The following is a 57,671-nucleotide window of genomic DNA, read 5'->3' on the forward strand; positions in this document are numbered from 1 at the left end:
TCTACTTTCTCTTGGGTAGCGATGTTGTTTGCCGCCGGCATGGGCAGTGGATTAATATTTTGGGGTGTTGCAGAGCCTGTCTATCATTTAAATGCACCGATCAACACTACGCACGATCCAATGCTCGCTTTATCGATTACTAATTTCCATTGGGGTTTACATGCATGGGGAATCTATGCTTTTTCAGGGCTAACCTTTGCTTGGTTTGCCTATAAAAAAGGGAGAGAAATGGATGTTGTCAGTAGCTTAACTAAGAAAAATAATGAGGCTTTTAAGATCTTAAATTTCTTGGGAGTGATCAGTATAATTTTTGGAGTGGCAGGTACACTTGCTAACAGTATTGCTTTAATTCAAAGCGGAATTGAACATTATTTCTCCTCAAGCATAACCACTGGACTTGCATTTAGAATTGTATTGCTTTCTTTACTTACAATGATCTTTACGGTATCATCAATTACTGGTTTGAAAAAAGGAGTGAAGCTATTGAGTGATTTTAATGTAGTATTGGCTCTACTTCTTTTAGGTATCATCTTTTTGATGAACAATCAACTTCAAACAATTCAGCTTTTCCTTTCATCCGTCTTATCTTATCTACAAGAACTTCCTTCCCTATCATTTTTTATTGATGAACCGAATAGACCATGGTCACAATCGTGGAGTATTATCTATTTTTTATGGTGGATTGCTTGGGCACCTTTTACAGGATTATTTATCGCTCGAATATCAAAAGGTCGTTCAATTAGAGAATTTATCTTAAGTATTTTGATATATCCCACTTTAGTGAGTGTACTTTGGTTTGCTGTTTTTGGTGGAAATGCAATGCATAGTCATCAAATAGAAGCCATACAAAGTGCTGTAAACGAAAATTATACATTCGGTCTTTTTACTTATCTCGAACTATTTGATATCGCCCCATTATTAGGTGGAATATGCATATTATTATTAATCACTTTTGTGATCACTAGTGCCGATTCAGCAATTTATGTCACCAGCATGTTGACCAATAACACTTCTAGAATCAATAAAATGACATGGGCGTTGTTACTTTATTCCATTACTATTGGCTTACTCTATCAAAACAATGTAGACCTAAATAAAGTGATTGCCATTTTTGGGGCATTTCCCTTTACACTCATCCTAATCCTACAAGGAATTAGTTTAATGAAGTCTATTATCAGAAATAAGTAAAGTGTAATACTATAAACAGTAGTAAGAAATATTAACGGTAGAATAAATACAGTTTTTCAAAAAATAATGAACTTCGAAAAAATTTTGAAGAATAAAATAAACCTGAAACCTTATTTATTATTCCTTTTATACTGATAAATTTCAACTACCTAATCAATCATGAAAAAATTAATAATCCTCACGCTAATTATTCATTATAGTTCTATTGTTTATGGTCAGTCCGATCATCAACTTGATGCATTGTATAATGTAAAATTCAATCATCAGATAGAATTTGATGATCAAACGTTTACATTAAATGGAAGTGGAAAACATGAAATAAAGATTTTTAAAATTTTTGGCTGTGGATTGTACCTCAAAAATCCTTCAAAAGAAAATTTAGACATCATCTATTCTACAGATACCAGAATTATTGATTTTGTGATTTCTTCTGCTCAGTTCCAATCGGAGAATACAATCAAAGAACTGATTGAATTGCATGAAAAAAACAAAGATCTCCTCAAAACCGGTGAATTTGATGAACTATTTAAGAACATAGAGGACAACGAAATATTTTTCCCAAAACGTTTTACAGAAACAAAACCTTTCTTCGAAGACGCATTTAATATTGCTAATAGAGGGTACGAAGAAAGTTACAATAATTATATCGACGATTTTATCGCTTTATTCGAAAAGAAAAATTGTAAAGGAGATCATTACAGAATTGTATTCAAAGGGAGTAACCTCACACAGATTTATAAAAAAGGCGAATTAGTTTTTAAGGCAAATGATAAAGCTTTTCAAAAAGCGATCTTAAATGTTTTCATTGGTAATGATGCTTTTGATAAAAAGTTGAAAAAGGACCTTATGGGTATAAAACCTCTAGATGATTTGAATAAAAATAATCTTTAATAACCGATCAATTAATGATCGGTTAAATCGAACAACATCAAATAATCTTCGTCTTTCTATTTTATTATTTCAAATCCTACTTTCTGATATAAACGAAGTGCGTAGTTTTCCTTCTGAACACTCAAAGAAGCTTGTTTATATCCTTTTTGTTTTAAATAATTGAGCATACAATGCATCAACTTTGTCCCTATTCCTTTTCCTCGATATTCAGGAATAATTGATATGGCAAATTCTGGTGTGTGTTTGTCTATATGTCCAAAACCTTTGATTTCACCATCAATAATTCTAACCCAAACTGCACCTACAATTTTATTATCGGCCTCAGCTACTAAACAATAATCGTCTTTCTTACTCCCAAAATCCTTGATAAATACATAAACTTCAGGTAACTGAATGACTTCTCTAGGAATAAGATTTTCCGGATCAAACTGAAAAATGGCTTCGTAAAGAAAGTCCTCCAGTTGATTGTATTCTTCTATTTTAATTTCTCTGATTAACATATCTCTAATTTAATGAAAAGATGAAACCCCAAGATCAAATTTTGATCGAGGGGAGTAATTGGCTTTAGCTTTCGCTAAATTCATCTTGATTTTAATTTACTGTTTTAAACTTTACTTAATTTGAACTACTATCTAGTTTTTAGCTAAATCATGATTAAAAACCATGAAATAAAAAATAATTGGTTTTAGTTTTTGCTAAGTCTCTACTTAAGTCAATCTGTTTTCTATTCTTAACTTCTAAATTTTTTCTTTTTATTAATGATGGTCTTTTGCCCACCATAGATCGCTAACGAAATCATTTTCTCCACTTTCCAAGTACTGAATTCCCGACTGATACCCTTTCGCATTCGTTCCTTGTTCTCTACTAGGATACATTACACGACCAGGAATTTTCCCATTGGATCTATTGTCCGGATGCTTCACTTGGTTTTTAGTTACTATCGATGGATAATGAGTCCTTCTCCACTCGGCATAAGACTCATATCCATTCAATAGAAGAGAAATCCATTTCTGAGTTTGAATTTCATCTAGGGATCCTTCTAACCCCATCGATGAATTGGTACCTAAATCAGGTACATGAGATAAATAGTTGTCGATCATTGAGTTGGATATAGCAGCTTCTGGATTATAATCTTCCATTAGCTCCATACCTTTTTTAATTCCTTCTCTATAGTAAGTATTTGCATCCTTACCATTTGATAATAACCCTTTCAGTACAGCTTCAGCCAATAAAAACTTAGTTTCAGCCGCATGAAAAACAATGGTTGGGGCAGTATAATGCACCAAGTTTTTTCTATGAGGTTGAGCGAAACCATAAACCCCAATACCTTCCTCAAACTTATCATCAAAATCAAGTTCTTCCGATAGGTCTGTCATTTCATTGGTTTCAAGACCATTTGGTAAACCGTAATAGTTTTGAGTATCCTCAAAGTATTTTTCATCCGGATTATATACTCCCGCAAGAAAAGCTAACCTTGGATCTACCTCATCTGTATAATTTTTTAAGGTGTTGATAAACGTATCAGAATACCTAAATAAATGTCCGCTCACACCTCCGTAATTAAAGAAGACTCTAGCCACTGGATTCATATATCGGCTATTATCAGTAGTATGATTCAGAAACACATTATCGCTATTTTCCAAAATCACACCTCCATCAAAAGCTTTCTGAATATACTTTCGGGCGACATCAGGAGCTTTATCTGAAACTCTTAATGCTAATCGTAACATTAGAGAGTTACAGAATAAATTCCATCTGCTTAATTCACCATTAAAAAATAAGTCGCCTTCTATAAATGTCTCATCAGTTCCTGGATTACTCAACACTTTTTGTGCTTGTTCAAGCTGTGTTAATAACCCAACAATTCCTTTCGCTTCATTCCCTAAATAGATGTCTTTCACATCATCGTATCTAGGTGTGAAATTTTGTTCTGTCTCTGCTTTTCCAGCCTCAGAATAGGGGATAGGTCCATAAAAATCGGCTAACCGATGGTAATTCCATACTTGAAGAACTTGGATGACAGCTAGCTTATTCGCATTCTTATCTACACCATCCCCTTTTAACTCTGACGAAATAATTTCGAGATTGTTTGTACACTCTCTATATATTCTTTCCCAAAAAGCAGACATATACTCCTCGTTGTAGGTGTAATAATTCCCTGCCCAACTTTTTGATGTTGATGACAAATGTTGAATAAACTGTTCACCGTAAATCAAATTACCTCTCCAGATATCATAATCATCTCCCACACCATGAAGAATAGCATAAGCCATTACATTCTCATGGGTCATATTGGTTGATTTATTTGGATCAACATTTATTTCAGGATTCACACAAGAATAAACGCCGACTAAAAGGGGTAATAATGTTATTCGTCTTAATAATCTCATAATCAGTTGATTTTAGAATGAAACATTTAAATTGAAACCATAACTTTTTACCGATGGCATTGATGCAAACTCCAATGCACCTCCTGTACTAGAAGCATTTAAAATGCTTGTTGGATCTACATTCTCTGCAGCTTTCCATATAAAAAATGGATTACTCATTACTGCAGATATTCTTGCTGATGAAAGATGAATCTTCTTTAAGAAAGAGGAGGGAAGACCGTAACCTAAACTCACCTCTTTCACTCTTATATAAGATGCATCTCTTATAAACTCTGAATTTATTTCCGAAATTCTGTTGTAGTACAACTCCGGGTTCGCACCCACACCTTGAGTGTAATAAACATCTCTTCCTTCTAAGGTGTTGATGTGCGTTCCCGAAGCATACATATCTGAATTTGTACCTGAATAGAACTCTCCTCCAATTTGTTGATCGATTAGCACATTAAAATGTACTCCCTTAAAACTAAAGTTGGACGAATAACCGATTATAGCTTCAGGGTTCATGTTCCCTATCGCTACCATTTCTGAAGTGTACTGTGGCAATCCATTATCATCGTAGGAAATATCACCAATATCATTTCTTTGATAATCCCTACCCATGATTACTCCGTACTCTTCGCCAACAATAGCATCGACCCTAACATTACCATAATCACTTATGGTCATTCGTTCCATGTCTCCAATCAAACTATTTACCTTATTCCTATTATAAGTATAGTTGACGCCCAATTCCCAAGTGAAGTTTCTATTGACTATAGGAACTAGATTTAATGATACCTCAACACCTGTGTTACTCATGCTACCTGCATTTACCAAAACACTAGTAAAACCTGAAGCATCCGAAACATCCATAGCGATAATTTGATCTTCGGTGATTTGATCATAATAAGTGACATTCATATTCACACGATCATGAAAAAATCCTAAGTCTGCACCAAACTCTATAGAGGTGGTCATCTCTGGAGATAAGTTGGCATTATTCATCGCTCCAGAAAAACCAGCAGGAAGAACTTTATTTCCATTCTTATTAATAAAACCATTTCCTGCCGTTCTATAGGTTTGATACAATTTGTATGGATCTGTATCAGATCCTACCTGTGCCCATGACCCCCTTATCTTCGCTAAGGAGAACCATGTTGGCAAATTAATTTTCTCTGATACAATCAAACTCGAACTCAAAGAAGGATAGAAATAAGAATTGTTTCCTTCTGATAAAGTCGATGTCCAATCGTTTCTACCTGTTACTGTTAGGTAAATCCATTTATCGTAACCAAAGTCCATTGACCCGTACACCGAATTCATTTCTTTTTCAGAATGATTCTGAGTACCTGTTACCATGGCTGCATTACTTACATGATACCAATCAGAATAAAATTGACGCATTTCAATACCTACATTATTCTGTTCAGTACGCATCATATTCGCACCCAATAGACCAGAAATATTGAACCTTCCGATATCTTTATTGATGTTCAAATAAAGATCGTGGTTCATCTCCATTCTTTGTAGACTACTGACTTTACTTTCACCATCACTCAAAAATGGAGTACCAATTGGTGTGATCGTTTCGTCTCTTCCAGAAGTAAAATCAATACCATTTCTGTAGTTTAATTTTACACCTTTAAGTAACTCCAAACTCACATTTGCCGATAGTAATACTTTATCTTTAAAATCTTTGATGTACAAATTGTCCATCACCCAGTAAGGGTTTAAAGTATACACATCATTCATAAAAATTGGTTGATGTCTATTCTTTTTAAAGATTTCTGCAGATTGTGTGGCAGGCATCCTATGATAAGCATTTGCTGGATTAAAAGTGGTTTCTCCTCCAGCAGAACGATTGGCTTCCTGATTAATATAAGTCAGTTTAGTATCTATCGAAAGACGTTTTGAAGGATCACTATTTACCCTTGCTGAAACCGTATTTCTCTGAATATTTGTTGAAGGTAAAATATCTTGAACTTGTTGGTTCGAATAAGATACTCTTCCTTGTAAGAGATCGTTTCCTGCGGATACGGCTACACTATTATTGTACACATAGCCCGTACTAAATATGGACATCGGATCCCATTGGTTCGTATAAGGATACTCATTCCCATCGAAACCAATATACTTCTGATTTCCCATTTTAGCTCCCCAACTCGAAAGTCCGGTATCCATTACTTCTGCACTAGATGATGGTACTCGACCTTGTGCTCCCTGCCCGTAGACTGTCTGTCTATCGGTCAGCATATTATTAGGTGTACTCCACACCATCGATGAACTGATATCAACACCAATTCCATCTTTTTTATTACTCTTTTTAGTTGTAATCAAAAGGACGCCATTCGAAGCACGACTACCATATAAAGCAGTGGCTGCAGCCCCTTTTAAAACATTGGTCGATTCAATGTCGTCGGGGTTAATCATCGATAAAACATCACCTTTATCTGTGCCACCCCAACGGCCTACACCACCTTTGTTTTTTTCGTCCATAGGGACACCGTCTATTACAACTAACGGATAATTACTACCCTTTAAAGAGGCGTTACCACGAATACTTATAGAGGAAGCCTGACCTGGTCGATTTCCAGAGATTTGTACCCCTGTAACTCGTCCACCTAGGCTGTTCATCAGCGATCCAGTATTGACTTGTGTTAAATCGTCACTACCAATCTCCGATACAGCATAGCCTAAAGCTTGCTTCTCTTTCGATATTCCTAATGCAGTTACTACCACTTCTTTAAGTTCTTCTATGTCTTCCTCTAATAAAACTTCTATTTCATTAGAAGAGGTTACTATATATTCCTTTTGCTGATACCCTATAAAGGTGAAAAGCAATTCTTGTCCAATTTCAGCCTCCAATACAAACTTCCCGTCTATATCTGAAATCACTCCCTGTGTCGTCCCTTTTATAGAGATATTTACACCAGGCAATGTGGCTTTACTTTTTGCATCTAACACTGTACCCCGGACATAAGAATCCTGGGCCAATGCTGTAGAAATCGTACCTATAAAAAGTAGGATTGCAAACAGTTGAAGTCTTATCATAATGAATAATTAAGAGTACAAATCGAAAGTTATTAAATCGTTACCATGTCCCCGAAAGGATGTTACAATAGTACAGGCGGTAGATTTACTTTTAGCGGTACAAGGGAGGTTACAAATGGGATAAATTTATTAAAATATGCAAAAACAAGGGTATTAATCTCCTTAACAATGTACATATATAAAAAATACCCCCTTATCTTTTGCATTAATTAAAATAGTTTTAGAAATCGCATATCTATAATTCTAACAACTATTTCAATATCTCACTATCGACCTAATTCTAGTTAAATCGAATACTAACAAGCTAAAGCCAGTATGTCTCAAATTATTAAAAGCCTAACTTTATTTTTCATTTCAATCAATGTGTGTTTTGGACAAGGTGGACTTTCTTTTGAAAGCTCTGCAATTTTAGACAAGCAGACGACCTCACTTTTATTGCCTAAAAAAGAGCAAATAAGAGTAGGAAAAGAGATTAAACTAAAGTTTAATTTGTCGTTAAAAAAGTCTTATTTCATCGGTAATATTCTCAGGATTATTGGGGATGAAAAACATAAAATTGATCTCATTTATTATCCTGGAAAAAATAGAAGTGAGAATAGTTTGATCATTACTTTTGATCAAAAAAGACACCTTATACAGATACCGTTAAGTCAGTATGGTCAATATGTTGATTTAAGTGATTTTGAAATCAACATCAATCAATCAAAGAAAACTATTGTAGTTACAATTGGTAATCAAAAGTTCGAATCTTCTCTTACTGAATTTCCTTATCTATCAAATTTGAAACTCATTTTTGGATCATCCGAGGATAATGAAAATGAAATTATTCAAATACCTACTTTTACACTAAATAACGTTCAAATTTCTTCTCGTAAGAAAGACTATCACTGGCCTTTAAATGAGTATAAAGGAAGTAGTGCCAATGAGGTACATCATAATAAAGATGGAAGTGTAGAACGTCCAAATTGGCTTCTAAAAGATCATTATCATTGGAAAAAAATAGCAGAAGTAGAAACCGCTTTTCATCCAGCATTGGTGTATGATAGTCTTAAAAAAGAAATCATTTCTATCGACCAAAAATTTCTCAATAGGATCAATATAAGATCACAGAGAGTAGTTACCACCGAAGCACCAATTAAAGCGATTAAAACGGGAATTTTCGAAGGGATCAATCTGCCCAAAGAAAAGAAATACTTGGTTTTTGATATTCGCGGTAAATCTATTTCCTCTCTATATTATGGGGATACGGTAGCACAAAGAGTCATTAATAATAAAGATATGGTTGAATATCTTCACCCGAACATTTTTTATAATGACTCTACAAATGAGATCAAGGAGATCAATGGTTTTGGAATGTTTAAGTTTAAAACTGATTACCGAAAATATAATCGTACCTATGGAAAGAGAGAACTATGTCCTTTAAAAGGTGATAGCATTGCTCCAAGAAATCGAATGTCACAGTATAAACTCAATAATAATGAGTATTTACTTTATGGGGGCATAGGTAATGAAAATGGTGACCAAACTTATGGCTCACAGTTTTTTTATGATCTCTATAAAATCGATACTGAAAAAGATTCGATTACGAAACTTTGGGAGATGAAACCTCCGATTAAAAATATGAGTAATGTCGGAGATATTTACTTGGATAAAGATGGAAAATATTTTTACAGTGCGGTTTTTCTAAATAATAACCATAATACGACCATTCAACTGATGGCAATTAATATGGAAAATGGAGAATTGAATCCCGTTTCTGATACTATCAATCTAAAATATAGAGATACCCAATCTGAAATTAAATTATTTAGGAACCCTTATAATCACTCTTTCTATTTATGTTATTTGAATGGATCTTATTTGCAGAATACATCTATTTTGATGATTTATGAACTTAAAGGTCCACCTATTAATTCAATTCAAAGAGTAAAATTAGATCATTTAAGTCAGGCTGGAAGTGATAGTTTTAACTTTGGCTATTTTATCTTAATCATCGGTATTCTCATTCTTGTTTACTCTGTAAGCTATTTTTATCGTCCTAAAAAGGGGAAAACATCAAAAGATAAGAAGATTTTTGATACCCAAAAAGTAGAAGAAAAGCAGGAAGACTTCATTCCTTTTTACCCTATGGAAAAGGAGAAAAAACAAGATAAGAATGCGCTCTATATCTTTGGTAAATTTAAACTCTACGATAATGAAAACCGAAATATCTCCCATCAGGTCACTGAGAAACTAAAACAGGTATTCCTTATTATATTATTCTATCCTTTTACTCATCATCGACATATTACAACAAAAGAACTTACAGAACTTTTATGGCCTGATTCTACAAAAGCAAAATCTAAAAACAATCGTTCTGTGACCATACGTCGTTTACGTGTTATTTTAGAACAATGTGAAGGCATACAATTGGTATTTGAAAATAACGCCTGGGCCTTTTCATTTGATGATCTTTTTTACAACGAGTTTTACCATTTCCTAGAAGTGAAAGAGAAATTATATTATCAAAATGTAGCTATTAAAGACTATATCAACTTCTATCAAATCGTGGAAAAGGGTAGTGGTTTACAACCAATGGCATTTGAATATATCGATGAAACTTTATCTAAAATTAAATCTGAAATTTTAGAAACGCTCATTTACTCTGCAAAAAGGGTAAATGACTTATCATTTAAGAATCAAATTATCGATTGCATTTTTGAGTATGACAAATTGGATGAAGAGGCTTTAAATTTAAAAATTCAAACCTTATTATTAATGGATAAAAAGGTGCAGGCACATCAAGAGTTTACTAAATTTTCGAATTATCACCTTAAGTTCTTTGGAGAGCCCTACACCAAATCATTTGATGAAATTGTAGATTAATATAAACATCCGTACATCATTCTTTATTTAATTCGATATAATGTACTATTTACATTTATTCTCAATTATATAAATCATAATACAAAAAACATGATAACCATCATCAATTTTTCTTATCGATTTTAAATTCTTTGTGTTTTTAAAGAGTTGAATAGAATTAGATTTCTCTCTCAATGAAAATTCTATTTCTTCTTTATTGAAATGAGTTATCCACATTTACACCACAAACATGAAGTATATTTATTTCGTCGTGTTTTTTGTATCTACATTTTTTTCACACTCAGTAAATGCACAAGACCAACACGATGTTACATTATTATATAATGTAGATTTTAAGAAAAAAATTGAGTCCTATGGTAAAACACTACAACTAAACGGAGGAGGAACCTATATCAAATCGATACATAAACTATTTTCATGTGGTTTATATTTAGAAAAACCCAGTAATGATCCCCTTAAGATTATTTATTCTGAAGAATTAAGAATCATCGATTTGGTGATCACTTCCAATCAGTTTCAATCTCAACGTACTATTGATGAGATTAAAGATCTACACGAAAAAAATAAGGAATTATTAAAGAGTGGGAAATTTTCAACAATCCTCCAAAATATCAAAGAAGCTGATGTTGTCCTACCAAATACATTTGTAGAAACTTCTCACTTTTTTGAAAATGCCTTTGCCACATCAAATAATTATGCAACCGATAATTATCATTCTTATATAAGCGATTTTGCAAAGATTTTTGAAGATAAAAATACCATTGGAGACCATTATCGTTTCGAATTTCATGGAGAAGACGATACTAAGATTTTCCGAGACAATAATTTATTACTTGATATCCACCATAAAGAATTTCAGAACGCATTATTGAATGTTTTCATTGGAGGAAACGCACCCAATTCTTCTTTAAAAGACGATCTTCTTTCTAAATAGTCTTTGATATTTATCAATGAATTATCACTTCCAAAAAGTGCTTAATAAAAAAATCCCTCACTTTAGAAAAGCGAGGGATTTCATTTTACTACTATAATATTTTAATGCGAGTATCCCCACTCAGCATTAACTATTTGTTTCTTAATTATTCAGCAGGAGCAACTTCTTCCTCCTCTGGAGCGATACCAAATACTTTTTCTTTGATTTTCGCTTCCAACTCCTCCATTAATTCTGGATTCGACTTGATCAATTCTTTCACTGTTTCTCTACCTTGACCTAATTTAGATCCGCTGTAAGAGAACCAAGAACCTGCTTTGTTGACAATCTCAAATTCAACTGCCATATCCAATACCTCACCTGCACGAGAAATACCTTCGCCATAAAGGATATCGAATTCAGTTTGTTTGAAAGGAGGTGCCACTTTGTTCTTTTGTACTTTCACTCTTGTACGGTTACCAGTTACGTTATCAGCAGATTCTTTGATCGCACCGATACGACGGATATCCAAACGTACAGAAGCATAGTATTTTAATGCGTTACCACCTGTCGTTGTTTCAGGGTTACCGAACATTACACCAATCTTTTCACGTAATTGGTTAATGAAGATAGCTGAACAGTTTGTCTTAGAAATAGCACCCGTAATTTTACGAAGTGCTTGTGACATTAAACGAGCGTGAAGACCCATTTTACTATCACCCATATCGCCTTCCAATTCTGCTTTTGGTACTAAGGCAGCCACTGAATCGACTACTAATACGTCGATAGCACCTGAACGAACCAATTGTTCAGCGATTTCTAAAGCTTGTTCACCATGGTCTGGCTGAGCCACCAACAATCTTTCCATGTCGATACCCAATTTTTCAGCATACACTTTATCAAAAGCGTGTTCTGCATCAATAAATGCAGCCATACCACCTTGTTTTTGTGCTTCTGCAATAATGTGAAGCGTTAAAGTAGTTTTACCAGAAGATTCCGGACCGTAGATCTCGATGATACGACCTCTTGGAATACCTCCAACACCTAAAGCTAAATCAAGTCCTAAAGAACCTGTTGAAATTGCAGGAACATTTTCGACGCTGTCGTCTGTCATCTTCATAACAGCTCCTTTACCGAATTGTTTTTCCAATTTAGCAATAGTTGTTTCTAATGCTTTTAATTTTTCTGTGTTTTGCCCTTTATCCGCAGCCATGATAACTAAATATTTTTGTGTGTATGTTATTTCTTTTTGATCATCAACTTTTCTACTTCCGAATTGTTGATAATACAAACTTAGGGGAGTAGAACGTAATGTAGATACGTTCAAAGAATTTTTTTGATATTTTTTTCGATTATTTTTTAAACATATTTATCAAATAATCAAAATATAAACATTTAACGATTAATGTTTTATCAAATGTAAAACATGTTTTTGAAAAAAACCAACTTAGTTAAAATAAATAACATATAATTGATAAATAATTTATCATTTGATCAAAATAGAAGCTTTAATAGTACTTTTAAATGCATAAATTGAACATTATGTAGACAAATTTGTTTAACTCCTGCTTTTCAAAAGACTATTTGATAAAAAATAGAGACATCAATCTAAGAATCAGAGAAAAGATCGGTTCATTTCTTATACATTCTTCTTGCACATCACTTTATTTAATTACATTTGTAGATATAACTCACACTAATACATACATGAATAAACCACAAGATCTTATATCACTTATTGGAAATACCCCTCTTGTTAAAGTAGAAAACATGGATACGGGGAACTGTGAACTCTATTTAAAACTAGAGAACCAAAACCCTGGGGGATCTATTAAAGACCGTATTGCCTTAAGCATGATTGAAAATGCAGAAAAAGAAGGTAAAATTAAATCGGGAGATACCTTAATAGAAGCAACGGCTGGAAATACAGGACTTGGTCTTGCGTTAATTTCGGTTCTAAAAGGATATAAACTAATTCTTGTGATGCCCGATAAAATGAGTAAAGAGAAAATTGCTCACCTAAAGGCAATGGGTGTACAAGTATTATTAACTCGTTCTGATGTAGGTAAAGGACATCCGGAATATTACCAAGATATGGCAAAAGCGTTGGCAGAAGAAAAAGGATACTATTATATAGATCAATTTTCGAATCCGCACAATTCTTTGGCACACGAATTAACTACTGCTCCAGAGATCTATGCACAAATGGATCAGAATGTAGATGCAGTCGTAGCAGGTGTAGGTTCTTCTGGAACAATTTCAGGGATGGCTGCGTACTTTAAAAAGGTAAGTCCACAAACCGATTTAGTTTTAGCTGATCCAGAAGGTTCTATTCTAAAAGACTACATCGATAAGGGCGAATTTGGTGAAGCAGGTTCTTGGTATGTGGAAGGTATTGGCGAAGACTTTATTCCAGAAATTGCCGACTTCTCTCAAACAAAAACAGCTTACACTATCACAGATAAAGAAAGTTTCTCAACTGCACGAGAATTATTGATGAAAGAAGGCTTATTGGCTGGATCGTCGTCAGGAACATTGATCGCTGCAGCATTAAAATATTGTCAAGAACAAACAGAACCGAAAAGAGTGGTTACCTTTGTGTGCGACAGCGGTAACAAATACTTTTCAAAATTATTTAACGATCACTGGATGAAAGAAAAAGGGTTTATCGAAAAAGAGGTATATGGAGATTTGCGCGACTTGATCTCTAATCATTATGATAAAGGAGAGGTGGTAACAGCAAGCATCGAAGACACCTTATTAGATGCGTACAAAAAAATGAAGATGTACGATATTTCTCAACTTCCTATTATGGATGGTGATGAAATACTCGGAATCATCGACGAATCAGATATTTTATTTACGGTTTATGAAGACGAATCGGCTTTCGATCGATTTGCTGCAGAATGTATGACAAGTAATCTTGTGGTTATTCAAGCATCGGATAGTATCGACCGTTTGATGGAGATCTTCAGAGATGGTATGGTAGCTATTCTAATGAATGAAGATCAATTTGTTGGTTTAATTACTAAAATTGATGTGCTAAACCACCTTCGTCAGCAAACAGCTAATGATAAAGGTAAAGGTTGATTGATCAAAAATCATCACAAAGTATCCAAAGAAAGAGTCATAGAAATGGCTCTTTTTTTTTGCCTTTTAAAAAGTTCATTTGATATAAGACCTCACCGAAAATCAATTGATTTACATTTATTCAATGTTATATAAATACATTAACTACATATTTTTACATTAACAATTGAACTCATTTTCACTACTTTACAAGGTTGAATTCTTGATATAATACAATTTAAAAAAATAACGATACTATTTGTGAGGAATCATTCACTCTTCTAAAACAACATAAAACCTAAAAACAAGAGCAATTATTACACGAGTAAGAACGATGTGAAAAAAATTAATGTTTAGAAAGTAGAACTCGTTATCAACCTACATAATATGAACTTAATTTTGAATGACTACTTAAAACTTTTTGTACTTGCTATATTTCTCTGTATTCCGGTATCAACTATACTTGGGAATAATGTACGAATAACCACTTTAAACTATGGAGATAAAGATTTGAATGATCAAAGTATTCAAGTGAATCTTACTCTCGAATGGGATAATTCTTGGAAAGTAACCACTGGTCCATCCAATCATGATGCTGTTTGGTTGTTTGCAAAATTTAGAGATACTAATGGTATGTGGCAACATGTATTATTCAATTATGATATTAGTATGGATCATGGTCATTCAGAAATAAATGATTTAGCAACAATTGACCTTAGTAATGATGATGGTTTTGGTAATGCACATGGGGTATATATTCACAGTAAAGATCCAATTGCTCAACAAAGTGTGTCCTATGAATTATCGCTCAAATGGAATTATGGTCAGAATGGTTTAGGAAACGACGACGATTTAAGTATCCGATTCTTTGCTATTGAAATGGTTTATGTACCAGAAGCCGCCTTTGAATTGGGTTCATCAGGAACAGAAAATGGACATTTATACGAATACAATGGTTCAACTGTGACTGATACTTATACAGTAAATAGTGAAACAGAAATTACAATTGGTGAGTTACCTGGTAATCTTTGGTATGATATAAAAGACTCAACAGCATCTTACAAACAAGGTGATCAGTTAGGACCAATTCCTAATGATTTTCCTAAGGGTTACGAAGCTTTTTATTGCATGAAGTACGAAATCTCACAAGGTCTTTTCGCTGGATTTTTAAGTACTATAAATAAAGAATATGCAGATGAGTTATTAAAGAAGAAAACAAGCCAAAGGAATAATATTACCTCTGCAGATGATAGTATTTACACGGCAGCAGAACCCTATGCACCTCTTCAATTTTTATCATGGAAAGGATTAGCTGCTTTTTTAGATTGGTCAGCTTTACGACCAATGACAGAATTAGAATTCGAAAAAGCTTGTAGAGGAACAGCAACGCCTGTCGCCTTTGAATATGCTTGGGGAAATAACGATGTAGCAACCTCTGTGTATACCTATTCAAATGAAGGAACGAATACGGAAGTAGTGGCAACGAATTACTCTACAACTTTGGGAAATGCAATGTATAATAAGACCAATAATACTCAACCTTACAGAATAGGAAAAATGTCTTCATTCAACCTTGGCAGTACTATGACAAGAGTACAATCGGGAAGTACATTCTATGGTATTATGGAGATGAGTGGCAATATGGAAGAAAGAATTGTCAGCATCGGACGTCCTGAAGGAAGATCTTATACCGGTATGCATGGAGACGGTCAACTAAGTGAGGATGGATTGGCTAATGTTACAAATTGGCCAAGTAATTCTACTTCCATAGGCACCGGAGTGAAAGGGGGAACTTACAGCAAAGGTAATGGTAGAATGCGTATTTCTAACCGAATTTCAGCTTCCCAAACTTACAATAGTGAAAAGAAACAAATTGGAGGACGTGGTGTAAGAACAGCTCCTACCAATTAATATTCAAGATTTTAATTCTCGTTATATGAAATATATATATACGCTCTGCTTTATACTTTCCTCAATGGTAATGAATGCACAAGACATCTTCTCTGGTGGAGAAAGTAGCTTATTTACCTATGCAGAAATAATAGAAGACCCCGATTTACCCGTTACAATGGGTGATTTTAAAGTCACAAAAAATAACGCTGATGTAACGCTTTATTGGAGCACATACACAGAATTAAATAACGATTACTTCTCTATAGAAAGGTCTATTGATGGAAAACAATGGAAAGAAATAGGAAAGTTAAAAGGTTATGGAAATTCAAATCATGAAATCGAATATGAGTTTATAGATGAACAACCCTATTTAGGAACTGCTTACTACAGACTAAAGCAAGTAGATTTTGATGGACAGTTCGAATATTTCGGTCCACTAAAAGTAAGTGATTTCGATCAGACAGATGTGGTCATTTATCCCAATCCAAATAACGGGTCCTTTTATGTGACTCTACATGAAGAAGATATTCAATACTTAAAAATCTTCGATGGTATGGGAAAAGAAATACATTACAGTATTTATAAAAAAACAGACAAATTAGTACAAGTAGTTTTTCAAGAACATGTAAAAGGAATGTACTACTTGAAATTAAGAAATATTGGTTCACTACCTATAGTTATTCGTTGATTTAGTTACAGTAGAAAGAACAAACTTCATGGTTCGTCTAAAGGAAAATCTTTGTGAGATTTTCCTTTTTGTATAAAAAGAGTTTTGTAGGGTTTAAAAAAGCATGTAAAGAATATCTATAAAAACGATAAAAAATTAGTTTACATCACTTTACCATCTAATTCTTAGTTATCTATATAATATATCTAAGATTTTTCTTCATTAATTCTTTAATGACCTCAAAATATCACTAAAATCATATAATACTTACATAAGTTAGAACTAATTCTTTTTTAACCATGTTTGGATAGTAGTACAGCTTATTAACATCTATTTAGCATCATGAATAAACACTACTATTTGACTACTCTACTAATTTGTATCCTTACTGTAATTACACATGCGAATAATATTTCAGTAAACTCTTTATCCTTCCAGAATAAAGACACAGAGAACAAAACTGTAGAAATTAAAGTAAACATTACTTGGGATAATTCTTGGAAATTAACCGAGGCTCCAGGTAATTGGGATGCCGCTTGGGTATTTTTTAAATACAAAGTAGGTAACGGACAATGGTCTCACGTGAAGTTAAATTACGATCAATTAGACGCAGGACATTATGCCTTAAACGCAAACATTGATGTAAGTAATGATGACAATAATGGTAATGCACATGGTGCATTTGTATACAGCGATACACCAATACAACAGCAAAGCGTAAATTACGATTTATCATTTGTGTGGAATTATGGTGCAAACGCCGTTAACGATGATGATAAAATCAAAATCAGAGCATTTGCCATAGAAATGGTATACGTTCCTCAAGGGGCTTATCATTTGGGGTCTGGAGGTAACGAAAAAGGTCATTTTTATAAATACAATGGTTCTACTGATACAGACACGTACTATGTTGACAGTGAAAACTCAATTACTATCGGTAATCAATCAAATAATTTATATTACGATACTGCCAGCATAAACCATCAAGGAGATCAAACAGGAGTATTATCAGAAAGTTTTCCGAAAGGTTACAATGCATTCTATTGCATGAAATATGAAATCACTCAAGCACAGTTCACTGCATTTCTAAGTACCATAGATTTTGATGATGCAACTAACCTTATTCGTAAACAAGAAAAAGGTAGAAATTTGATTGTAAATACTGACAGTGTAGTGTACTCCGATCAACCTTATGTTCCAATTCAATATTTATCATGGCAAGGATTGGCTGCCTACTTAGATTGGGCTGCATTAAGACCTATCACAGAATTGGAATTTGAAAAAGCTTGTCGTGGAACTCAAACCCCTGTTCCAAATGAGTACGTTTGGGGTAATACATTACTAAATGAAAACGATTACACTACAGTTAATGAAGACACTAAATCGGAATCTATTTCAAGTAATTTTTCAATGAATACAGGTAATGCTAATTACAAGAAAAACTCTAATGGTACTTACAAACCCTATCGTACAGGGAAGTTCTCAGGATATTCTACAGGAGCTTCATTAACAAGAGTACAAGCAGGTGCTACTTATTATGGAATTATGGAAATGAGTGGAAATGTTTCTGAAAAAGTAGTGACTGTGGGTCATGAAAAAGGTAGAGTTTTTACTGGAGAACATGGAGATGGACATTTATGTCCTGATGTTGGTCTTGCAGATGTTGAAAATTGGCCTTGCAATGATACTGCTTTAGGTAGTGGAGTAAGAGGTGGTTCTTACAATAGAAGTAAAAACCTTTTGGAAACATCAAATAGAAAATTAGCAGCGAGAAACTATTATCAAGAATACCGTCAGTTGGGCGGTAGAGGAGGAAGAACAGCTCCGACAGAATAACCATCAAAACCTATCAGTTTATTACCCAATAATTACGAACCTATGAAAAAATTTTACTTCTTATTTATAATCACTTTTAACTCTTTTGAAGTATTCTGTCAAGATATTTTCTCTGGAGGAGAAAGTAGCGATTTTGGTTTTATCGAATTAGTAGAGGGAGATGATTTACCCATAGATTTGGCTTACTTCAAAGCAAATTTGGTCGATAATCAAGTTGCTATTGAATGGTCTACTGCCACAGAGATTAACAACTCTCACTTTGTGATCGAAAAATCTTCTGATAAAACAAATTGGTTTGAATTAGCTGTTATTGAAGGTAATGGTAACTCAAATACTACAATTAATTATTCATACACAGATCAAAATATTACTCACAACACTGTTTATTATAGATTAAAACAAGTTGATTTTGATGGTCAGTTTAAATATTACCAACCTGCAAAAGTTAGCTTTGATGTGGAAAATCTAATCAATGTGTATCCTAACCCAAGTACAGGTGTGATTAACATTGCAACCAACTTTTTAGGTTCATCAGAAACGTTATCACTTTACTCTTCTGCAGGTCAGGAACTACAAATTGATAGAAAGACCATTATTAGCGATAACCAATTACAATTGAATCTATCTCATTTAGAGAGTGGTGTCTATTTTCTTAAGGTGAATGGCTTCACCAAAAGAATTATGATTCAATAAAAATATATATCTCCTCACACTTAACGTTTCAATGGTAAAGTGAAGACTGTCTACGACGGTTTTCACTTTTTTTATAAAATGAATAGGGGTAAAGGATTAGCGAAGGGTCATTAATTCGAACAACAATCAAATGATCTCTGAATAATGAAAAATAAACTTCTTATCACATTCCTGTTATTGATATCAACTCATCTGATATACGCTCAAACATCACTTATTAAAGGTAAAATCACTGATAAAGTGACTCACCAACCAATTATTGGTGCAACGATTCAAATCGAGAATTCAGATCCTATTATTGGTGCAACTACTGATATTGATGGTCATTTTATCATCAAAGGTTTAAAAGTAGGACGTTATACTTTAATCATACATTCTGTTGGTTATCAAAAAGTGAGAAAGACAGAAGTTTTGGCTTCAGGAATTGATGCTCAACAATTGGAGTTTCAATTAAACGAAGAGGTGACTACTTTAGAAGGGGTAACGATTACTTCTTCAAACGATAAAGATGCCAATAATGTGATGGCCACGGTGAGTAGTCGTTCTTTTTCAGTAGAACAATCAAGTCGTTTTGCAGGTGGATTGAGCGATCCTTCTCGTGTAGCCTATAACTTTGCTGGGGTGACGTTTTCTTCTCCTCAAGATAATGGAGTGGTTATTAGAGGTAACTCTCCTTCCTCCGTTTTATGGAGAGTAAATGATTTGGATGTGTATGGTGCTGCCCATTTTGGTGGTGGTAACTTGGCAGGAGCTGGTTTGATATCCATCTTTAGTACCAACTTATTACGCAGCACAGACTTCTTCACTGGTGCATTCCCATCAGAATACTCTAACAGTACGTCCGGAGTATTTGATATTAATTTCAGAAAAGGGAATACAGAAAAGCATAGTCATTCTGTACAGCTGGGTATTTTGGGTGTTGACCTTTCTTCAGAAGGTCCAATTAACAGAGAAAAAGGATCTTCTTATTTAGTGAACTACAGACATGGCTTCATTGGATATATTGGTAAATTATCTGGTGGTACGGCTCCTAATTTTCAGGATTTATCATTTAATCTTTCTTTCCCCTCTAAAAAATACGGTAACATAAATGTTTGGGGTATGGGTGGTTTAAGTGATATTGAAACACCTTATAAAAAATATCAACATCAAATAAAAAATAAAGATAAAGAAGATGAAAACCCTGAAGTAAAAATCAAATACAGAGAATACGAACAAGATTATTTAGATAAGGATATTGATTTTGGAATGGGTGCATTCGGGGTAAACCATACAAAATCAATAGGATCTTCGAGTGTTTTAAAAACTACTTTAGGGGTGACTGCCAATAAGTATGCTAACACTACCCGTTTCTTCGAAGAAGTAGCTGATACATTAAATGAAGGAACACTTCATCCTTACGAAAACCAAAAAAACATAGATTATAAAGTTTCTTTGGCAACGACTTTAACTTCTAATATCACTTCTAAATTGATTAATAAATCTGGCGTAAGAGTCGATCTATTATCCACGGACGCTTATGCTTATAAAGCTGACTCATTGTATGGAAATCTAAATGAGGTATTTAGAACAAACAGTAGTGCTTATAACTTGAATGCATTTACTGATTTTAAATATCAGTTGTTCCCTAAATTTAGTGTAAATGCTGGATTGGCAATGACGAAGTTTGAACTTACTGATGAGGTATCCTTAGAACCTAGAATGGGAATGCAATACACGCCTACTAAAGATATTATTCTTGGAGTGGCTTACGGTAGACATAGCAAAAAAGAAGAATTGAAAGTGTATTCGTTTATTAATCCACTTACTCAAAAGGTAAATGACATGAAACTATCCAAATCGGATCATTATGTAGGTAGTGTAAAAATTAACCTCACTAAAAATATTCGATTAACGACAGAGGTTTATTACCAAGAATTATTTGATGTACCTGTAATGCAAGGAACGCCATATTCTTTTGCGAACTATACCAAATTGTGGAACAGCGATGCACCAATAGTGAATACAGGAACAGGCGTAAATAAAGGGATTGATGTTACATTAGAACGTTCTATGGTGAATGGCTTTTACTACATGCTTTCTGGATCTTTATACGATTCAAAATATACAGACGATCTTGGAGTTACCAGAAATACATTGTTCAATAGAAATTATATGGCCACCATTACCGCAGGGAAAGAGATTGTAGTAAAAGGAAATCGTCTATTAGGGTTTAACATCAATGCCACTTATTTGGGTGGTGTGCCTTTAACTCCTTACGATGAACAAGCTTCACATGATCAACAAAAAATAGTCTATAAAGAAAATGAGTTGTACTCTATCAAAGGTCAAGACGAAATTTGGATGAACTTTGGGATTACTTATAAAATTCCGAAAAAGAAAAGTGTGAGGACTTGGGGATTGGATATGCAAAATGCTTTGCTAACAGAACAAACGGCAGGGTACAAATACAATCTTAGAGAACAAAAGGTAGAAGAGGATAGAGTATTCTTTATTCTTCCCAACTTCTATTATAAAATTACATTCTAATAAAAAATGGGTGATGCCTTTTAAGACATCACCCATTTTTATTACCGTTTAAAACATCTTTTTTAGATACTTAAACATCGGCTGATATTTCTCTTTTAGATAATCCATATAGGCATGAAAGTCACCATTAAAGTCTTCCTCAAACTCCTTCTTAAATTCGTTTTGCTTACTTCTGTAGCGTTTATAACTCATAAAGAAAGTATTGTTAGGAGTGAAGTCATCGAAGTAAGTACAGTAATTATAATTTGAAAACGATAAATGCTGTAGCCCCTCCGTAATTTCTTTAATCTTTTGATCTTTTAATTGCTGCTTTTCTTCTACCGACATTTGATCAGTAAAAGTCTGATAAAGGCTATCTAAAGCATGTGTTGATTTTAAGATATACTCAGAGAATGTTTTACGATCACCACTTCGAGCCATAAACTTGATATACTCTTCAGAATACTTTCCATACTTATAAATCAAGAATCTTTTGGCTCCTTCGTCTCCTACAAAATCAGCTAGATTTTCGTTATAGGTGATACTTCCCTTTACATATAGTGTTCCATGTGTTAGCTCATGAATGACCAATTGTGCAAGGCTTCCAGTACTTCTTTCTAGCATACTACTCAATATAGGATCATTGAGTACTCCTAAAGTAGACCAAGCAGAAACTTCTCTTACATCAGCATCCCAACCTTCTTTTCTCAATTCATCTCTTTCAGTTGTTGCTAGATCTTTAATAAAATAGCCTTTATAAGGAAACGAACCTGCAATAGGAAACGACCATCTTTTTGGGGTAAGTTCAAAAGGTTTACAAGCCGTTACATTCCACAAAATAGGTTCTCCTTTTTGATCATACATCTTTGTGTAGCTTTCTGTATAATCCAGCCCTAAAGAATCTATAGTAAACTGACGGATTTCTTGTATTAGATGAATCTTGGCTTTTTGTTTCTCACTTATTTCGGGGTCTTCTAAATAAGATGATAAAGGTTTAGCATCAAAAATTATTTGTAATTGACCTTTACCCTGACGAATACCATATAAGGCTTCTTCGTGATAATACCCTAAGAAAAGCAGGAGGAAAAATAATATCCCTAAAAAAATCTTCTTGACCATTCTTTATCAAATTATTGAGGGGATAAAGATACATTTTATCTAAGAAAAAAGGCATCACCAATAAATTGAAATTAAACTTTAAGATAATTACCAAAAATAAAAGGCTGCTTCTTTACGAAACAGCCTTTGAGTATCTAATTAATTTTCAATATCGTCTTGATCAAGGTGAATATTTTCAGTATTTCTATTTCCATCATCATCAGTATACCAATTTTGTTTTGATGTACCTCCTGATGTAGAGAATAAACTAAAGTTGTTATACGCTTGAGTAATATCTACATTCTCTTTTGGCGGATGGAATTTATGACCAATGCTTAATCCCCACGGGTGATTAGTAGCCGTTCTATACGACCCTACATCATCTGTGTTATTTCTGTAAGCTTGGTTAAATTTTGATGTTGGTGAATATCCCGCTAAGTGCACCTCTTTATCTCTTGTATTGACAAAGATAAATGGATTGAATCCAGAGAAATTAAGCGTTTCTGCACTAATAGGTTGAGTAAATGTAATCACCATATCAATGTCATCACTCTTCTTAATTTGCTTATTACCTACTTGTCTTACAATTCCATTTTGATTATCAAAAACTACAACTACTGGATTAGCCGCAGAAATCCCTGTTTCCAAACCTTTAGCATCTAAAGTTACTGTACCTGCTGTTAAATTATGTCCTGTTACACTAGCAATAGAATCTGCTGGGAATGGTAACTGAATAGCAAATCCAGATTGATAAAGTGCTTCTACTGTTTTTGCTACATACTTTGATTCTATTCTTACTACTTTATTATCAGCATTGGTTACAAAATTATGTCTATAGTCAATGATTACATCATTAAAATCATAATCACCTTCTTCTGGATAGAAATCTTCAAAAGCATAAGTACCGAATCCGTTCTCACCTGGATAGTAGTTATCAAAAGTTATATTAGGATCATTAGGGTATTGGTCAAATCCGTCGTTTACACCATCACCATCTGAATCTTGACCCGCGAAATCATCATCACTACATAAAAATGCTGCTAAATCGTTTACCGGTCTTCCGGCTCTATGAACGATAGCCCAAGAACCATCCTTCTTGTCTATTTTAAAGATTTTAGAATTACTACCATTAGATGATGCATAAATATTATCGAAACGGTCAATGGCAATACCCGTTAAATAGTAACTAAAGTTATCTGCACTTATTCGAGCAGCTTCGTAAACAGTTGTATCAGAATTTGGATCTAAACGGTATAAACCACCTTTACAAGCTAAATATAAATCACCGATCGAATCAAAAATGAAGTCTCCTCCTTTGTTTTTATCATCTGGAATGTTTGTAAGAGTTACATTCTTTATAGCATTACCTGTTGTAGGATCAAGAAGAGCAATATCATTACCGGCACCAACAATTATTACATTATCCTTCATGGTCATTCTAGGATAACCGTTATTGATATTACTACTTTCTGTGGTTAAAGTCTTTATTAGAGTAGGAGTAGATCCACCTAAACTTCTTCTATATAAAGCACCTTTCACATCATAATACATTATATCATTTTCTTGATCATACGTCATCGCATAACATTTCTCCTGAATGTTTGCGTATTCAGTAAAAGAATATTCATTTTCTTGGTGAATGGTAAATGATTTTCCTTGACCGTTAATGGCGACAAGATAATCTTCACAAACATTTCCTCTTCTTTGATTATTTGCTTCTTGTCTAATAAAAGTACTTTTTAATACTGCTGCAGTATCAAAGTCGACAAAAGCATATTCAGAATAAATGGCTAATTTTTTCTCCCATTGTAATTCTGCAGCATCTTTAGTAATAATTAGTTCTTTAACGTATGTTGGAACTGTTATTCTCGTTTCATATAAACCTTTACTATCAGAAGTACCTTCTGCAATATCAATAAGATCACCTTGATCGTTTTTAAAGGCTACATTGATAATACTATTTCTAGCATAATTAGAAGAGGTTACTTTAAGATGAATGTTTTGTGTTGTTGAGAAATCAAAATCATTAGGTATTTCAAGCTGGGCAAAAGTTTCACTAGCATTGTTCTGTGCTGGTTCTTGTGTAGTTTCTTTTACACATGAGCTAAACAAGACCATAATGCCTAGTAAATATTTTAATCGTTGATTGATCATAAGGGATATGTTATTAGGTGTTAATCGATAATGTAACCATTAATTCAAAAAATTAATTCATTCACATTTTTCAACTTGTGTAATATGGCTCTTTGATTTTGAATAATAATCTAGGGTTTTCGGTCAGTTTATTAGAAAAATTATATTTATAAAATAATAAAATACCAATACAGACATGTAATTAATTAGTTTATTCTTATCAATAAATAAATAATACTATTTTACCATTCCTCTAATTCATACATATGAGTATTCTAAGAGTAAAGAAAAAGCCAACCTTAAATAAGGCTGGCTGTATGTATTAATTATCTAAATGTATTTTATCTACGTTTCTGTTACCAGAATCATCGGTATACCAATTACGTTTTGTGGTACCACCAGAGGTAGCAAAACCACTAAAGTTATTATAAGCATTGGTAATGTCTACATTCTCTTTTGGAGGATGGAAAGTATGACTTATACTTAATCCCCATGGATGATTCGTTGATGTCTTAAATCCTCCAACATCGGCTCCTTTATTAATAAATTCTGAATCGAATTTGGTAGTAGCAGATTTACCACTTAAGTGTATTTCTCGACTTCTTTCGTGTGCAAAAATGAAAGGATTAAAGTTCTCAAAATTTAAATAGGATGTCGTAATAGGTTGTGTAAACGTTGTGGTCATATCCATTTCCCCACTCGTTTTAATATCACTACCACTAACAATAGCATTCTGATTATCAAATACTATAATAACAGGCTTACTATCCGGTATTCCCGTTTCTGTTCCTTTTCCGTTTAAGCTGACCATTCCTGTTGATAAGGTACTTCCTGTTACTGAGGTAATCGAATCTAATAGTATCGGTAATTCAATTCCAAAACCAGAGTTAAGTGATGCATTCACTGACTTTGCAATATATTTTGATTCCATTTTTACTACCATATTATTTGCATTGGTAATAAAATTATGTCTGTAATTCACAATCACATCATTAAAATCATAATCACCTACTGCAGGGTATAAGTCTTCAAAAGCATAGGTTCCAAAACCATTCGATCCGGGGTAATAATTATTAAATGCTAATGCTGGATCATTCGGATATTCATCAAAACCATCGCTTATTCCATCTCCATCTGAATCTTGACCAGCAAAATCATCATCCGAACAAATAAATGCTGCTAAATCGTTACATCTTCTATTGAGTGTATTGACAATAACATATGAACCATCTTGTTTATCTAATTTGATAATCCTAGAATTACTATCATTTGAAGAAGCATAAATGTTATCAAAACGATCTATCGCAATACCTGTCAAATAATAAGGAAAGTTATCCGCACTAATACGAACCGCATTAAAAACAGTTGTATCAGCATTCATCTCTAATCTGTAAAGACCACCTGAACATGCTTGATATAAATCGCCATTGGAATCAAAAACTAAATCTCCTCCATTATTTTTATTCGAAGGAAAATTAGTCACAGTAATATTTTTGAGAACATTACCTGTTGTTGCATCTAAAATAGCATAGCTACCTCCATCACCAATATATATTTTACCATCTTTGAGTGTCATTCTTGGATAACCATTATTCAAACCTGTACTTGAAGTGGCAATAGAAGTGATTAATGTAGAAGTTGACTCACCAAGAGTTCTTTTGTATAATTTACCGGCTACGTCATAATACATAATATTGTTATCCTGATCATAAGCCATTGCCCATGAGTTGGATTCAATATTCGGATATTCTGTAATAGAATATTGGTCTTCTTGATGAATAGTAAATGATTTTCCTTGACCATTTGTGGCTACTAAGTAATCTTCACAACTCGAATTTTTTGTCCTTGAAGTACTTTCTTCAGGTAATACTCTATGAAATGTTTTGGTAGGTGGTGTGTCTATATCAAATTCTATAAAAGCATATTCACTGTTAATTGAAATACTTTTTTCCCATTCCAACTCTGCTGCAACTTTTACAACTCTAAGCTCATCGACATAAGATGGAATATCAAGTTTTGTTTCGTAAATACCTCCATCAATAGAATAACCTGTATTGATTTTTACTCTGTTATTATTGTCATCCAAAAAATAAACAGTGTATAAACTATTGTTTGAGAAATTGGTAGATAGAACTTTAAGATGTACGCTTTTAGAAGTTGAAAAATCAAAGTCCGCTGGGATTTCAAGTTGGGCAAATTTTTCTCCACCATTACTTGCATTTGATGGATCATTTTCTGTTTCTCTGACACATGAACTAGCACATATCAGAAATGATAGTAGTAAAGATAATCGATAATTGAACATATGATATAATTAATAGTTATTGATCAACAATAAAACCATCAATAAAGAAAATTAATTCAATTCCTTTTTTTACTTGATGTAACTGATTACTATCAAAATGAAAAATTATAAAATAGTTTACTATGTAATATTAGAATAATCATATCATCAAATCTAAAAAACACAACTTAACACATGTATATAAAAATATATTATTTATAAATTATAAAAAAGTACTATTTTATTTTACTCAAATTCATACATATTTATCCTACAATTTATCGATTAAAAGTACATCTATACAAATTTACGCTAATACAAAAATGATGTATTCAAAGATGTAGAAACCCAGTTATCACACATAAGTTTATAAAAAAACCAACCTAAAAAGGTTGGTTATAAACGAGAACAATTAATTGTCTAAGTGTATATTTTCTTCATTTCTATTTCCAGTATCATCGGTGTACCAATTTGTATTTGATGTACCTCCGGAAGTAGCGAATGCACTGAAGTTATTGTATGCATTTGTGATATCAATATTCTCCTTCGGAGGGTGGAAAGTATGTGCAATACTTAATGCCCATGGATGATTCGTTGATGTTTTAAATGATCCTATATCATCACCACTTGTAAAGTTATTTGCATCAAATTTTTGGGTGGGTAGTTTACCACTTAAATGCACTTCTCTACTTCGTTCGTTGACGAATATAAACGGATTAAGATTTTCAAAATTAATTAAACCAGTAGTAATTGGTTGCGTAAAGGTCATCACCATATCCATTTCACCACTTGTTTTAATCTCTCCACCTGTAACAATTGAGTTTTGATTATCAAAAACAACAACAACTGGCTTATCATTAGAAACTCCTGTTTCTGTTCCTTTAGCGTTTAATGTGACAATACCGGAAGTTAAAGTTGAACCTGTAACATTTGCAATAGAATCTAACTTAATCGGGAACTCAATAGCGAAACCTGAATTAAAGCTTGCATTAACTGATTTGGCAATGTATTTCGACTCTAATTTTACTACTAGGTTATTTGCATTTGTAATACTGTTATGTCTGTAATTCACGATAACATCGTTGAAATCGTAATCACCAACAACTGGGTAATAATCTTCGAATGCATAAGATCCAAAACCATTAGTACCTGGAATATAATTATTGAATGCTAGATCCGGGTCATTTGGATATTCATCAAAACCATCGTTCACACCATCTCCATCTGAATCTTGCCCTGCAAAATCATCATCATCACAAATAAATGCAGCTAAATCGTTACAGGTTCTATTCAATGTATCTACAATTGCAAATGAACCATCTTGCTTATCTAATTTGATAATTTTAGAATTAGACTCATTAGTTGATGCATAAATGTAATCGAAACGATCAATGGCAATACCTGTTAAATAATATGGGAAATCATCAGCGCTTAAACGAACAGCATTGTAAACGGTAGTATCTGCATTCATTTCTAACCTATATAAACCACCTGAACATGCTTGGTAAAGATCACCTTCTGAATCGAAAACTAAATCACCACCTCCATTTTTATTGTTTGGGAAATTAGTAACAGAGATATTTTTAAGTGTATTACCTGTTTGAGCATCAAGAATAGCATAATCTCCATTACCTCCGATATACAGCATTCCATCTTTGAAAGTCATACGTGGATATCCATCGTTTAAACCCGCGTAAGAAGTATTAATTGTTGTAATAAGAGTAGAAGTGGAAGTCCCTAAAGTTCTTTTATAAAGCTTTCCTTTTACATCATAGTACATGATATTGTTTTCTTGATCATAAGCCATTGCCCATGATTTTGCCTCAATGTCTGCATAGTCAGTAATAGAGTAATTGTTTTCTTGATGTATAGTGAAAGATTTACCTTTACCATTTGTAGCCACTAAATAATCTTCACAAACAGTAGCTCCTCTTTGATTACTTGATGCAGTAACTCTCGAAAAAGTTTTATCTAGTTTTGATAACACATTGAATGCGACGTATGCATATTCACCTACAATATTGATTTTTTGTACCCATTGCAATTCTGCTGCATTTTTTTGTACATATATATCTTTAACGTAAGTAGGTAAACTAATAAAGGTTGTGAACTCTTCTTCACCATTAAAAAATCCAGATCCTAATTTTACTTTATTATTACCGTCATCGAGGAAGTAATAACTGTATATTATATCATTGACAAAATTAGTTGACTTGATTTTTAAAGCCACCCTTTTTGATGTATTGAAATTAAAGCCAAATGGGATATCAATTTCTGAAAAATTAGTTGAAACGTCAGGCGTGCTTGGTGCCTCTTGATTATCAAGGTCCTTAACGCATGATGAAAAAATGAAGGTAGATGAGATGATAAATAAGTAGATAATTTTATTCATAAGCTTGTAATTTTTGCATTCGTTTATATAACCAAAGAGGTAGAAAATTAATTCCAGCATGTTTTTACAACCTATGTAAAGTGATATCCATATTTCAACTATAAATAGCCCTTTTAAATATCAATATTAGAATAGTTATATATTGAGAAAGATATTATCCAAGTTTATCCATGTAATGAAAAATATTTTATTTTATAATTAATAGACTCATTATCATTTAAATAATTATTTCTAACAGCTATGACATTTATATTAAACCTCAATTTGATATTAATAATCAATCCTTTCTTTTGTAGATGTTACTTAAAACCTATTTTTTCCCATGCGAAAACTGATTATCGCTTCAATATTATTGATCGCTTTATTACTGACTTGGACCCATTCTTGGCTATTTATACCTAAACCATTTATTGATGATGACAGCATTGCTCAGTATCAATTAGATTCTTTAGGAAGAGGACACTTCGTATATCATAAAAACTTCATTTCAAAACAAAAAGATGGTTTATGGGAGTTGTATACAGAAGGTAGTCCATTTGATATTGGTTATGCCACAGGAGTACTAACCAAAGAACTATTTCATGATCACGAAGAAGCGTTTATATCTAAAATTATAGAACACTCTCCTTTTAATTCCGATCTTGGAGTACGTTTATATCATTCTTTATTTCATCGACATGTAGACAATAATATACTTCCTGAGTATAAAGAAGAGATCTACGGGTTAGCGCAACATGCTAAAAAAGAATATGCTCCTTTTGGTAATAATTATCAAAGGGTATTAAACTATCATGGTTTGTATGATTTAGAAAGAAGCTTTGATGATGTCGAATTGAATAGTTCCGTTTCTTTTGCCATAAGTCCACAACATACCAACGGTAATGGAGTGCTTATCGGAAGAAACTTTGAATATGATATAAATAAAGATTTTCAGAGAGAAAAAATTATTCATTTTGTCAAGCCTGATGAAGGGTTTAAGTTTGCTTCTATTACTTGGGGGGGATTTATTGGTACGGTAACAGGAATGAACGAGATGGGATTAACAGTTTCAACACACCCCATAAAATCTGACTTCCCGACCAATGCTACATACCCTGTTTCTATCATTGGAAGAGAAATTCTTCAGTACGCCATGACGGCAGATGAAGCCTATAACATTGCATTAACCAAAAAAAGTTATGTGATTGAAAGTTTTTTAGTTTCCTCGGCTTTTGATTCCTCGGCTGTATTAATTGAAATGACTCCGACAGGTGTAGATTCTATTCATCTTACTTCAGACGATGCTTTGGTCGCTACAAATCATTTACAGAATACTCGCTTAAGTGAAGGGGAGATCTACGACTTAAATCACGCTACCTATTATAAATCCATAAGATTGAAAGAACTTATCTATAACCAATCTTCTTTTGATGTAAACACTGTAGCCAGTATTCTAAGAGATACAAAAGGATTTGAAAACACCACAATTGGTTTTGGTAATCATAAATCGATCAATGCCCTTAATTTACATCACTCGGTAATATTTAAGCCCAAAACCCGACAAATGTGGGTGTCAACACATCATCGTCAGTTAGGAAAATATTATTGTTACAACTTAGATTCTGTTTTTTCGAATATCAATTCTCCTAAACATTCTCTTGCCTCTGAAGAACACACACTTTCAGAAGCAGAATTTATCTACTCTCAAGAATATAGAAACTATCATTCCTATAAATCATTTGTAGAATTAATCTCAAAATGGAGACCTCAAGACGAGCCTTTTAAAGATAAAGAGTTGATGCACTTTAAACGCTTGAACCCAGAGTCTTTCGAAACTTACGAACACCTCGGGGATTATTACACCAAATTACAAGATTGGGATATGGCTGAAATTAATTATCGAATTGCTTTAAGTAAAGAGGTGAGTTCGATAGATCTGAAAAATAAGATTGAAAAGAAACTCTACAGCATCAATTATTAATTGATGTTGACCCAAACAAAAAATTCTATGCTTAGATCTATCAACTAAACATAGAATTTTTTTGATTACAGTTTTGAGAATTTTTGATGATAGTCAATTCCCAAATATATTTTTACTGCATAGGCAATTACTAATTTATTTTAAATGAAATTGGAATTACCATTCTCTGACGAACGATTCTTCCTCTTTGCTCTGCTGGAGTCCATTTTGGAGACATCTTTAAAACTCTTAAAGCTTCTTCGTCCAAACCTGCACCTAAGCCTTTTACCACTTTAAAATCGGTAAGGCTACCATCTTTTCCAACAACAAATTGAACATAGACTTTTCCTTCTACACCCATTCTCATTGCTTGTTTTGGATACTTAATCGATTTGCTCAAGAACTTATAGAACTTACCAACACCTCCTCTGAACTCTGCTTTTTTCTGAACTACATCATGGATATAATCTGTAACTTCCTCATCAGGTTCATCAGTGTAATCATCTTCGATGACTTCAATTTCAGTATCGGTATCAAATTCTTGAATATCGATGTCAATATCTGGTAAATCTTCATTATTATCGACTACCTCAATCTTTTCAGGAATGAAAATCTTTTTTGGTTGTACCTTAGGTTTGATAATATCAATATCAACAATACTATCGTATTCAGAAGGATCCATTCTTTCATAATCATCTAGATTCATTAAAACGGTGTTGGAAGTAGGCGTCTCAAAAGCTGCAAATACAGTGATCATCGCCATAGATACACCAATCAGTCTAAAGAAATTAGTAAACTTACTTAGATTGACATTATCATACTTTTTAATCAATTCGTCTTGATCGATCCGGGGAGGTCTTTCTTCACGCCTCCGGATCACCACCCGGAAAACTTGAATCATACCAATAAGCGTAACAACGAAGGCAATCAATACTCCTTCTAGTCCAATAGTTTTTAAAATTTCAATCATAATCATGTGATTTGTAGAGATATACAAAATATATCTCCTGGTGAACAGATTTATTGAAAAGAGGCCTCTTAGCAGCTAAGCCAGAAGAAAAATAATTTTCATCTATCTCAGATTGCATATTCCAATGTAGAAGATAAGTAGGAGGGATGACAACGGTTTTTATGAACTTAACACCAAAACAGTAATAATTTACATTGATTAACATCGATTTTAGGAATCGTCTTAAATAATTTAAAATAAAAAATGTTAATCAGTCACATAGTCGAAAATTTATATCAAAAACAAAATACAACTCAGTATAAAATTCGTGTAAATTTAAAATTAACGGAATATTAATAAAATATATTACTCATCTTAATAGAAGAAGAAGTTAACAAGAAATACTTAAGCTGATTATATAACTTACAGGAATCAGAGGGGTTTCACCACCTCTTTAAGGAGGAATATTTCAAATAGGTTTATCATTTATCAATACATTATATATTGACTTATATCCACTTGTTGGAAGCAGAGGGGTTACATCACCTCTTAAAAATGTAAGCTTTAATAATATTCTAGTTAATGAAAAAGGTCTGCATTATTTAATTTACCTCTTACTTATTACCTATTACTTATTCCATATTCCCTCAAACTTCCCAAAAAACATCCCACATCAAACATCTCACATCAAACATCCCACATCCCACATCCCCTAGTTTCTCGGCAAAGTCGCATACTTCCCCAATCTATCCATATAACTGTCTTTTGATAAGTTCACTCCAAGAGTAAATTCTAAAATAGGATAAATGGAGGTCGACCGATCTACGGTAGGGTAATACAATACATTCAATGTGATATTATCTGATGACTTCATAATTCGTCCTCTTCTATTTAAAGAGGCTTTCTCGCCGAAGGGGATAGCAATTGATGAAGAAACGAAGCCAAAGTGTTCCAATCGTTCATTTTGATAAAAAGGCGTCCAACCTGCTCCGAATTTGATGATTTCCAATTTCAGTTCAGCAGAAAGGTATCCTCTCTGACTATTCTTATTCCAAACATACCCTGCCGTTGTAATAAAGGCATTATTACTTAAAGGGTTACTCCATATATATTGTCCGAAAGTCTCTATTAATGGATAATGCTGTTGAAAAAGGCTAATCTCATCCTCAGATTTTAGGAGGTGTTGTAAATGCTTTGCAGAGAAACTTACTATAAAATGCTCATGGGTGAAATAACTTAATCCAACTCCAATATCAACTGTTCCTTCTGTACGACTATTTAATGAATAGGAGGGGGATGAAGCATTTTGAGCGTTATTTGGGTTTAACTGACTATAGTATACCCCAATTTCATCACCTAAACTATATTGTTCATATCCTAAGGATAATCCCATGGAAAACCCGTAATTACGATCTCGAATCACATAGGATATAGGTAAGGTTATATTCTGATAATTGATAATGCTTTCATTGGATGTCTCCGAAAGGAGTGGATATTTAATTTGCTGATAATTCATGCCAATACCCCAAGTATTCTCTCCTTGTTTTGGTAATAGACCAACTTCTGCTCCTGCATTGAAATAACTATACTTCTGATTCGATCCAGCATACCTCACTGCGGCCTTATATTTATTGGCTGATGTCGACAACAAGGCAGGGTTTTGTACTGAATTTAACCAAAAAGGGTTTCCTGAAGGAACATCTTGAGCGAATACTCCTCTAAAACCACCGAGCAATATGATGATGAATAAATACTTCATTAGGGAGTAACGATAAAGGTGGATTTAAAACTTTCGGAAAAGCCGTCGGTATATACAATAGAAAAAATAGCGGTGTAAAACTGATCCGTAAGCTCTTCATCATCTCCAAAAACAAAAAGGGGATCTTCTGAAGAAAATACTCGATTCTGATTTTCTGAATACACTTCTACTTTAAAATCCTGAAAGGTAATTTGATCTCTTATTTTAATCTTAAAGTGACTATCCTCAAAAGCGGATGGATGTAAGGAAACAGCCGTGGGTACTTTTATTCTAGGAAAATAATCTACTTTAATGAGCTGAAGGGTATCTTTTCCGTCATCACATACTTGCCCACCACTTGCATCTGTAGCCGAAAGTACCACCGAATAATCTTTAAATGAGGAGGTGTTGGCTTTATCATAATTTGATGTTGAAAAGGTATATTCAAAGTCTTCATCACTTTCTAAGGTAAATTCATCAATAAGCTGATTGTCTTCATACACTTGCCAATTATGTTGATCAGTATTGATAGAGCTATCTGCATAAAATATCAATCGCCCATATTCCTCCGTCCAAGAAGAATAATTGGATGAAATAAAAGCTTTAGGTTGAGGTGGAACCACACTTATTTCATCAATAGTTCTATTCTTTAAGCAAGATGAATTTCTAGACGACTCTAAAAACATTTCAAAATGTAGGGAGTCTTCCAAAGGTCTATCGATAATTAGATTAGAGAGTGTACCTATATTATTTTCTATCGTTAATGCTTGCTCTCTAAAAAAATTACCATTCACATATATCCTTACTACTTCTTTTGTAACAATATCTCCTGTTGTTTTAAAATTGATGTTGAGCTGATGACAAGTATAAATTAAATCCTCATCGGGATTGAATATTAAGATTCTCTCTATTACATCAAACACATCTACTTCCACAGTATTTGAAGTTACTTGAGACATATTATCTATCATCTCAACGGTTATTTGATGCACACGAGCAGTTAACGCATCAGTAATATCAATACCTATTCTTGTTTCGGTAGGTGAGGCACTCACTACATTTCCTAATACACCAATTTGATTAATACCAGAAATAGAATGATACGATTGCCCGGCCTCATGATTTACTGTGAGAATAATTTCTCTCACATCATCGGCTTCATAAATACAAAAAGCGGAAGGATTGGATTGTATATCAAAACCAAAAGTAGTTACGCTTATCAGAAGTAGAAGTAGTAAGCAATAGTATTTCATTAATTATTAATACAATGAAAAGTAATGATAGTATTCAATATCAAGTTTATCAAAACATATGCCTTATTTCAATATTTGAAACAGGCTTAACAAACTATGGTGTTATCTAATATAAGAATTTAATACGATCTTTTCACTTCAGTGAGAATGCTGAAAGTATAAAAAAACGCAGCCAATATATTGACTACGTTTTTTTGATTTTCCCCTTAGATAGTTTTCTTACTTTAAAAAGTCAGATGATTATAATTAATACGGTGTGACTTGCACCACTATCCTTGTTTCTGAATTCGTTGTAAATGGAATACTTTCTTCCACAACAATGGCTTCTTTTTTCTGAAGAAGTGCTGTACCGGTTCCCACGGCTGCACCCACAGCTGCTCCAATTCCAGCTGCTTTTCCTTTATCTTCTTTTACACTTACAGCTCCAACACCTGTACCCGCTGCTGCTCCTGCTCCTGCTTTGGCTAATGTTTTTCCTGTATTACTTTTTCCTTCGAACTTTACCACATTAGAAGATAATGCATATGAATTACCTTTCATTTCTAATGACTCAAGCTCTAAATGAAGTTTCGAACGACCAATTAATTTTTTTTGATTTTGAGCCAATACCACTTTGGCTTTTACTTTTGTCCCTTTAGGTACAATTTCCTTTCTATTTTTTATGATTGCTTTATCCAATCTAAGATCTACAATATCGCCTGTAGATACTTTTTCGGTACTTATTGGCTTTGTAGGAGTAGCAGATAATTCCGTTCCTTCCTGAATGAAATAACGAACATCAATAGGTTTACTTTTCTCTTTTTTGACGATTTTTTTTACCTCTTCTTTTTTCTTCTCTTTTACTGGTATTTCTTCATAAACTAGATCAGAAGAAGTTGCTTTATCCTTTTTATCACATGAAAAAAAGACGGCACTAAAAAGTGCTGAAATTATTAGTAGTTGTTTCGTACAGTACATATAAAAAATGATTTATTGTAGTTCAAATATTGGGGAAAATCTAAACTCGATTTTTAATTCCCAATACTGATGCCACAATAAATCATTCTTCGTTTTACAGTATGTTATTCTATAGAATTAGCGAAAAAAGTACTATTCTTATAAAAAATATTACTTTTTAGAGGGTAATATTTTCCCAGTAGCTTCGCCAAAACCAATTCGAAGTCCGTCTTTCTCACACCATCCTTTCATGATAATCGTATCGTTATCTTCCAAGAATGTTCTCTGAGATCCATCCGATAATGTAATCGGTTCTGTGCCATTCCACGTCAACTCCAATAAAGAACCAAAACTGTCTTTCGTTGGTCCCGATATGGTTCCAGATGCACACATATCACCTACGTTTAAATTACAGCCATTGACTGTTTGATGTGCCAATTGTTGACTCATACTCCAATACAAATATTTAAAGTTAGAGTTACAAATTACCTGAGGAGCCAATCCTTCCGGCTGTAAACTTACCTCCAATTGAATATCAAATGCTCTCGGTCCAGTTGTTTGTAAATAAGGAAGTGGGGTAGGCGACTGTTCTGGTCCAGCTACTCTAAATGGAGCTAAAGCTTCCATCGTTACGACCCAAGGAGAAACCGTCGATCCGAAGTTTTTACCCAGAAATGGTCCCAATGGAACATATTCCCATTTCTGAATATCTCTTGCCGACCAATCGTTAAACAGCATCATTCCAAAAATATAATCTTCTGCCTCTTCTGCTTCTACAGTATCTCCCAAAGCAGTGGATTTACCAACCACAAAAGCCATTTCTAATTCTATATCCATTCGAGACGATGGTCCATAAACGGGTGCATCGGCATTAGGAGGCATCTTTTGTCCTTTTGGTCTGTGTAAATCTGTTCCCGATACCACAATAGAAGAAGCCCTGCCATGATACCCCACCGGAATATGTTTCCAGTTCGGCATTAATGCATTGTCCTTTCCTCTAAACATAATTCCTACGTTAGTAGCATGTTCTTCTGATGAATAAAAGTCGGTATAATCGCCGATCTGAATAGGAATATAAAGTGTTGCATCACTTTGATTGACTAGATAAGAAGCATCAATTGTTGTGTTTCCTTCGGATAGTAAATCAAATAGTTCGGTTCTAACGGATTGATGTACCTCTTTTCCAAGTGCCATAAAATCATTCAATACTTCTGATGAAAAAACACTTTTATCAGCAATAGATAAGTGCTTTGCTGCTTTTTCTAAATCAAGTATTTGATGTCCAATAGCTACGCCTACTCTTTTTTGAGGATGGTCATTCGTTGAAAAAATACCATAAGGTAGGTTCTGAATTGGGAAGTCCGATCCTTCAGGAACGTCTACCCAAGACTTTGCATCAGGTTGATGTGTTTTGTTTATCATAGATGTGTTTATAGGTTTGGTCGATCTTTTTAAGATCCTGTGTTTGTGTCGTTGTAAATATTTTCCCTAAAATAAGCAGGAAGTTGAAATATTTAAATCTTGATGCTAAAATAACTTCATTCCTATACTTTAGTTTAAGGGAATATCGTCTTCTTTTATTGTTCATCAATTTATTTGATGTTGATTTATGAAATCTCCTAATCCAATAAATCATTACCTATATTTGTTGAAGAGAATTACTTATCATTTTTTATCAATTGAAATAGTATGTCAACTAAACTACTTTTACTAATTGGAGCATTGTTTATTATTGCTTCTACCTTTATCAAGGTACAATTCGGTGCCGATACCATCGTGACTGTTTTAAAGTTTATTGGTTTATTTTTAATCGTTGGTAGTTTCGTGAAGATCCTCATTCAGAATATCAAAAAGTAAATATTAAACTCTTGATCGTATTTTTTGGTTATTCAATTAACTATCCATTATTCATTTTGTGAATTCTATTTTTTTTAAGTTAATTAGATACATACCATCGAATTAGCTATTTGATTTCAACAATAGTACAAACACCTACTTTTATGGAAAATGCAATTATTACTTCAGATCAGAACATTCAAAATATTGAAGATATATTCATTCATTTAAAGAAGAATAGACAAGGCATTAAGGATACGACTGCCAAAACGAGAATCAAGAAATTGAAACTCCTGGAGAAGTATATTCTTGATCACCGATCTGATATTCAAAATGCAATCCATAAAGATTTTAATAAGAATCCGATAGAAACGGATGCAACAGAAATTCTTTCTACACTTGGTCTTTTAAGACATGCAAGAAAGAATCTGAAGAAATGGATGAAGCCAAATAAAGTGGGAACTCCTATTAGTATGTTGGGTACTTCTTCAAAGGTGATATACGAACCAAAAGGAGCTTGTTTGATTATTTCCCCGTGGAACTATCCTTTCTACCTGGCAATGGGGCCATTAATTTACGCTATTGCTGCTGGAAATACGGTGGCATTAAAACCTTCCGAGATATCATCAAATACTTCTTTATTTATTGAGAAAATGATAAAGGATCTTTTTCCTGATAATGAAGTGAAAGTGGTGTTAGGTGGCGTGGAAACATCAACAAAATTATTGGAACTTAAATTCGATCATATCTTCTTTACCGGAAGTCCGCAAGTGGGGAAAGTGATCATGAATGCGGCATCAAAGAATCTTTCTTCTGTTACTTTAGAATTGGGAGGGAAATCGCCTACAGTCGTACTAAATGATGCCGATTTAAAAGATGCTTCCGATAAAATTACTTGGGGTAAGTTTATCAATGCCGGACAGACTTGTATTGCTCCCGACTACTGTTTAGTTCCAAAAGAATCGGAAGCTGAATTTGTCGATCAAATGCAAAATACCATTAACGAGTTTTATTCTCCGGATGGTGAAGTAATCGAACTTTCGAAGGATTTTGCCAGAATTATATCCAATAAACATTTTATCCGTTTGCAACATCTAATTAACGATGCTGCCGAAAAAGGGGCTACAGTAATGATGAACGGTGAAATGCATGAGGAAACAAGATATATTCCTCCTACATTACTCACCAACGTTACCGACGACATGCTGATTATGCAGGAAGAGATTTTCGGACCCATCCTACCGATCAAAACCTACAAAAATGTGGATGAAGCTTTAGAATATATCGCTTCTAAAGAGAAACCTCTGGCACTTTATGTATTCGGTCAAAAGAAAAAAGATATACAATATGTTATTCATCACTCCACTGCGGGTGGAACATCTATTAACGATACTGTACTTCATATCAATAATCCTGAACTGCCTTTTGGTGGCGTAAACAATAGTGGTATTGGTAAATCGCATGGTATCTATGGATTTATGGGATTCAGTAATCAAAGGGCTATTCTTAAAAATAGAGTGGGGATGACGGGTATCAAACCTATCTATCCTCCGTATGGTGATTTGGCATCCAAGCTGTTGGATTTTATCATCAAAAAGTTCTAAAAAATAAAATATTAAATCTCTTTATAAGGTTGTTTCATTACTGAATGATTCAACCTTTTTTTAGGGATTTTATTTTCGCTTTTCCCTTCTATTAATGAATACAATAAATCAATAATAGATATGAAAGGTTTTAATTATTTTAAAAAGGTATTATCAGTTTTAACTGTATTTATCGTGCTTTTTAGCTCAAGTGCAAATGCCTGTTCTTTCTTTAAATTTCATGCAAACGGCAATACTTATATAGGGAGAACTATGGAGCTTCCTGTGGAATTAGCAGAGCAAATCGTAATTGTACCTAGAGACTATAACTTTTATAACCTCAAAGTAAAATATGGCTTTACAGGTATAGAACATGGAAATACAGGATTAATGAGTTCTGGATTAAATGAACATGGATTGAATATTGAAGCACTCGCTTTATTTGAAAGTAATTATGCTCCGGTTGGTGAAGGAGATATTAACCAACAACAAGTGGTAAGTTATGTGTTGGGTAATGCGAAAAGTGTGGATGAAGCTATTGAATTACTTAAAAAAACTAAGGTAGAAGGTTCGAAATTATCATTAATGAAAGATATCGAACTTGGAATACACTTCGCGATTACAGATGGTAAAAGATCTGTAGTTGTTGAATACATCAATGGAAAAGGAACTCCAGAAATTTATGAAAATAAACTAGGAGTGATGACGAACGATCCAAGATATCCAACTCAAGAATTAATGGCAATGTCTCTTATTAATGGTGATTTAGAAAGTGGAACAACTACTTTTTCTGAAGAAAACTTTATGGGATTTGATAGAACCCCTCAGGGACGTTTCCAACAATTAGTTGCTCTGAATTATACTCAAGATTTAACTCGTGTAAAAACTGATTTTGATGCAATCAATAGAGCATGGGCTATGGTCAATTCTGTAGAAATAGTACAAGGTTCTCTTTATTGGAGATTTGTTGATGAAAAACCTCAAATGACGGGGTATTCTACAGTAATTGATGTAAAAAATAAAGTATATCACTTCAGAACATATGATAACATGGATATCAGAAAAGTAGATGTCAATGCGATTGATTTCGCAACGGTGGCTTATCAAACACAAGATATTTATAGAACTCAAAGCGAGTACAAGGATATTAAAATCAATAATGTTCGATAAAGAATTAATTTCTTTTTGACTGAAAATAGATCATAAACACAAATGAGGCTGTACCACTACAAAATGATACAGCCTCATCTTTTTATATGAATAACGTACAAATTACCAAACACGAGGTCGGGAGACCTCTAAAGTTTTTTAGGCGCAAATGACGTCTCACTTAACATTTGCGCCAGTGTAGACGAACCAAACTTATTAGTTATTACCTATTAATTATTACTTGAAAAATTATTACCTACCTAAGTTTCTCCACCAACTTCCTCACATGATGAAACCTCGGTGCTCTTTCCAATAGCTCATCCAATTGTTTCACATAAGCAGCTACTAATTCAGGTACCTGACTTTTTTGTATCAAGAGATGTTGTCCCACCAACCAATATGCACGTTCTGCAATGCTCATGTTCTCCCCATATTGTTGGTAATGTTTAGGTAGAAGATTGGATAGCCTCCATATCCTCATAAAACCTAAGAAATTTGGGAGCTGTTGGTTAAACGCCATTGCAGCTTCTAATAAAGAGTAATAACTTTTTGGTTTTTCTAGATCGGGATGGAATTTTAGATTCTTAATCAGCATCATCAAATCATTGGCTTTGGCGAACTTCTGTTCCTCCAATAATTTCATCACCATCTGATATAGAAGTCTTGAACCAGACACCTGAAGTTTATCTGCTTCACCAGGAACATAATCTACGAATACAGAAAAAAGCTCTTCGAAAGAATCAGCATTGTCTTCTTCCAAAGCGACTTTCAACATATCGTAGAGTACCCAAGCCATAGCGGCTTGTAAGGATTCATCTTCGGGAGCCAATTCCAACAAACGTCTAGCTGTTATAAAAGCTTCCTGATATTTCCCTTCTTCCCTTAAAGAATATATTTCTGTTACTGAATACACCTTATTTATTTCTTTCATTAAATCGTTGATCTCTATCCTTACGGTTTCTTGAAGTAAGCTTTTTTAAACCTACTTTCACTCCTAAAAGAATAAAGCAAAAACCACCTAATTTTGCATTTTCAGAAAAGTCGACCCCACTTTTCCAATCGTAGTAAGCCAACATAAAAAATGAAATTCCGGCCATTGCGAATATGAAATTCACTAGCCAATCAAATCCTTTTCCCATTTCGTTTAGTTTATTGTTGATTAGTATATCATAAACATACAAAAAAAAGAGTAAGTGATCAGTCAAAAACCTTCCCACTTACTCCTTATATTTTTAAAGATATATACCTTATCTAATAATAGATCCCTCAGACAATTGTCCTGTTGGAGAGATAAACGATAAGCTACCGTCTTTGTCTTCTGCCATCAAAATCATTCCTTGAGATTCTACACCTCTGATTTTTCTTGGAGCCAAGTTCACTAAAACAGAAACTTGTTTTCCGATGATATCTTCAGGAGCAAAGAATTCAGCAATACCACTTACAATCGTTCTTTTATCGATTCCAGTGTCTACTGTAAGTTTTAAAAGCTTCTTCGCTTTCTTCACTTTCTCTGCTTCAAGGATAGTACCTACACGGATATCCATTTTTTGGAAATCATCGAATGATGTTTCCTCTTTTTGAGGTTCAACAGGCTGTTGAGCGATTTTTGTTTTCTCTAATTTTTCAATTTGAGCTTCAATCGTTTTGTCCTCAACTTTGCTGAACAACAACTCTGCAGGAGCAAGGCGGTCATAAGCTGTAATCAATTCTGGATTACCCACTTGATTCCAATCCAATGACTCCATTCCTAACATGTTTTGGATCTTCTTCGCAGTATTTGGTAAGAAAGGATCGATAGTGATCGCCAAGTTACCAGCAATTTGAAGTGCCATGTTCAGAATAGTTTTTACCAATTCTGGATCTTGCTTAAACAATTTCCAAGGCTCAGTATCCGCCAAGTATTTATTACCTAAACGAGCCAATTTCATTGCTTCAATTAAAGCTTCTTTGAATTTGTACTGCTCGATTAATTTCTCCACTCTCAATGGAAGTTCTTTCATCTCTTTAATGATGCCTTCTTCCATTTCAGTAAACTCACCTGCTACAGGTACTTCACCTTTAAAGTATTTGTGCGTTAATACAACGGCTCTGTTGACAAAGTTACCCAAGATAGCTACCAACTCGTTATTTACACGCTCTTGATAATCTTTCCAAGTAAACTCTGAATCTTTATTTTCTGGAGCAATGGATGTCAACACATAACGTAACTCGTCTTCTCTATTTGGTAGATCTTCCAAGTACTCGTGTAACCAAACGGCCCAGTTTCTTGATGTCGATAATTTAGCACCCTCTAAGTTTAAGAACTCATTGGCAGGGACGTTATCAGGAAGAATAAAGTCGCCATGTGCTTTCAAGATAATAGGGAAAATGATACAGTGGAATACGATATTGTCTTTACCAATAAAGTGTACCAATTTAGTATCTGCTTTCTTCCAGTAATCTTCCCAGTTTTTACCTTCTTTAGCGGCCCAATCTTTAGTCGCAGAGATGTAACCAATAGGAGCATCCAACCAAACGTACAATACTTTTCCGTCTGCACCTTCTACTGGAACTTTCACACCCCAATCCAAATCTCTGGTCATCGCTCTTGGCTGTAAACCTTGGTCGATCCAAGACTTACACTGACCCATTACAGAATTTTTCCACTCTTTAGGATCATGGTGAGGTCTACCGTCTAAAGTACCTTCAACAATCCACTCACGTACCCAATCCTCGTGCTTGTTCATTGGCAAGTACCAGTGACGAGTCGTTTTTAAGGTAGGAGTTGCTCCAGTAATCGTCGATTTTGGATCGATTAATTCTGTCGGGCTCAAAGAAGTACCACATTTCTCACACTGATCACCATACGCACTATCATTGCCACAATTTGGACAAGTACCCATGATATAACGATCGGCTAAGAATTGTTTTGCCTCTTCATCATAATATTGTTCCGACTCATTTAATTCAAAATGTCCTTTCTCTTCTAAATTCTTGAAAAAGTCTTGTGCTGTTTCATGGTGGATAGGAGAGGATGTTCTATGGAACAAATCGAAAGAGATACCGAACTTCTCAAAAGTATCACCAATCTGCTTGTTATACTTATCAATAATGTCTTGAGGAGTAATGCCTTCTTTTTGGGCTCTAATTGTAATGGCCGCACCGTGCTCATCACTACCACAAATAAAAGCGACATCTTTTCCTTTCTGACGCAATGATCTAACATAAATATCAGCTGGCAAATATGCACCAGCAATATGCCCAATATGAAGAGGGCCGTTCGCATAAGGTAATGCTGCAGTTACTGTGTATCTATTATAATGTTTTGACATGTAGTGTCTTCTAGTTTTTACAGATCCAACGACTTTTTGTACCGATCGACAAAGTCGATGGCAAAGTTAAAGAATTTGAAGAAGTTTATCACTTGTTTGCCCTTTGAATAACAGATGTTTTGATAAATCAAACGATTTATTGAATCTAAGCCTTAAAACCATCCTAATAAAACCGTAAATCAACATCAATTTCTCCATAGTGGCTTCATTTCTTCTTTCCTTAGTTTCTTAGTTCTTCAGTTTCATACTTCTTTAGTTACTAATATTTGTTTGCACAATAAATCAATTGCCTTACTTTTGCGTTTACCTAAGAAACATATTAATTACTTATGAAAAAGGCGATACATAAAGGCGAGGAATGGTTTGACCAATGGTTCAACACACCATATTATCATATTCTGTATTCCAATAGAGATTTTAAGGAAGCAGAGGAATTTATGAGAGTATTGTCTACTCATCTCGAATTAAAAGCAAACGATAAAGTTCTTGATTTAGCTTGTGGAAAAGGAAGACATTCTATCTTTTTAAATAAGCTAGGTTATGATGTGGAAGGTATTGACTTATCCACAGAAAGTATACATTACGCAAAGCAATTTGAAAACGATACTTTGAAGTTCAATACCCACGATATGAGAGAGTTGTATAAGGAAGAAGAATATGATTATATCTTCAACTTATTCACATCATTTGGCTATTTTGAAACAGAAGAAGAAGATCTTCAAGCATTACAAATGATTGCTCACAGTTTAAAGAAAGGTGGTAAATTTGTACTCGATTATTTCAATACTTATAAAGTCATCAACAGTCTTCCGGAAAAACAGGAGATTAATCGACAAGAAATGACGTTCTATGTGCATAAGTATTTGAAAAATCGCCACGTAATGAAAGAAATTGCTTTTACTGATGAAGGAAAGGACTATTTATTCACAGAAAGGGTAGAAGCGTTGAAAAATAAAGATTTCAGATACCTTTTTGAAGCAGTAAATCTAAAAATTGTTCACACTTACGGAGATTATCAACTGAATAAGTTTGATAGAGAAAATTCTGATCGAATGATCTTTGTGGTTGAAAAGATATAAACAGAATTACGAAATAATTCACAAAAAAAGGCGTCACATTATGCGACGCCTTATTTTTTGATACTTATCAGTTACTATTTTGATAACTGATGGTATCCCTAGTATTTTTCTGAATAGTAATCGCTCCGAAAATACTCAACAAGAAACCAAAGGCATAAAAACCTTTCTCACTTGGTAAGATATCAGCATTAAATAATCCTATGGTTAATAATGCAATTGAAGCAATTAAAGAGAACCAACTTAATCCGTAATACAAGTTAGAAACCTGTATAAATTCTTCTTTATCTCTTACAGATTTTTGTACGGAAATCGCTGAAAACAGTGCGAAAAGGATAACAGTTAAATAATAACCTTTCTCATTCAATAACATTTCAGCTCTAAAAAGACCAATTAAATATCCTCCTAGTCCAACAGCAAAAGCAATCCAAGAAGAAGCGATGTAGGCATTAGATGGTTTAGCACTCATAATTCATTAGTTTCGTGAAAAATCAACAGCTTTGGTATGCTGCCGTTTAAAATCAGACCATTTAGTAATCAGCCTGATAAATCAAGATGCTTGAAAGAGTAATGTTAATTTCATCTTGATTTTTTGTATGGTCTTTCCAACGCATCAAAATAAAATAGGTTGTGAAATGTTTAACAAAAAATGAATATTCACTCATTATTTAACATTTGATAATAAAATAGGTAGCAGGTAGCAGGTAGCAGGTAGCAGGTAGCAGGTAGCAGGTAGCAGGTAGCAGGTAGCAGGTAGCAGGTAGCAGGTAGCAGGTAGCAGGTAGCAGGTAGCAGGTAGCAGGTAGCAGGTAGCAGGTAATTTATTTTTTTAGGTTGAATATTAAAAACTTAGAGTGAACTTTCTAAAGGTAAACAAATAGAAACTATTTAAGGAACTTCTGAAGCAAAAAAGAGGTGATGAAATCCCTCTTTAAAATTGCATAAGACTATCGTATCTTTAATAATTAATTTTCACATAAAATCCTCCATTTTCTCATTTTCCAAAAAGAGGTGGTGCAACCCATCGCTACAAAAACAGAGGAGCGAACCAAACCTGCTACCTGCTACCTAAAAAAATATCAGATGTCGAAAATCTTAAAGTCTAACACAAATCCCTAAGACTTATTAATATTATCCCCCCTAAGCTGTCTAAATCGCTTTCTAGCGTCTACTTCATAGCTCGAGCCCTTAAACTTAATCAGGTGTTCTTTAAAGTAGTGCATAGCCTCTTCTTTGTTCTTTAGGTGGTCCTGATAGATCACACCTAGGAGGTAATTGGCATCATCTGCCCAGATATCGTAACTGTGGAACTCTAGAATTTCTTTTAGAGGTTCTGTAGCTTCTTCGTATTTTCCGAGTTTTATCAACAATTGTGATTTTTCCCAAAGAATTTCATCGGTTAAACGATGTCCTTTAAAAGTCACCAACATTTGATCATAACTTTTCAACGCTTTGTCGTATTGTCCTTGAAATACCAACAAATCTACTTTGGCATATTCTTCCATAGCTAAAGAAGTGGTATCTAAATTCAGATTATCTGCAATAAGTAGTGACAATGCCATAGCATCGTTACTAATTGTTCTAGAAGTGGCCAACTTTAACACATCCAATTGTGATTGTGCCAATCGGAAATCACCTGTGTAATAGTAAAGTTTAGCATTTTTCAATTTTGCTTCATGACCAATCTTTAATTCACGATTACTCTTAGCTACTTGTGAATAAAGTAATGATGCTTCCCAAGGTTCGTCTTTCAGCAAGTAGATATCACCTAAATCCAACTTGGCTTGTGAAACTAATGACTTTGGAATATTTCGATTATCAATAATTTGTTTCAACTCTGTGATGGCAGAATCTTTCTGATTAAGATAAAACGCTTGAAGTAAGGCCATGTTACGCATCGCATCGCCTGTTTGTGCGGTTAATCCCACTTCTTTGATAATTTGTTGGTAATCCTTCACCAAAGATTCAATTTGATTACGATTGATAGGATAGGTGCTTTTTACAATTTCTTCTTTCGTTTCTATCAAGAACTTTCTAGCCACAGGATACACCGCATATTCTTTGTAACGATCCACCAAATACTGGAAGATCTTCTGTGCATTCTTATAATCCTGATTATTCTTCGCTAGTCGACCGATCTCTAAAATCTTATATCCTTCTAGCCTCAAACGTTTATCGAGCGCTCTAGCCTGTATAAACGCCCCGTAGAACTTCTTCTGCTGTAAGTAGTACCAAACGATCATCTCGTTGAATACAGTCATGTCAGCGTTCTTCTGCACCTTTGTCAGCAACTTCGGCTCTAATAGGTCAAATTCTTCTTCTGACGTCAATCTATCTTGTAAAGCAACTTGGACATACTCCAACTGATCCGGCTTCACTGTTAGCAATTTTAAGTACTCATCGATCATCAATTCTTTTTTGTCTGACTTATTGTATAAATCAGCCAATTCGTAAAAGAACATTTCTCCGGATATTTTCTCACCTTCTTTGTAACTGTACTCCGCATAATTGTATAAACCTAGGTCGGCACAATACAAAGCAGTATAACGAAGTTTGGTCGTGTTGTTCACAATTTGTTTGATGTAAGCATGAAAATACTTATCGGCATGCACCGTATCTTTTTCAATCAACTTTACACGACAGTAATCCACCTGATAGGTAGAGTTGCCTGAATTCGACTTCACCAGTTTTTTTAAATATTTATCAGCCTCCTTCAACAACTCCTTTTTTAAAAGGATGCTTAGATAATTTTCGTGGATCTGATTTATCAATTCTTTTTGTTTTACCAGATCACGATATAGTTCCAAGGCTTTATCGTATTCTTCTGTTTTATAATATTCCTGGGCGAGTTCTAACTTCTCTTCTGTTTTATTTTGAGCCAACCCAGTTTGAGTTAAAAGGAAGAGACCTCCGAGACAAAGGAAGAGTATTCTGATTTTTTGAGTAATGGAGGTTTTCAACATTTTCTTAAAAGATAAATAATAGAAAAATAAAAATTTAAAATTCTTTTTTATTGTTATTAGGGCTGTGTATAAGTTGATAAATCGGTTTACTCACAGGAATATTAAGCTTACACACATTTCTATTCAATAGTCCAACACCGCATAATATATACAATAACAGTGTTTTATGGCGCTTTTCAACAATACTAACACAAAAATAGGTACTAAAGTTATTCAGTTAAATACTGTGTTTAGAAGCGCCCTTTTGAGATGAATAACCTTATACACACCAATGTGAATACCGTGAATAAGTCCAATTTGTGAACTATTGTGGATAAAAAGGTCACTTATTAAACATTTCACTCACAAATCACATCCTCTCACAATTACTATGTGAATAATGTTGATAAGGTACAGTATCTTCTTAAGATTGTACAATTACTAACCTTTACATTTATTGATGCCAAGTTTTGATACATTCTATATATGAATATACACAATCCTGACTTTTTTAAATCATTTTATTGATTAAAAATTAATCCACTTCTGTGAATAGTTTTTTGATGATCAATTTTCGATCTCCTTTAATGTTAGATGATCTCTTCTCTTTAATTTTGAATACTTCTTAATGTATTTTACACCCTTTCTTTTAAACACCATGTGAATTATGTTATTGTTGATATGTGTAAAATATAGTATTACAACAGTTATAATTTACTGATATACAGATATATAATGATATTTTACCCTTGTTAATTAACCCATTTTCTGTTTGTATTTACGTTAGTAAATAACAAAACTTAACTTTTGTTGATAAATATGTTGATAAGTACCTAAGTTATCAACAGTTTAAGGAATGTTATGTTGACATTAATGTGCAAAACCTCTAAATCCCTTATAATGAGTACCTAAAGTGTGTATCGAGTTAAACTAGGCCTTAATTGCCCAAAACCTTTGAAATAAGGCCATAAACGCACTTTTTTTAATATTTTTTAAGAAGGTATTATTTGAGTTTATTGATTTTGCAACTTTATAAAAACTTATTCACACATTTTGAGGTCCTAAAGCGTTTTAACAATGGGTTCATTATCAAATTGATAATGTAACATGAAATAGTATATATAGAAAAGCCTTCCAAATATTCGGTATTTAGAAGGCTTTTTATGTATAGGTAAGATGTAGTTTTTATCCTCTAGGTAAAATCAAATTGATAGATGAATCTTTAATTTTTTCACTTAAATAAGCAGAGTAATTTTCACTACCATTTTTAAACAATAAGAGATACTCATTTTCATTTTCTAATGATTGATATAAAGTCATCATTGATTGCGTATTGTTCGAATTAGAAAATAAGATTCCTTTCTGCGTTTTTATTTTATCGTATTTCTGATCGTTATATTTTAAGATGATAGGAGATAGGGTAATATCCTCTTGAATATTATTTTCTGATTTTAAACTAAAGAAACGAATAGGTTTACTATTCAGTAATACTTTTTGATGTTCAATTTCTATATGATGAAATATTGAGACACCTTCTGAATGATTTCCTACAAACTCATAAACAATAAAATTATCGTCCCACTCATATTGCTGTTTTTTTGTAATCGTATAATCTTCTAAACTTATTTTTATCACCCCACCTTTTTCAATACTTTCAATACCTACATTGGTCGGATCATAATATCTTTTTGTTGGTGTAGCTTTTACTTCCAAGTTTGGTTTATATTCTCCAGCGACTACTTCGTTTTTTATTCCTAAATATTCCTCCAAAACTTTTTCTAAATTTTTCATTTCATAGTTTTCTTTTTCGAACCAACTCCCATTTATAATTTGATCGTCTATATTCGAGTTGTGATATGAAATATTCAGAGAATAAACTTTCGTTGGATATTCATTATTTTTTTGAACTTTTTTTAATTCCTCAGTAAAATAAAATTGTTTGATGTCTTGTATGTCAACTTCTAAGGACCCACGATTAAATGGATGAATAGGAGAGGTCTAGATTTTAAATCAGAAGTTTGCTTAATATTCATTCCATTAAAATTTTAGCTAAAAAAAAGACTAACCTAAGTATTGAAACTTAAGTTAGTCTATTAGTCATGTCTTTACAAAAAGAAAATTTATCTTTTATCGGTATTGATAATTGTATCTTCTCTTCGAATTTCCCAATTGGCTTCTACCTTAATTTGGTTAGGGAAGAAGGCGGTAGGTTCTGGTGGAATTCTATTTTTAAAATCACCAGGGAACCAAATTCCGTCACCGTTTTCATCAATTAATACTCTGATCTTATAAGTACCTGGTTTTACATATTCGAAACTAAATTTTCTTTCATCTTTAATTTCCATGTAGGGTTCATTTTTTCCATCCAAAAGTTGAACAATAAAGTGATCATGACTTCCCTTTACCTCACCTTCAACAATACCATATTTGTCCGGCTCCTTGATAGTAAACGAGACAGATTTATTTTTTGTGGAATCACCTTTTACTGAAACAAATGAATTCTGTTTAAAGATGACAGTAAAAGCTGAGTCGGCATAAAAACCAGGAATCGTTAATTCTGTTTTGTCATGATTAAACGATAAGTCAACATTATTTGCATCCAATAAACTATCTAGCTGAACAGTGTCTGTACTCCATACATACATCATACTATCTAAATTCCATTCTTTCATTGGGATAGGGAATTTCAAAACTAGATCTACAGAATCTTTTTCTTTGATATCACTATCCTCAGGGTATAATTTATTGAAGCTAATTCTTTCTACTTCTTTTTCTTCAGCTTCACCACCTAAAGCATTTCCTACTTGCTTTAAAGCTCCACCAATTAAGCCTCCATTTTTCTTTCTTTCTGCTCTTTTTTGTTCAGCTAAAAATTCAGATTTACTAGGGAACATCACAGTAGTATCGAATTCTACTTTTACATCTAATGAGTCAATACCATATCCTTTTACTCTAATGGAATCTTCAATATCTCTCATACCTGTGTAGATCAACTTTACCTCACCGGCATCATTTCTCATACTAAAAACACTGTCTGTGAATGAATTCTTTTCAGGAAAATCTAAACGATAATCCACTACATATTTATTGAATTGAAGAAGAAGATCTTCTTTGTCTTTTTTCGCTCGATTAAATTTTAGATCAACTAAATCATAATCCCTTACATATAATTTTACCCCATCAAGGTTTTTATCTAATAAAATGGAGTCAGAAAAGAAGCCAATTTTTTCTTCGCGCAAAGTGTATTTATAATCTTCGTTCGCATCCTTAATGGCATACACTGTATAATATCCAGGTTTAAATCTTTCTAAAATAAATAAACCATCTTTTACTGTTCTTGAAAAATATAATGGAGGATCTGTATTTACATCCAAAGAATCATAAGGATTATATAAAGCAATGATACCACCTTCGATAGGTTCGTTAGTCATTAAATCTCTAACAGATCCAGTCACTTCCAAAGAGTCCAGATAGCTACCAGTACTAACAGAAAAGCGAACATTTTGTGCAGGATTTTTTTCCGTAACGTCAACTATAGCTTTACCAAAATCAAAATAATAAGTAGTATTTGATTGTAAAGTATCCATGATATTCATGATCAACTTTCTACCCGATACTTTGGTCTTATATTTTAATGTACTCTTGTAAGGAGTGATAATTAGATTCTGTTTTAACTTCTCCTCTTGGATAGGTTCATCAAAATATAAAGTCAATTTAAGTTTTGTAGTATCCACATTTGTCTGACCATCGACGGGAGTTGAGGCAGCAAACTTTGGAGGGATTTCATCTTTTGGACCTCCAGTAGGAGAGGAGACAACAGCACAACCATAAACAGTAAATGCCAATGCAGTTAAAAGAAGTAATTTAAAAATATAGTTCATTAGTGAAGATGACTAAATGTAGATCACAAGAATACCATTTGATTAGGTTAAAAATCATGTGATGATCAATAAAGTTTCAAGATACAAAATAAGGCATATCTCTTTAAAAGAGGTATGCCTTATTCATAAAATTTAGTGCTTTTTTTAAGCCTTTTGTTTATCAAGATACACCATCAAGATGGTAACATCGGCAGGAGTTACCCCACTAATTCTTGATGCTTGTCCTAAAGTAAGTGGACCTACCTTAGATAATTTTTCTCTTGATTCAGCAGATAAAGAAGTGATCTCTCTGAAATTAAATCCTTCTGGAATTTTATAATTCTCTAGGGTCGTTAACTTCTCAGCAATCTTTTCTTCTTTCTCTATATATGTTTCATACTTCAATAAAATCTCAGCTTCTTCCAATGCTTTCTCACTGAAGTTTTCAAATGCTTCTTTTAAAGCAGGAGCACAATCCATAGTTAAAGCCATTCCTACATTAGGACGTTTGATAAACTTATCAGCTTTTAAACCATGGTTCATCGTTTGTAAACCACTTGCTTCTAAATGAGGATTTGCATTAGCTACTTTTACACTAGTTTCTTTTAGTGTTTCAATAGTCGATTCAATCTCTTGCTTTTTCTTTTGTACAGCTTCGAATCGATCATCTGATGCTAATCCCAATTGATGTCCAAGTGGAGTCAATCTAAGGTCAGCATTATCTTGTCTCAATAAGATTCTGTACTCAGCACGTGATGTAAACATTCTGTAAGGCTCCTCAGTACCTTTGTTGATAAGATCATCGATCAATACACCAATGTATGCTTCTGATCTCTTAAGAACGAATGGCTCTGCTTCTACGATCTTATTATGTGCATTGATACCAGCCATCAAACCTTGTGAAGCAGCTTCTTCATAACCTGTTGTACCGTTAATCTGACCAGCAAAATACAGGTTCTCAATGAGCTTTGTTTCCAGTGTTGGTTTTAATTGAGTAGGAGGGAAGAAGTCATACTCAATGGCATAACCAGGTCTGAACATCTTCGCGTTTTCAAATCCTTCAATCTTTCTCAATGCTTTGTATTGAACGTCTTCAGGTAGTGAAGTAGAGAATCCGTTGATATACATTTCGCAGGTATTCCATCCTTCTGGTTCTACAAAGATTTGGTGACGATCACGCTCGGCAAAACGGTTGATTTTATCTTCGATAGACGGACAGTATCTCGGACCTAATCCTTGAATTCTTCCGTTAAACATTGGCGATCTATCGAACCCTGTTTTTAGAATATCATGTACTTCATTACTAGTATAAGTGATGAAGCAACTTCTTTGTTTCGTTAAAGAAGTCGTTTGATCTGAGTAAGAAAATTTCTCAGGGTTTTCATCACCTGCTTGTTCTTGAAGTTTCTCCCAGTTTAAAGAACGGCCATCTACTCTTGGAGGAGTACCTGTTTTCATTCTACCAGATTCGAAACCTAAAGAAACCAATTGTTCTGTTAAACCTTTTGCAGCATGTTCACCACTACGGCCACCTCCAAATTGTTTTTCGCCAATGTGGATTAAACCATTTAAAAATGTACCATTCGTTAAGACAACAGCTTTCGTATTGAATACTACTCCTAAACTTGTTTTAACTCCAGTAATTTTATCACCATCCATAACAAGTTCAGTCGCCATTTCTTGCCAGATGTCGACATTCATATTTGCTTCAAGAGTGTCTCTCCATTCTTGAGCAAACATCATTCTATCACTTTGTGCTCTTGGACTCCACATCGCAGGACCTTTCGATCTGTTTAGCATTCTAAACTGAATCATAGTCTTATCTGTGATGATACCAGACATACCGCCAAGGGCATCAATTTCTCTTACGATTTGACCTTTAGCAACCCCACCCATTGCTGGGTTACAACTCATCTGAGCGATGGTTTGCATATTCATAGTAATCAGTAATACTTTAGAGCCTAAAGTTGCTGCGGAGTAAGCGGCCTCACAACCTGCGTGACCTCCTCCAATTACAATGATGTCATAAGATGGATACATTATTTTCTCCTTTTATTTTTTAAGTTCCACGTGGAACAATGATAATCCTTCAATGAAAAATTGAGGAAGTAAATCCTCTAAACCTGAATTCGGATAATTGAATTTCAAGTCACAATACGAGTAATAAAAATATAAAATCTTCCTACTCTCTAATTTCCAAATGCAAAGATACATAATACATTGAAAATTAAACCTTAATGTTTTTATATATAAAAGTTCCACGTGAAACATTTTGTGTAATAATAATGTTTCACGTGGAACATGAGTATAATAAATACGATATTGAATTGGTTTATGAACTTAAACCGATAGGTCTTTTGGCTAATTGACGATCTTCCATATTTCTCATATTCGCTGCATCTTCTTCAGATTTATCTTTAAATCCTAAAAGATGAAGAATACCATGGATTAAAACTCGATGTAGTTCGTCTGTTTCATTAGTACCTATACTCTGAGCATTATCTTTGATTCTATCAATACTTACGAAAATATCAGATTCTATTTCGTTTTCGTATTCTGCATTATCAAAAGTAATGATATCAGTATAGGTATCATGATCTAGGTATTCGACATTCACCTTATGAAGATATTCATCAGAGCAAAGAATATAATTGATCCCAATCAACTGATAATCGTGATCAGTAACAACGGTATTAATCCATTCCTTAACTAAATCTTCGTTATCAATAGTATAGGTGATATCTTCATTAAAAAAAGTAATTTCTCCCTCCATTAAATATAGAATGTTAGCGTGATAGCTCTTCCTTCTTTAGAGAACTCAACTTCGTCTGCAAGGTGTTTCATCAAGAAAATACCTCTACCTCCTGGCTTATCAATGTTCTCTGGAGCTGTAGGATCTGGTAATGCATCGAAATCAAAACCTTTACCTTCATCCTCTATTGTGAAAGAAATCTCTTTTTCTGTAACGTCTAATTCTAAATGAACATTCTTCTCTTTGTCATTTCTGTTACCATGGATGATTGCATTGTTTACAGATTCTGTCACTGCAATCATGATGTTACCATAAATGTCATCGTTGAAATTAAACTCATCACGAGCTTGATCAATAAAACTCTCCGCAATTCTTACGTTTTCAATTAACGAAGGTATTTTTAATTTGAATGGTTTATTCATTGTACTTGTTGACATTTCAATCTTTTATATTTTCAAAGTACTTGTTTACTTCTTGTTTATAATACGTATTTAATGAAGTTGGGATCGTCCTTAATAGCTCAATTTGTGTTTCTTTTTGTTTTAAATACTCATCGAAGCTATCTGGAGGAGGAACTTGCTTCTGCTGCTTGGCAGTTTCGGCTTTCCTCTCTTCATCTTTACCTTTTTCTTTTTTTGCTTTTTCAGACTCTAACATTCTAGTTAGGATCTCTTGTTGTCTTTGAATCAACTTATCAGTTAAACGCTTATTTACCAAATCCTCTTCCGTTTTTTCCATTTCTTTTAGGATTTTTCCATAACCGTTACCACCGCCTTTTTCACCCTCATCATCTTCTTTCCCTTGCATTTGCTCTTCTCCTTTACCCATACTTTGCTTCAAAGCATTTCGGATCATTTCCTGTTGAGCAGCGAGTTTAGCCAATTCCTTGGATAATTCTTTTCCTGATTTACCGGACTTCTTCAAGTTCTGCATTTGTTGATTCAACTGTTGTTGCATCTGACTCATACTAGGTGAAGAAGATTGTTGTTGCTTCTGATTCATTTGCTGACCAGCCATGTTCTGACTCATCTGCTGTTGCATGTTCTCTAATATGTCGTTTAAGAGCAATGCTAAATTATTTATAGAAGTCATTGTAAACTGCTGCTTACTTGCTGCAATTTCCGGGACTCTACGCTTGATAGCATCTAGACTTTCGTCCATATACTTATTCATTTGAGTCACCTCTCTAGTCACAAAAGACTCAATTTGGAAAAATCTTTTTGATAATGCAATTAAACTATCTTCAATGTATTTAGCATCATCTTTCAATTTAAGTTGTGTTTGTGACAACTCCACAAATTTAGGGTCGATTCTTCTAACTTCCTTAAAGGATTCCATAAGATTTTCCTGATCGAAGGAAAGTTTAAGAAGATTTTCCATTATTTGACGTAAAGCCTCGTGATCTTCACTGATTTGCTCCATCTGTGATGACTGCATACTTTGTTGCATTTTTTGTGCCATCTGCTGCATTTTATTAGCCGCCTTTTTCTGAGACTGATGAGCATCTTTCTTTTTATCTTGGTTCAGCTGTTCACTGGCATTTTGTTGTTCTTTTGAGATCTGTCTTTCGTTAGGAGTAAACTGTTCGAAGTCCTGATTGGTCTGTTCTTTCTTGTCCATCTTTCTCAGTTCCTCCATCTCCTTCTTGATGTCCTCAAACTTTTTATTCAGTTCTTCCTGATCTTTTTTAAGTACATCTTCCTCCGACTTATTATCTTTTTTCTCCTCCTCAGATAATCCCTCTTTCTTCTCTTCCTCTTCTAACTCTTTTGTTTTATTAGCTAGGTCCTGTTGTTCTTTTGCCAAATCCTCTAATTTAGAAGAAACCTCTTTTGCTTTTTGTTCAATCTGTAATTTTTTGAAAAGCTTAATCGTACGTTCTAATTCGTTCTTTAAGTTCTTCTGTTTGTTTTCAATGTTTTGCAAATTCTCCTGAAGGTTTTGATTGATGTAGTTTTGTTCCATCAATTTTTGTAGTTCTTCATATAACTTCTGTGTTTCCTCATCATTAATGTCATTAATGATTTTCTGAAGTTGTTCCGCTTTATCAGAGGTACTTTTATCTTGATTGGAGAACTTGTCTTGCTTGTTTTGTAATTGCTGACTTTGTTCCTGAAGAGACTTTAATTGTTCTTCTAATTCTTTTCTCTTTTCGATGAGTTTTTGGATATCTTTTTTATCCTGCCAAGTTAACTGACGCTTACCTTTCAGCTTCTCTTCTAACTTCTTTAAATCTTTCTCCAGCTGATTGGCTTTGTCCAAAGTATCATCTAATTTATTTTCAGTCTCCTTCTTCGACTGATCAATTTCTTTTTCTAACTCAGCTTTAGTTGGCAAGGTAAAGGTGTACATAGGCGTTTTACTTCGCTTATTACCATTGACTGCATCATTGTCATATACCTCTACATAATATTCTAGTTTATCCCCCTCTTTTAGATCAAACTGATTCGTTTCTAACTTATAATAAAAGCTTTGATCAATCGCTTTATTATTAAAAGGG

General features: G+C 33.6%; 39 protein-coding genes (2 of these 39 cut by a window edge). 15 read left to right on the top strand and 24 right to left on the bottom strand.

Features of this window, described 5'->3' with window-relative positions; genetic code table 11:
* Nucleotides 1-1,188, top strand: partial view of a BCCT family transporter gene (locus tag KMW28_RS00225; RefSeq protein WP_169665767.1) — the 3' portion only. The gene continues 231 nt to the left of window position 1, outside the view; 1,188 of the gene's 1,419 nt are visible here — the last part of the coding sequence; its start codon lies off the left edge, out of view; its stop codon occupies nucleotides 1,186-1,188.
* Between the two features lie 159 nt (nucleotides 1,189-1,347).
* Nucleotides 1,348-2,079: a chalcone isomerase family protein gene (locus KMW28_RS00230; RefSeq protein ID WP_169665769.1), complete on the top strand. Its 732-nt coding sequence runs from the start codon at nucleotides 1,348-1,350 to the stop codon at nucleotides 2,077-2,079.
* 56 nt (nucleotides 2,080-2,135) lie between these two features.
* On the opposite strand, the gene KMW28_RS00235 is transcribed toward KMW28_RS00230, so the two are convergent.
* The 3 genes from KMW28_RS00235 to KMW28_RS00245 all read right to left on the bottom strand — a co-directional run bounded on the left by KMW28_RS00235 (nucleotide 2,136) and on the right by KMW28_RS00245 (nucleotide 7,499).
* Nucleotides 2,136-2,579 (bottom strand): GNAT family N-acetyltransferase, encoded by a 444-nt coding sequence (locus KMW28_RS00235; protein ID WP_169665771.1) that lies wholly within the window; start codon nucleotides 2,577-2,579, stop codon nucleotides 2,136-2,138.
* 255 nt (nucleotides 2,580-2,834) lie between these two features.
* A complete protein-coding gene (locus KMW28_RS00240) occupies nucleotides 2,835-4,469 on the bottom strand; it encodes a SusD/RagB family nutrient-binding outer membrane lipoprotein (protein WP_169665773.1) in 1,635 nt (544 codons plus the stop codon).
* A gap of 12 nt (nucleotides 4,470-4,481) precedes the next feature.
* The gene (locus tag KMW28_RS00245; RefSeq protein ID WP_169665774.1) at nucleotides 4,482-7,499 is read right to left on the bottom strand and encodes a SusC/RagA family TonB-linked outer membrane protein; all 3,018 of its coding nucleotides are present in this window, start codon (nucleotides 7,497-7,499) and stop codon (nucleotides 4,482-4,484) included.
* A gap of 315 nt (nucleotides 7,500-7,814) precedes the next feature.
* Between KMW28_RS00245 and KMW28_RS00250 the strand changes: the two genes are divergently transcribed.
* Together KMW28_RS00250 and KMW28_RS00255 are read left to right on the top strand one after the other, a co-directional pair.
* The gene (locus KMW28_RS00250; protein WP_169665776.1) at nucleotides 7,815-10,364 is read left to right on the top strand and encodes a hypothetical protein; all 2,550 of its coding nucleotides are present in this window, start codon (nucleotides 7,815-7,817) and stop codon (nucleotides 10,362-10,364) included.
* Between the two features lie 229 nt (nucleotides 10,365-10,593).
* Nucleotides 10,594-11,298 carry a chalcone isomerase family protein gene (locus tag KMW28_RS00255; RefSeq protein WP_169665778.1) on the top strand — a complete coding sequence of 235 codons (705 nt, stop codon included), beginning with the start codon at nucleotides 10,594-10,596 and terminating at the stop codon, nucleotides 11,296-11,298.
* Nucleotides 11,299-11,443: 145 nt separating this feature from the next.
* Here the strand turns inward: KMW28_RS00255 and recA are convergent, their stop codons facing one another.
* On the bottom strand, nucleotides 11,444-12,487 hold the full coding sequence (gene recA, locus KMW28_RS00260; RefSeq protein WP_169665876.1) for a recombinase RecA: 1,044 nt from the start codon (nucleotides 12,485-12,487) through the stop codon (nucleotides 11,444-11,446).
* A gap of 494 nt (nucleotides 12,488-12,981) precedes the next feature.
* Between recA and KMW28_RS00265 the strand changes: the two genes are divergently transcribed.
* From KMW28_RS00265 to KMW28_RS00290, 6 genes are all read left to right on the top strand, one after another.
* The gene (locus KMW28_RS00265; RefSeq protein WP_169665780.1) at nucleotides 12,982-14,364 is read left to right on the top strand and encodes a pyridoxal-phosphate dependent enzyme; all 1,383 of its coding nucleotides are present in this window, start codon (nucleotides 12,982-12,984) and stop codon (nucleotides 14,362-14,364) included.
* A gap of 366 nt (nucleotides 14,365-14,730) precedes the next feature.
* Nucleotides 14,731-16,254: an SUMF1/EgtB/PvdO family nonheme iron enzyme gene (locus KMW28_RS00270; protein ID WP_169665782.1), complete on the top strand. Its 1,524-nt coding sequence runs from the start codon at nucleotides 14,731-14,733 to the stop codon at nucleotides 16,252-16,254.
* Nucleotides 16,255-16,279: 25 nt separating this feature from the next.
* Entirely contained in the window at nucleotides 16,280-16,924 is a 645-nt protein-coding gene (locus KMW28_RS00275) for a T9SS type A sorting domain-containing protein (protein ID WP_169665784.1), read from the top strand.
* A gap of 786 nt (nucleotides 16,925-17,710) precedes the next feature.
* Entirely contained in the window at nucleotides 17,711-18,739 is a 1,029-nt protein-coding gene (locus tag KMW28_RS00280) for a formylglycine-generating enzyme family protein (protein WP_394369907.1), read from the top strand.
* 42 nt (nucleotides 18,740-18,781) lie between these two features.
* A complete protein-coding gene (locus KMW28_RS00285; RefSeq protein WP_066211169.1) occupies nucleotides 18,782-19,432 on the top strand; it encodes a T9SS type A sorting domain-containing protein in 651 nt (216 codons plus the stop codon).
* Nucleotides 19,433-19,576: 144 nt separating this feature from the next.
* Nucleotides 19,577-21,961: a TonB-dependent receptor gene (locus KMW28_RS00290; protein ID WP_169665786.1), complete on the top strand. Its 2,385-nt coding sequence runs from the start codon at nucleotides 19,577-19,579 to the stop codon at nucleotides 21,959-21,961.
* A gap of 48 nt (nucleotides 21,962-22,009) precedes the next feature.
* Here KMW28_RS00290 and KMW28_RS00295 read toward each other — a convergent pair whose 3' ends face one another.
* The 4 genes from KMW28_RS00295 to KMW28_RS00310 form a co-directional block, all read right to left on the bottom strand.
* Nucleotides 22,010-23,059: an aminopeptidase gene (locus KMW28_RS00295; protein ID WP_169665788.1), complete on the bottom strand. Its 1,050-nt coding sequence runs from the start codon at nucleotides 23,057-23,059 to the stop codon at nucleotides 22,010-22,012.
* A 138-nt stretch (nucleotides 23,060-23,197) separates the two neighbouring features.
* On the bottom strand, nucleotides 23,198-25,192 hold the full coding sequence (locus tag KMW28_RS00300) for an LruC domain-containing protein (RefSeq protein ID WP_169665790.1): 1,995 nt from the start codon (nucleotides 25,190-25,192) through the stop codon (nucleotides 23,198-23,200).
* 301 nt (nucleotides 25,193-25,493) lie between these two features.
* Nucleotides 25,494-27,476 carry an LruC domain-containing protein gene (locus tag KMW28_RS00305; RefSeq protein WP_169665792.1) on the bottom strand — a complete coding sequence of 661 codons (1,983 nt, stop codon included), beginning with the start codon at nucleotides 27,474-27,476 and terminating at the stop codon, nucleotides 25,494-25,496.
* Nucleotides 27,477-27,867: 391 nt separating this feature from the next.
* Nucleotides 27,868-29,847, bottom strand: a complete 1,980-nt coding sequence (locus tag KMW28_RS00310) for an LruC domain-containing protein (RefSeq protein WP_169665793.1) — start codon at nucleotides 29,845-29,847, stop codon at nucleotides 27,868-27,870.
* Between the two features lie 322 nt (nucleotides 29,848-30,169).
* On the opposite strand from KMW28_RS00310, the gene KMW28_RS00315 reads away from it, so the two are divergent.
* Nucleotides 30,170-31,807 carry a C45 family autoproteolytic acyltransferase/hydolase gene (locus tag KMW28_RS00315; RefSeq protein ID WP_169665795.1) on the top strand — a complete coding sequence of 546 codons (1,638 nt, stop codon included), beginning with the start codon at nucleotides 30,170-30,172 and terminating at the stop codon, nucleotides 31,805-31,807.
* A 130-nt stretch (nucleotides 31,808-31,937) separates the two neighbouring features.
* Here KMW28_RS00315 and KMW28_RS00320 read toward each other — a convergent pair whose 3' ends face one another.
* The 5 genes from KMW28_RS00320 to fahA form a co-directional block, all read right to left on the bottom strand.
* The gene (locus KMW28_RS00320; RefSeq protein WP_169665797.1) at nucleotides 31,938-32,756 is read right to left on the bottom strand and encodes an energy transducer TonB; all 819 of its coding nucleotides are present in this window, start codon (nucleotides 32,754-32,756) and stop codon (nucleotides 31,938-31,940) included.
* A gap of 691 nt (nucleotides 32,757-33,447) precedes the next feature.
* Nucleotides 33,448-34,494, bottom strand: coding sequence for a PorP/SprF family type IX secretion system membrane protein (locus KMW28_RS00325; RefSeq protein ID WP_169665799.1), 1,047 nt, complete (start codon nucleotides 34,492-34,494; stop codon nucleotides 33,448-33,450).
* Nucleotides 34,494-35,726: a hypothetical protein gene (locus KMW28_RS00330; protein ID WP_169665801.1), complete on the bottom strand. Its 1,233-nt coding sequence runs from the start codon at nucleotides 35,724-35,726 to the stop codon at nucleotides 34,494-34,496. The genes KMW28_RS00325 and KMW28_RS00330 overlap by 1 nt, the downstream gene beginning before the upstream one ends.
* Before the next feature lie 246 nt (nucleotides 35,727-35,972).
* A complete protein-coding gene (locus KMW28_RS00335; protein WP_169665803.1) occupies nucleotides 35,973-36,683 on the bottom strand; it encodes a hypothetical protein in 711 nt (236 codons plus the stop codon).
* 150 nt (nucleotides 36,684-36,833) lie between these two features.
* On the bottom strand, nucleotides 36,834-38,084 hold the full coding sequence (gene fahA / locus KMW28_RS00340) for a fumarylacetoacetase (protein ID WP_169665805.1): 1,251 nt from the start codon (nucleotides 38,082-38,084) through the stop codon (nucleotides 36,834-36,836).
* Nucleotides 38,085-38,351: 267 nt separating this feature from the next.
* Here fahA and KMW28_RS00345 point away from each other — a divergent pair, with 267 nt between their 5' ends.
* The 3 genes from KMW28_RS00345 (at nucleotide 38,352) to KMW28_RS00355 (ending at nucleotide 41,251) form a co-directional block, all read left to right on the top strand.
* Nucleotides 38,352-38,519, top strand: coding sequence for a hypothetical protein (locus tag KMW28_RS00345; protein WP_169665807.1), 168 nt, complete (start codon nucleotides 38,352-38,354; stop codon nucleotides 38,517-38,519).
* Nucleotides 38,520-38,662: 143 nt separating this feature from the next.
* The gene (locus KMW28_RS00350) at nucleotides 38,663-40,102 is read left to right on the top strand and encodes an aldehyde dehydrogenase family protein (protein WP_169665809.1); all 1,440 of its coding nucleotides are present in this window, start codon (nucleotides 38,663-38,665) and stop codon (nucleotides 40,100-40,102) included.
* Between the two features lie 120 nt (nucleotides 40,103-40,222).
* On the top strand, nucleotides 40,223-41,251 hold the full coding sequence (locus KMW28_RS00355) for a linear amide C-N hydrolase (RefSeq protein ID WP_169665811.1): 1,029 nt from the start codon (nucleotides 40,223-40,225) through the stop codon (nucleotides 41,249-41,251).
* A 235-nt stretch (nucleotides 41,252-41,486) separates the two neighbouring features.
* On the opposite strand, the gene KMW28_RS00360 is transcribed toward KMW28_RS00355, so the two are convergent.
* From KMW28_RS00360 to metG, 3 genes are all read right to left on the bottom strand, one after another.
* On the bottom strand, nucleotides 41,487-42,161 hold the full coding sequence (locus KMW28_RS00360) for a hypothetical protein (RefSeq protein ID WP_169665812.1): 675 nt from the start codon (nucleotides 42,159-42,161) through the stop codon (nucleotides 41,487-41,489).
* Nucleotides 42,145-42,369, bottom strand: a complete 225-nt coding sequence (locus KMW28_RS00365; RefSeq protein WP_169665814.1) for a hypothetical protein — start codon at nucleotides 42,367-42,369, stop codon at nucleotides 42,145-42,147. Before KMW28_RS00365 ends, KMW28_RS00360 begins: the two co-directional genes overlap by 17 nt.
* 108 nt (nucleotides 42,370-42,477) lie before the next feature.
* Nucleotides 42,478-44,541, bottom strand: coding sequence for a methionine--tRNA ligase (gene metG / locus KMW28_RS00370; RefSeq protein ID WP_169665816.1), 2,064 nt, complete (start codon nucleotides 44,539-44,541; stop codon nucleotides 42,478-42,480).
* A gap of 329 nt (nucleotides 44,542-44,870) precedes the next feature.
* Here metG and KMW28_RS00375 point away from each other — a divergent pair, with 329 nt between their 5' ends.
* Entirely contained in the window at nucleotides 44,871-45,620 is a 750-nt protein-coding gene (locus KMW28_RS00375; RefSeq protein ID WP_169665818.1) for an SAM-dependent methyltransferase, read from the top strand.
* Between the two features lie 67 nt (nucleotides 45,621-45,687).
* Here the strand turns inward: KMW28_RS00375 and yiaA are convergent, their stop codons facing one another.
* The 8 genes from yiaA to KMW28_RS00415 all read right to left on the bottom strand — a co-directional run.
* Nucleotides 45,688-46,086, bottom strand: a complete 399-nt coding sequence (gene yiaA / locus KMW28_RS00380; RefSeq protein ID WP_169665820.1) for an inner membrane protein YiaA — start codon at nucleotides 46,084-46,086, stop codon at nucleotides 45,688-45,690.
* A 646-nt stretch (nucleotides 46,087-46,732) separates the two neighbouring features.
* Complete coding sequence (locus tag KMW28_RS00385; RefSeq protein WP_169665822.1) at nucleotides 46,733-48,580, bottom strand: tetratricopeptide repeat protein; 1,848 nt, start codon at nucleotides 48,578-48,580, stop codon at nucleotides 46,733-46,735.
* A 1,164-nt stretch (nucleotides 48,581-49,744) separates the two neighbouring features.
* Nucleotides 49,745-50,350: a hypothetical protein gene (locus KMW28_RS00390; RefSeq protein WP_169665824.1), complete on the bottom strand. Its 606-nt coding sequence runs from the start codon at nucleotides 50,348-50,350 to the stop codon at nucleotides 49,745-49,747.
* A 329-nt stretch (nucleotides 50,351-50,679) separates the two neighbouring features.
* Entirely contained in the window at nucleotides 50,680-52,440 is a 1,761-nt protein-coding gene (locus tag KMW28_RS00395) for an Ig-like domain-containing protein (RefSeq protein ID WP_169665826.1), read from the bottom strand.
* A 144-nt stretch (nucleotides 52,441-52,584) separates the two neighbouring features.
* On the bottom strand, nucleotides 52,585-54,459 hold the full coding sequence (gene mnmG / locus KMW28_RS00400) for a tRNA uridine-5-carboxymethylaminomethyl(34) synthesis enzyme MnmG (protein ID WP_169665828.1): 1,875 nt from the start codon (nucleotides 54,457-54,459) through the stop codon (nucleotides 52,585-52,587).
* A gap of 292 nt (nucleotides 54,460-54,751) precedes the next feature.
* The gene (gene ybeY, locus KMW28_RS00405) at nucleotides 54,752-55,192 is read right to left on the bottom strand and encodes an rRNA maturation RNase YbeY (RefSeq protein ID WP_169665830.1); all 441 of its coding nucleotides are present in this window, start codon (nucleotides 55,190-55,192) and stop codon (nucleotides 54,752-54,754) included.
* On the bottom strand, nucleotides 55,192-55,608 hold the full coding sequence (locus KMW28_RS00410; RefSeq protein WP_236941079.1) for an ATP-binding protein: 417 nt from the start codon (nucleotides 55,606-55,608) through the stop codon (nucleotides 55,192-55,194). Before KMW28_RS00410 ends, ybeY begins: the two co-directional genes overlap by 1 nt.
* Before the next feature lies 1 nt (nucleotide 55,609).
* On the bottom strand, nucleotides 55,610-57,671 hold the 3' portion of the coding sequence (locus KMW28_RS00415) for a DUF4175 family protein (RefSeq protein WP_169665832.1). Its footprint extends 1,313 nt past the window's final position; only the last 2,062 of its 3,375 coding nucleotides appear in the window; the start codon falls outside the window, past its right edge; the stop codon is at nucleotides 55,610-55,612.

The organism is Flammeovirga yaeyamensis (genome assembly GCF_018736045.1).
Taxonomy (GTDB): domain Bacteria; phylum Bacteroidota; class Bacteroidia; order Cytophagales; family Flammeovirgaceae; genus Flammeovirga; species Flammeovirga yaeyamensis.

Coding starts and splice junctions, on each gene's coding strand:
- KMW28_RS00235 (WP_169665771.1), bottom strand. CDS start 2,579: ATGTTAATCAGAGAAATTAAAATAGAAGAATACAATCAACTGGAGGAC.
- KMW28_RS00320 (WP_169665797.1), bottom strand. CDS start 32,756: ATGATTGAAATTTTAAAAACTATTGGACTAGAAGGAGTATTGATTGCC.
- KMW28_RS00355 (WP_169665811.1), top strand. CDS start 40,223: ATGAAAGGTTTTAATTATTTTAAAAAGGTATTATCAGTTTTAACTGTA.
- KMW28_RS00365 (WP_169665814.1), bottom strand. CDS start 42,369: ATGGGAAAAGGATTTGATTGGCTAGTGAATTTCATATTCGCAATGGCC.
- KMW28_RS00325 (WP_169665799.1), bottom strand. CDS start 34,494: ATGAAGTATTTATTCATCATCATATTGCTCGGTGGTTTTAGAGGAGTA.
- KMW28_RS00385 (WP_169665822.1), bottom strand. CDS start 48,580: ATGTTGAAAACCTCCATTACTCAAAAAATCAGAATACTCTTCCTTTGT.
- KMW28_RS00335 (WP_169665803.1), bottom strand. CDS start 36,683: ATGTACTGTACGAAACAACTACTAATAATTTCAGCACTTTTTAGTGCC.
- KMW28_RS00290 (WP_169665786.1), top strand. CDS start 19,577: ATGAAAAATAAACTTCTTATCACATTCCTGTTATTGATATCAACTCAT.
- KMW28_RS00285 (WP_066211169.1), top strand. CDS start 18,782: ATGAAAAAATTTTACTTCTTATTTATAATCACTTTTAACTCTTTTGAA.
- KMW28_RS00295 (WP_169665788.1), bottom strand. CDS start 23,059: ATGGTCAAGAAGATTTTTTTAGGGATATTATTTTTCCTCCTGCTTTTC.
- KMW28_RS00245 (WP_169665774.1), bottom strand. CDS start 7,499: ATGATAAGACTTCAACTGTTTGCAATCCTACTTTTTATAGGTACGATT.
- KMW28_RS00310 (WP_169665793.1), bottom strand. CDS start 29,847: ATGAATAAAATTATCTACTTATTTATCATCTCATCTACCTTCATTTTT.
- metG (WP_169665816.1), bottom strand. CDS start 44,541: ATGTCAAAACATTATAATAGATACACAGTAACTGCAGCATTACCTTAT.
- KMW28_RS00360 (WP_169665812.1), bottom strand. CDS start 42,161: ATGAAAGAAATAAATAAGGTGTATTCAGTAACAGAAATATATTCTTTA.
- fahA (WP_169665805.1), bottom strand. CDS start 38,084: ATGATAAACAAAACACATCAACCTGATGCAAAGTCTTGGGTAGACGTT.
- KMW28_RS00265 (WP_169665780.1), top strand. CDS start 12,982: ATGAATAAACCACAAGATCTTATATCACTTATTGGAAATACCCCTCTT.
- yiaA (WP_169665820.1), bottom strand. CDS start 46,086: ATGAGTGCTAAACCATCTAATGCCTACATCGCTTCTTCTTGGATTGCT.
- KMW28_RS00255 (WP_169665778.1), top strand. CDS start 10,594: ATGAAGTATATTTATTTCGTCGTGTTTTTTGTATCTACATTTTTTTCA.
- KMW28_RS00280 (WP_394369907.1), top strand. CDS start 17,711: ATGGTATACGTTCCTCAAGGGGCTTATCATTTGGGGTCTGGAGGTAAC.
- KMW28_RS00230 (WP_169665769.1), top strand. CDS start 1,348: ATGAAAAAATTAATAATCCTCACGCTAATTATTCATTATAGTTCTATT.
- mnmG (WP_169665828.1), bottom strand. CDS start 54,459: ATGTATCCATCTTATGACATCATTGTAATTGGAGGAGGTCACGCAGGT.
- KMW28_RS00330 (WP_169665801.1), bottom strand. CDS start 35,726: ATGAAATACTATTGCTTACTACTTCTACTTCTGATAAGCGTAACTACT.
- KMW28_RS00250 (WP_169665776.1), top strand. CDS start 7,815: ATGTCTCAAATTATTAAAAGCCTAACTTTATTTTTCATTTCAATCAAT.
- KMW28_RS00270 (WP_169665782.1), top strand. CDS start 14,731: ATGAACTTAATTTTGAATGACTACTTAAAACTTTTTGTACTTGCTATA.
- KMW28_RS00395 (WP_169665826.1), bottom strand. CDS start 52,440: ATGAACTATATTTTTAAATTACTTCTTTTAACTGCATTGGCATTTACT.
- ybeY (WP_169665830.1), bottom strand. CDS start 55,192: ATGGAGGGAGAAATTACTTTTTTTAATGAAGATATCACCTATACTATT.
- KMW28_RS00345 (WP_169665807.1), top strand. CDS start 38,352: ATGTCAACTAAACTACTTTTACTAATTGGAGCATTGTTTATTATTGCT.
- recA (WP_169665876.1), bottom strand. CDS start 12,487: ATGGCTGCGGATAAAGGGCAAAACACAGAAAAATTAAAAGCATTAGAA.
- KMW28_RS00350 (WP_169665809.1), top strand. CDS start 38,663: ATGGAAAATGCAATTATTACTTCAGATCAGAACATTCAAAATATTGAA.
- KMW28_RS00305 (WP_169665792.1), bottom strand. CDS start 27,476: ATGTTCAATTATCGATTATCTTTACTACTATCATTTCTGATATGTGCT.
- KMW28_RS00390 (WP_169665824.1), bottom strand. CDS start 50,350: ATGAAAAATTTAGAAAAAGTTTTGGAGGAATATTTAGGAATAAAAAAC.
- KMW28_RS00375 (WP_169665818.1), top strand. CDS start 44,871: ATGAAAAAGGCGATACATAAAGGCGAGGAATGGTTTGACCAATGGTTC.
- KMW28_RS00410 (WP_236941079.1), bottom strand. CDS start 55,608: ATGTCAACAAGTACAATGAATAAACCATTCAAATTAAAAATACCTTCG.
- KMW28_RS00315 (WP_169665795.1), top strand. CDS start 30,170: ATGCGAAAACTGATTATCGCTTCAATATTATTGATCGCTTTATTACTG.
- KMW28_RS00240 (WP_169665773.1), bottom strand. CDS start 4,469: ATGAGATTATTAAGACGAATAACATTATTACCCCTTTTAGTCGGCGTT.
- KMW28_RS00275 (WP_169665784.1), top strand. CDS start 16,280: ATGAAATATATATATACGCTCTGCTTTATACTTTCCTCAATGGTAATG.
- KMW28_RS00300 (WP_169665790.1), bottom strand. CDS start 25,192: ATGATCAATCAACGATTAAAATATTTACTAGGCATTATGGTCTTGTTT.